We start from the raw sequence: 53476 nt of genomic DNA on the forward strand, positions 1-53476 counted from the left end.
CATGGTGCGAGCGTACGCGACGGCGGTGGGCCTGGATCGCGGCCGTGTAGACGTCGGCCGTGGCGGCGGCGGCACTGCCCCAGCCGAAGGACTGGGCGTGCCGGGCGGCGGCGTCGCCCATCCTCGGCGTCAGCTCCGGGTTGTCGGCGAAGTCGCCCAGCACGCGCGCGTACGCGGCGGGGTCGTGGCCCTGGACGAGACGGCCGGTGAGCCCGTCCCGCACGGCGACCGGGAGGCCGCCGACCGCCGCGGCGAGCACCGGCGTGCCGGCCGCCTGGGCCTCTATGGCGACCAGGCCGAAGGACTCGCTGTAGGACGGCATGACCAGCACGGACGCTGCCCGGAACCAGTCGGCGAGCTGCTCCTGCCCGACGGGCGGGCGGAACCGTACGACGTCGGCGATGCCGAGCCGCGCGGCGAGCTTCTGCAGGCCCTCCGGCTTGGCGAGGCCGCTGCCGCTGGGGCCGCCGACGACGGGGACGACGATGCGGGAGCGCAGCTCCGGGCGCTCGTCGAGGAGTACGGCGACGGCGCGCAGGAGTACGTCCGGTGCCTTGAGGGGCTGTATGCGGCCCGCGAAGAGGGGGATCAGCGCGTCCTGGGGCAGGCCGAGGCGGGCGCGGGCGGCGGCGCGGGCGTTGCCGCCGCGGTCCGGGCCGGGGGCGGTGCCCTTGGGGAAGGGGCGGAAGCGGTCGAGGTTCACGCCGGGGTGGACGACGGCGACCTTGGCGGGGTCGGCGGCGTAGTGGCGGACGAGTTCGTCGGCCTCCTCCGCGGTGTTGGCGATGAGGCGGTCGGAGGCGGAGACGATCTGGGTCTCGCCGATGACGCGGGCGGCGGGTTCGGGGGTGTCGCCGTCGGCCAGGTTGGCGTTCTTGACCTTGGCCATGGTGTGCATGGCGTGCACGAGGGGGGCGCCCCAGCGCTGGGCGGCGAGCCAGCCGACGTGGCCGGAGAGCCAGTAGTGGGAGTGGACCAGGTCGTAGTGGCCGGGGCGGTGTCCGGCCCACGCCTGCATGACGCCGTGGGTGAAGGCGCAGAGCTGGGCGGGCAGTTCCTCCTTGGCCAGTCCCTCGTAGGGGCCCGCGTCAACGTGCCGGACGAGGACGCCGGGGGCGAGCTGGACGGACGGCGGGAGTCCCCCGGCCGTCGCGCGCGTGAAGATCTCGACCTCGATGTTGATCGCGGCGAGGCGCTGCGCCAGCTCCACGATGTACACGTTCATGCCGCCGGCGTCGCCGGTGCCGGGCTGGTGGAGCGGTGAGGTGTGCACGGAGAGCATGGCGACGCGACGGGGCCTGCGCAGCAGCCGGAGCCGCGGGGAGGCCGCCGGTGAGCGACGCCCGAGCCTGCTGACGTACTGGCTCACGAGCCACTCCTCCTCGCTGCGGGCATGCCGGTCGGAGGACACGCGCCGCCCTCCAAGGGGTGGAACACCGGACGGCGGTGCTCCATTTCCGGTTTCCCGACCTTTGCCGAATCATTACCGGCTGTCGCTCAACCGTTCGAGCGCCCCGTGCGTGCCCCCTGGGGCCGCCCGCGTCCTACGGGCACAGCGCCCCGACCCCTCGCGCCCAGGCCGCCCCCAGGTCCGCGTCGGCGGGAAACCTGCCGTGGATCTCGAGTACCACCATCCCGTGGGCGAACGCCCAGAATGAGCGGGCCAGGTCCTGGTCCCCACCGCAGACCCGCATCAGCGGCGCCGCGGCCCGGTCCTCCAGGCCGGCCGGGAGGGACGCGCGGGGCAGCGGCCGTTCGGTCATCAGGCAGTACAGGTGGGGGTGGGCCAGCGCGTAGGCCCGGTACGCCTCCGCCAGCGCCGCCAGCGAGCCGGGTTCCTTCGCCTCCGCGGCCTCCATCGCCTCGCCCGCCTCGGCGAGCGCCTGGACGATCAGCTCGGTCTCGACCGCCTCCTTGTCGGGGAAATGCTTGTACAGGGAGGGGGCCTTGATGCCGAGGCGGTCGGCGACGGCCCGCAGGGTGAGCGCGGCGGGCCCGGACTCCTCCAGGAGCGTGCGGGCGGCCGCGGCGATCTCCCGGGCCCGGGGGGACAGGCGGTCAGCCACGCTGGTAGCCCTCCTTGGTGCGCAGTCCGTAACCGAAGGCGCGATCGTACGAGATGTGCGCGAGCCACCCGCACAGCGCCGCGAACGCGGGTGCCCAGGTCACCGGCGTCACGGTGTAGAGCACCACGAGGGCGAGCGGGATCAGGGCGCGGTGGGCGGCGTTGTAGTACGGCACCGCGCGGGGCGTCAGCCGCCCCTTCTCCATGCGGGGCGCGTCGGACAGGCCGACGAGGAACGTCAGGTCGGGCGCCAGGAAGAAGGCGAAGGCGAGCAGGCCCGCGACCCAGCCGTGGTTGACGGCCTCCAGGACGGCGAACGCCGACCAGAACAGGGCGCTCAGCAGCCAGGCGGTGCGGCTGACGACTGTGCGGGCGGTGACCGTGCGGGGGGTGACCGCTGGTGCGACCGTGCTCATGAATGCCTCCCGGGGAGCGAGCATGGAGCGAGTGGGCTAACGCCGTTAGCCACCTGTCACACAGTAGAGCTAACGTCGTTAGCCAGTCAAGCCCCCGCCCGCCCGGAACCGCACCCCCACCCGGCCGCATACCCTCGTACGCATGCCACCTCCCCGCGCCCCCCGCCCCCTGGGCACGGTCACGCGCGGGACCACGAACCCGAACCGTCTGCGCCGCATGGACCGTTGGATCACGGCCACGCACGGCGCCGAACTGCGCCGCGCCGCCGACCCCGTCGCCGTCGACCTCGGCTACGGCGCCGCCCCCTGGACGGCCGTCGAGCTGCTGCAGCGCCTGCGCACCGTCGCCCCGCACGCGCGCGTGGTGGGCGTCGAGATCGACCCGGCCCGGGTGGCGGCGGCCGAACCGTACGCACGCGCGGGGCTCGTCTTCCGGCACGGCGGCTTCGAGGTGCCCGTCTCCCCGGCCCCGTCGCTGATCCGCGCGGCGAACGTGCTGCGCCAGTACGACGAGGAGGAGGTCGCCGCCGTCTGGCGGCGGCTGTGCGCGCGGCTCGCGCCGGCGTCCGAGCACTCGCGCGGAGGACTTCTGGTCGAGGGCACCTGCGACGAGATCGGGCGCCGGCACGTGTGGGTGGCGCTGGGTCCTGAGGGTCCGCGCACGGTCACCCTCGCGACCCGCCTCGGCTCCCTGGACCGCCCCTCCGACCTGGCCGAGCGGCTGCCGAAGGCGCTCATCCACCGCAACGTCCCCGGCGAGCCCGTGTACGCGTTCCTGCGCGACTTCGACCGCGCCTGGGCCGCCGCCGCGCCCTACGCGTCCTACGGCGCCCGCCAGCGCTGGATGCGCGCGGTGCGGGACCTGACGGCCGACTGGCCGGTGACGGACGGACCGGCGCGCTGGCGCCAGGGCGAAGTGACGGTGCGGTGGGAGGCGTTGGCGCCGCGCGGCTGAATCCGCCGGGCGGGAACGATCTCCGTGCGGCGTTCGTCACACACCGAGGGGAATCGTCGTACGGCGCGGCAGAAGAGGGGAAGCAGGAGGGAAGCGCGGCCTCTGTCGCTTTCCGCGCCGGCATGGCACGATCCCCCGAGCGCTATGTTACTGACGGTTAACCAGTTTGGGGGCGAGGTATGCGTACGGGGAAGCATGGCTTGATGACCGCTGCCGTGACCGTGGTCTGCGCGGTCACCGTGCTCGCGGCACCGGGCACCGCGTTCGCGGACCCCGGCCCCACACCGTCACGGGGCACGCCCAGCGCCTCCCCCGCCCCGGACCCCGGGCGCGCCAAGGACCTGGAGGCCGTACGCAAGAAGCTCGACTCGCTCTACCGCGCGGCGGCCCTGGCCACGGACGAGTACAACGCCGCCGAGGAGAAGGCCGAGAAGCAGAACGCCGAGATCGTCGAGCTGGCCAAGAAGATCGTCAAGGGCCAGGAGAAGCTGGACCGGCTCAAGGACCGCGCCGGCGCCGCGGCCCGCGCCCAGTACCGCACCGGCGGCCTGCCCGACGAGGCCAAGCTGATGCTCAGCGACGACCCGAGCGACTTCCTGGACGGCACCGGCCGGGTGCTCCAGGGCCAGCGGGCGACCAAGGGCCTGCTCGGCGAGTTGTCCCGCGCGCAGGAGGACCTGAAGACCTACGCGGCGGACGCCTCCGCCCGCTTCAAGAAGCTGGAGGCGAACCGCAAGGCCAAGGCCACCGCTCAGAAGAAGATCGAGAAGCAGATCGCGGCGGCCGAGAAGCTGGAGTCCGAGCTGGCCAAGGAGGAGAAGGAGCGCCTCGCCAAGCTGGAGCGGGAGGCCCAGGCCAAGGCCCAGACCGCGTGGCTCGACTCCGGCATCCTCAAGGACCTCGACCGCGAGGCGACCGAGCGGGGCCGGAAGGCGGTCGAGTACGCCACCGCCCAGATCGGCAAGCCGTACCAGTGGGGCGCCGAGGGCCCCACGTCCTACGACTGCTCCGGCCTGACCTCCCAGGCCTGGATCGCGGCCGGGAAGACGATCCCGCGCACCTCGCAGGAGCAGTGGAAGCAGCTGACGCGCGTCGACGTCGAGGACATGCGCCCCGGCGACCTGATCATCTACTTCGACGACGCCAGCCACGTCGGCATGTACGTCGGCGACGGCTCCGTCGTGCACGCCCCGCGCCCGGGGCGGTCGATCACGATCGCCGGAGCGGGCACGATGCCGATCCTCGGGGTGGTCCGGCCGGACCCGGCAGCACCGGATCAGTGACGCGGGCCACGCGCCCCGCGCCGGGGACGTGAAGCGGGCCACGTGACCCACCGCACGCCCGGCGCACCCCCCGCGTGACGTTCGTCATCCCCGGCCCCGGGGCGACCTGTCCAACTGCGGCCGATAACGCGGCATATGACAGTGGCCGATGGCGGACCGGCGTGTGCTGGACCATTCCGCAGCGGCGCCGTCACCCGTTATGGTCCCCGTCGGTGGGTCGAGGTCCCTCGCCCCGCCATGCCCTCGGGGGGAGGGAAGGAAACCAAGACAATGCCCGTACCCGTACCGCGGCAGAGGGCGATCCCGGCCGTGGAGTGTGGTCAGGCGCCCGCCGCGTCCCCGGACAGCGGCCCTTCCAAGGAACAGGCCCCGCCCGGGACGAACCCGGCCGACAACCCCACCAGTCAGCGAGAGAACACGACGGAGAAGAGCGAGAGCCCCACAAGCCGCCGTGGGAGCACCATCCCCACGAACCTGACGCTGCTGCTGATCGAGGACGATCCGGCCGGCTCGCCGCTCGTGCCCGACCTGATCGACCAGACCGGCAAGCCGATCCGCGTCCGCACCGCCCGCAACCTCACCGAGGCCGAGCGGCTGCTGACCGACGACGTCCACTGCATCCTGCTGGACCTCGCCCTGTCGGCTCCCGCCCCGGCCCGCGCCCACGCGGACGCCGACGGCGACGGGAGCGGGGAGGGCCACGACGAGCTGGCGGTGCTCAGGCACGTACTGGAGCTGGCGCCCCGGCACGCCGTGCTCGCGCTCACCTCCTCCAGCGACGCCGAGCGCGGCGCGGAGGCCGTGGCGGTCGGCGCCCAGGACTACCTGTTCCGCGACGAGCTGGACGGCCGTCTGCTGAGCCGGGCGATCCGGTACGCCGTGGAGCGCAAGCGGTCCGACTCCGCGGAGCGGCGCCTGGCCGAGGGCCGGCTGCGGGCGCAGGAGAACCGCCGTCTGGAGCGCGGCCTGCTGCCGACCCCGCTGCTCGCGGGCTCCTCGCTGCGTTTCGCCGCCCGCTACCGCCCGGGCCGTTCCCGGGCGCTGCTCGGCGGCGACTTCTACGACGTCGTGCGCACCCCGGACGGCACCGTGCACGCCATGATCGGCGACGTCTGCGGGCACGGCCCGGACGAGGCGGCGCTCGGCGTGGAGCTGCGGATCGCGTGGCGTGCGCTGACGCTGGCGGGGCTCTGCGGCGACGAGCTGCTCGGCACCCTTCAGCAGGTGCTGGAGCACGAGCGCGCCGACGACGAGATCTTCGCGACGCTGTGCGCGGTGGACATCTCCCCGGACGGCCGCCGGGCCGGCCTGTGCCTGGCCGGGCACCCGTCCCCGCTGGTCGCCGCCCCGGGCAGGCCCGCGCGGCTGCTGCCGTACGACAACAACGGCCCGGCGCTGGGCCTGCTGCCGGGCGCCCGCTGGCCGCGCATGCAGGTGGAGCTGGGTGCCGAGTGGAGCCTGATGCTCTACACCGACGGCCTGATCGAGGGCCACATCGGCGAGGGCCGGGAGCGGCTGGGCCAGGACGGCATGGTGGAGCTGGTCCGCCGCCAGTTCGCCGAGGGCCTGCAGGGCGAGCAGTTGCTGCGGGCGACCGTCAACGAGGTCCGCGAGCTGAACGGCGGCGAGCTGGCGGACGACGTGGCGGTGGTCCTGCTGGACCGGACGGCCTGAGCCGCCCGGTCCCGGTGACCGCGCTCCGCGCGGGGGTTCCTGTCAGTGCCCCGTCAGCGGCCGCCGTTGTACGGGCCGTAGGGGCCGTCGCTGCTGGAGCCGCGGCGGCTGCTGCGGCCGCCGCCCGGCAGTCCGCGCAGCGCGGGCCGTACGTCGACCATGTACACGATGGTCGCGATGAGGCCGATGATCGGCAGGAACGACAGGATGTTGAAGATCAGGTTCACCACGAAGGCGAGCCCGAGGATGATCAGCCAGAAGGGCTTGGTCTTCTTGTCGGCCGCGCGGTAGGCGTCCTCGCGGCGCGTGGCGGCGTCGATCAAAGCGAAGCCGCTGAAAAGAATCAGGGCGATGCTCAGCAGCCACATGAAGCCTGCGAAACCCTGCATCAGCACAACGTCCACCACCAGACTCGGGTCGTCATTACGCGGTCACCGTACCCGTAGAACGGGCCGGACACCCCAAGGGTGCCCGGCCCGCTCCCAGTGACCGCTCCCCTGCCTACTTGGCGGGCGGGGTGGTCTTCTTGGCGGCGGGGCTCTTCTTGGCCGGGGCCTTGCGCGGAGCCGGGGTCTTCTTCGCGGCGGCGGCCTTGTCGTCCGTGAGCCGGACGGGCTCGGAAGGGGCGGGCTTGGGCTTCGCCGGCTCGACGGCGACGGCCAGCTCCTCCACGTCCTCGGCGATGTCCTCGATGCCCTCGGCGGCCTGGCCGCGCCAGGTGCGCACCGCGTGCTCGCCGCGCTCGGCGACCTTCTCGTAGGTCTCGCGGGCCTTGACGGCGTACTCGGCGGCCACGCCGACCGAGCGCAGCGCGAGGTCCTGGGCGCTCTCGCCGAGCTTCTTGAAGTCGGCGTCGAGGGAGCCGAACAGCTCGTTGGCCTTGGCCTGGAGGGTGCCCTGGGTCTCCTTGACGCGGGCCGTCGCCTTCTCCTGGACGGCCTTCGGGTCGGTGTTGCGCACGGCGTCGATACGCGCAGGCGCCTCGGTGCGCAGCTGCTCCACCAGCACGGGCACCTTCTTGGCCTGCTGGAAGGCCAGGTCGGCGGTGCCCGCGGCGAAGTAGAGCGGGGTGGGGTCGCTGAGGGTCTTGCGCAGGTCGTCGGTGATGGCCATGGTGCTGGTCCTCCGGAATGACGTATTACTGAGGGTTTTGTGGTGCTTTCGCGGCCGGGCCCGGTATGACGGAGCCCTCGCCGTCCGCATCGGTCCCGAACCCGTTCTCCCTGCGGAACGACTCGTAGACCTGGAGCAGGACCTGCTTCTGTCCCTCGTTCAACGAGGGGTCGGCGAGGATGACCGCGCGCGTCTCCACGTCGTCCCGGTCCCGCTCGGCGTCGAGGATCCCCGCGCGGACGTACAGCGTCTCGGCGGAGATCCGCAGCGCCTTGGCGACCTGCTGGAGCACCTCCGCGCTCGGCTTGCGCAGCCCGCGCTCGATCTGACTCAGGTACGGGTTGGACACGCCCGCGGCATCGGCGAGCTGCCGCAACGACAGCTGCGCGTTGCGCCGCTGCTCGCGCAGGTACTCACCGAGATTGCCGACGTTGAGCGAGGCCATGCCTCCACCATGCACGACCCTGCTAACTATTGCAAGCAAGCTGCTTGCAATAGTGCGCCATTCGGCCCACGCACCCACTTTTTAGTGCGTACTTGGCAGCGGCGCCCGCCGCGCCGAAGCTGATGGGGCGGGTGGATTCAGGAGGTCGCGCGGGCGGCGGCGTCCGGCCCGGCCTGCCTGGCCATGCGCCGGTAGCCCCAGTCGGAGAGAGGAGAGAGAGCCTCGGCGAGATCACGGCCGAACTCGGTGAGGGAGTACTCGGTCTTCAGCGGAAGCACGTCGTACACCCGCCGGTCCACGAGCCCGTCCGCCTCCATCTCGCGCAGCGCCTGGGTCAGCACCTTCTCACTGAGGCCGGGCACCAGCCGCCGCAGTTCGGCCGGGCGGCGCGGGCCGGACTCCAGCAGCCACAGCAGCGTGGTCTTCCACCTGCCCTCGATCACGGCGATCGCGGCGGCCACTCCGCAGGCGTTCGCGTCCTGGCGTCGGTGCGCCATGCCGTACCCCTTCCGTCAGCCTTCGGCCGTCAACCGCCGCGGCGGCAAGCGCGACACGACCCTCACGTACACCAATTTCTCATTACATTACGGGAGTTCAGCACATGGCCACGCACACCGACCAGTCTGCCGCCGCCGTCACCGTCCTCGGGCTCGGACCCATGGGCCGGGCGCTGGCCGCCGCGTTCCTGGACGCCGGGCTGCGCACCACCGTCTGGAACCGCACGCCGGGCCGGGACGGCGACCTCGCCGCCCGGGGCGCGGCCGTGGCGGCGTCGGCCGAGGAGGCGGTCGCCGCCTCGCCGCTGACCGTCGTCTGCGTGGTGAACTACGACGCCTCGGACGCCGTACTGCGCCAGGAGCCCGTCGCCGCCGCGCTCAAGGGCCGTACGGTGGTGAACCTGAGCGCCGACACCCCCGAGCGCGCCCGGGACACGGCCGAGTGGGCCAGGCGGCACGGCGTCCGCTACCTGGACGGCGCGATCATGACTCCGACCCCGACCATCGGCACGGACGACGCGGTGTTCCTGTACAGCGGTGCCGAGGAGCTGTACCGGGAGCACCAGCCCGTGCTGGCGGCGCTCGGCGGCAGCCACACTCACCTGGGCGAGGACGCCGGGCGGGCCGCGGCCTACGACGTCGCGCTGCTCGACATCTTCTGGACGGCGGTGGCGGGCTACGCGCACGCGCTCGCGGTGGCCCGGGCGGAGGGTGTCACCGGCGCCGAACTCGCCCCGTTCGCGCAGGGCATCGCCGCGATCCTGCCGCCGCTGTTCACCGAGTTCGCCGCCGACACCGACGCCGGTACGTACTCGGGCGAGCTGAACCCGATCACCTCGGCCGCGTCGACCATGGCGCACGTCGTCCACGCCTCCGAGGCGCACGGCATCGACGCGAGCGTGATGCGCGTGATCGAGGGGCAGGCCCGGCGGGTCATCGCGCTCGGGCACGGCACGGACGGGTACACCCGGGTCGCGGACGTGATCACCCGGCGCTGACTCCCGCGCCGGGGGTTCAGAACGGCAGGGGGCGCCCGTGCGCCAAGGACTCCACGGAGTCCTGCGAGTCCTGCGGAGTCACGGCCAGCACCATGTGGCAGTCCTGCCAGGCCGGTTGGCTCAGCAGCGGTTGGAATCGGGTGAACAGGGCGAGGAGTTCGGCTCCCCACTTCTCGCGGAAGGCGGAATCGATGCGGGCGAGGTCGAGATACGGCGAGTTGTCCCTGGACGCGCTGGAGATGGGCGACGAGGGTGCCGCCCGGATGGGGGATGTCCGCGGCGCCGAGTTCGCGCAGCAGCGCCATGGCCCGGTCGGCAGCGGTAGGAGAAGCGGGCACGGGGCGCCGTCCTTCCGTCGCTGGAGGTCGGCACCCGTCCGCGCCTTCGCCTGTGGTCCGGACCCTGCGAAAGCGCCGGACGGGTTGCCGCCTGGGCCCTGCACCGATCATCCTGGGCCCCGTAACCCCAGTCAATCCTATGTATTTCTAGCTTCACCCAAGCTATAGCTTGGGTCATGACTCTGGAGGACCTGCGCGTCTTCGTGGCCGTGTGCAGGGCGGGAAGCCTCAGCGCCGTCGCCCGGGAGCTGGACCGCACGCAGTCAGCGGTGAGCCAGCATGTGAAGCGGTTGGAGCGAGAGGCCGGTGTGAGCCTCCTGGAGCGCCGGCCACGAGGCGTCGTACCCACACACGCGGGACGCGTCCTGTGCGACGCCGCCTCGGACAGCATCGCCGGTCTGGATCTGGCCCTGCGGCGTCTCGGGGACCTGGTCAACGGCGACAGCGGCTCCGTGCGCGTCACCACGGGCGGAACGACCGTGCGGCACTTCATGTCCGATGCCGTCGTCGCGTTCCGGCAGCGCTACCCGAAGGTCAGTCTGGAGTTCCGGACAGAGACCTCCAGCCGCGACTGCTTCGACGCCCTCACCGCCGGCAACCTGGATCTCGCCTGGGTCACGATCGGCGGCCCAGTGCGCGGCATCGAGCAGCGCCCCGTCGTCGCCCTGCCATGGGTCCTGGCCGTCCGCGCCGACGATCCGCTCGCGGGCCGGTCCCGTGTCGGCACAGCCGAACTAACCGACATCAGCCTCATCCGACTCCCCCAGAACTCCACCTCGGGCGCCCGCCTCGACGCCGCGTTCGCCGAACTCGGTGTCCGAAGCAGCTCCGACACCAGCGTCGCCGACTGGGACACCGCCCTCCTGTTGGCGGAGCTCGGCCTCGGTCACGCCGTCGTGCCCGTCCTGCCCGGCTGGGAGGTACCCGGTGACGGCCCCCTCCGCCTCGTCCCCATCCCCGATCTGCCCCCGCTCCCGGTCGGCTGGGCCGTCCGCCGCTGGGACTCCCTCACCCCGCTCGCCCGGGTCTTCGCCGATACCGTCGCCCGCAGCTGTACGGAGGGGCGCGCCGACACTCGGCGCCCCGCAGCGTCCGGCCCTGGGGCCCCGAAACGGGCCAATCCCGATGACGTCGAACGCGATGCTGGCTAGCGTTCCGTCCATGACCTCCCTGGACGCCGCCACCGACGACAAGGCCGGCGTGACCATCCGCTGCCAGGACAACAGTCTCGTCGGCGTGGCCTTCTGCGACCGGTTCAGCTACGACGCGGACTCCGTGCACTATGCCGTCGAGCTGCGGGCCCCGGGACTGACCGCCCGTGTCGACGAGGTCGTCGCCTGGATCTGGGACAGCGATCTCACCGCGTTCCTGGAAGAACTGGCCGCGGACTACCGGGGATGGGACGGCGAACGGAACTGGCAGACCAACGACAGAGACCTGACGGTGTCGGCAGTCTTCCGGTCCGGCGGCCACGTCGGGCTGACCTGGACGCTGCGGCCCTGGCCGCGGGCCGCCGGCGGCTGGAGCGCCTCGGTGATCACGTGGCTGGAGGCCGGCGAGGGGATGACCGCCCTGGCCGCCGACGTCCGGTGTTTCCTCACCGAGGAGCACCAGTGACATCCGGCATACGCATCACCTGGATGCTGTGGGCACACGGATGGGCCGATTGCATCCTTGAGGATCACCACGCGAAGGCCGAGCTCACCGCGTCCTACATAACCCACGCGCCCGAGGAGTTCCTGACCGCGGTGGCCCGGCTCGTCGCGGGAGAGACGGAGACCCGAGTCCAGTTCGAGGCTGAACCAACCGCCTACCGCTGGATCTTCGATCGCGAGGGCGAAGACATCCGGATCCGCGTGCTGGAGCTCCCCGACGGCAGCGATCACGACACCCAAGGAACCGAGATCTGGTCGGGTCAGTCGGGCGTCGACCAACTCGCCCGCGCCGTGATCCGCTGCTTCGACGAGGTCGGCCAGACCCATGGCGAGAGCGGCTACCGAGGCAAGTGGGGCGAGCACTTCCCCCGAACCGAACTCGAAGCCCTCAGAAGACTCCGGAACGACCGTCGGCATCCACACGGTGCACAGCCGGACCCGCACCAGACCTGCGAAGGAGACCGATGAGGCAGATCAAGGTTCCACCTACTGACCGCTTTCCTCATCGGGAGGCAAGCCCTGACGCGGTGCTGGAGGGACTGCCGGAGGAAGCGGTGGAGCGGGCTTCGTGACAGGGGCTGCGAACGGACCTCCCGCGGTCAGGTCCTGGTGACCGGGACGAGGGTCAAGTACGTGATGCCCAGGATGCCGCGGTAGCCGTCGGTCCAGGACGATCGCTGGCGGTCGACCCGTTCGCGGGTCTCGGCGGCGAGTGGGTGGTCCGGGTTCATGGCGAGCCAGAGTTCTGTGTCGTGGCGGTAGCCGGACTCGAACTCCTCCCACTCCTCAGGACTCGCGGACTCGATCCAGGCCGGCCGGAAGCCCGCCTCGACGGCCAGGTCGACGAGCGGTCCGAGCCGCAGGTGGTCGCCCGCGTGCGCCCCGGGCCACATGGCCGCGAGTTCCTCGTCCGTCGGGGCGCGATCCCAGAAGCCCTCGCCGAGGACGACACGTCCGCCCGGGCGCACCAAGCGGCGCAGCTCGTGCAGTACGACGCTGGGATCGTACGGCTGCTCGGGGTCGCACAGCGCCTGACCAGACCCCAGGCAGAGCACCACGTCCACGGGCCCGCGTGCCGTGCGGAGGGCCGACTCCTGGGTGAATTCGACCCGCCCGGCCAGTCCCCGCTCCTTCGCGAGGTCCCGGCCCCTGGCCAGATCCTCGGCGTTGATGTCCAGACCCACGCCCATCGATCCCGGGACGGACTCCAGAACGCGGAGCAGCAGTTCGCCCCAGCCGCAGCCGATATCAAGGACGGTGGCGGGCGAGACGGCGGCGAGACGCGCGACGATGCGCCCGGCGCGGGCTTCGGAGAGCGGCCCGTGGAAGGTCAGGCTGCCGAGACGCGGGGGAAGATCGGAAGCGGTTGCCATAGGGCGACACGTTAGTTTGCCCTGGGTAGCGCTGCCGAGCGATTTAGCTCCGGCTCGGCCGTCGCACGAGTGCGGGCGCCGCGCCCCTGGGTCGGCACGGCGAGTGCATGCTTTCAAGGGGCGCGGGGAACTGCGCGACCAGCCACACACAACCGGCAGCCGAAGGCCGGCGCCGACTTCCCTGCCGGGCGTCAGAACGGCAGGGGCCGCCCGTGCACCACGTCCAGCCGGGACACCGCGCGGGTGAGTACCACGTAGAGGCGGTGCAGGCCCCGCCCCGAGGGGCCCTCCGCCGCCGCGATCGCCGCCGGTTCGACGGCGACGACGTGGTCGTACTCCAGGCCCTTGACGACGCTCGCGGGCAGCAGGGCCGCCCGGGCGCCGGGCACCTCCGGACCGGCCATCCCGATCCCGGCCGCGTCGAGGGCCGCCCGCAGGCGGGGCACGTCCGCGTCGGCGGCGACGACACCCACCGAGCCCTCCCGGGTGAGCGCGTGCCGTACGGCGTCCACCACCGCCCCCGGCACCGCGCCGGGCGCCACCTCGCGCAGGGTCAGCTCGCCGTCGCCGCGCAGCGAACGGGCCGGCGGCACGTCCACGTCCAGCCGGGCCAGCAGCCGGTTGGCGAGGCCCACGACCTCCCGGGGCACCCGGAACCCCGTGGTCAGCGGCACCACGGCGGCGTCCGGCCGGCCCAGGTGGGCGAGGGTCGCGGCCCAGGACCGCGCGGCCCACGGCGTGGTCCCCTGGGCGAGGTCGCCGAGGACGGTGAGCGAGCCGAAGGCGCAGCGGCGCGCGATCGCCCGGCACTCCATCGGGGAGAGGTCCTGCGCCTCGTCGACGACGATGTGGCCGTAGCCCTCGGGATGTTCGAGGAGCCCGGCCACCTCGTCGAGGAGGACCAGGTCGGCGGCGGACCAGCGCGCCGACCTCCACGACCGCGGCGCCCCCGTGGCCCACAGCAGCGCCCGCTGCTCGTCTTCGTCCAGCAGCCCTTCGGCGGCCCGCGCCAACGCCCCGGGGTCACCGAGCAGCCGCGCGACGACCTCCTCCGGACGCACCCGGGGCCACGCCGCGTCGAGGTGGGCGCCGACCGGCCGGGCCCGTTCGACGCGGCGCACCCAGGCGTGCGGGCGGGGTCCGGCACGCCGTTCGGCCTGGTCCTGGACGTACCGCACGATCCGGGCGCGGACCCGCTCGCGCCCCACGGTGTACGGCGGCTCCTCCTCGCGCACGTCCGCGACGATCCGGGCCAGCGCTTCGGCCGGGACGCGCCAGCGGTAGGACCCGTCCGGCACGACGAGGTCGCCGGCCGCCTCGGGCGCCACGCGCGCGTACAGGGCGCGGCGCAGCACCTCCGCCGTCCGGGCGTCGTGCTTGACGGCAGCGGTCCGCTCGCCGTCGGTGCCGGTGACCGGGTGCCGGGCGATCTCCGCCGGGAGGGTGGACTGCCGTACGCCGGTCTCGCCGAGGGCGGGGAGCACCTCGGCGATGTAGGAGAGGAAGGTGGGGTTGGGGCCGAGGATCAGCATGCCGCCGCGCCGGATGCGCTGCGGGTGGGTGTAGAGCAGGTACGCGGCCCGGTGCAGGCCGACGGCGGTCTTGCCGGTGCCCGGGGCGCCCTGGACGCAGACGGTGGTGGTGAGGCCGGCCCGGACGAGGTCGTCCTGCTCGGGCTGGATGGTGGCGGCGATGTCCCGCATGGGCCCGACGCGGGGCCGCTCGATCTCCCGGGCGACGAGAGCGCTGGCCCGGGACTCGCCCCGGCCGAGGTGCTCGTCCTCCAGCCCGGTGAGGTCGGCCGAGTCCCCGCGGCTGCCGGGCGCCCAGCCGAAACGGCGGCGGACGGCGACGCCCCGGGCGTCGTCGGCGGTGGCCTGGTAGAAGGCGCGGGAGACGGGGGCGCGCCAGTCGACGACGAGGGGCGGGGAGGCGGGATGCTCACTGATCCGCAGCCGCCCGAGATGCAACACCGGCGCCTCAGTATCCGACGCCTCCGCCTCGGCGAAGTCCAGTCGCCCGAAGAACAGCGGCCCCTCGGGCAGCTCGCGCAGTTCCTTGGCCCGGCTGCGCAACCGGTACCCCAGCACCTCGGCGTCGGCACCGGAGGCGGAGACGTCCTCGCCGGTGACGACGTGCTCCCGGGCCCCGTCGATCATGGCGGCGAGGACCTCCCGGCAGCGCTCGTGGTGGGCGCGTTCGAGGGCGAGGGCGTGCTGGAGGGCGGGTTCGGTCGACGTCATTCCAGCAACCGTACCGGATAACGTGACCGAGTTAAATTTCTTACCGAGTAACCGTCAGCCTCGGTAGCCCGGCCGCCAGCCCCCCGAACGCCCGCTCCGCCGCCGCCACCGCGTCCGGCCGCACGTCCGCCACCCGCTCCCCGGCCGCGATCCGCCGCCAGTTCTCCAGCGCGAGGATCCGCTGTACGGCGATGATCTGACCGGCGGCCAGCCGGGCCTCCAGATCACCGCCGAGCACCCGCGCGAGCGCGGCCTCGGACCGTTCGAGCTGCGTGTGCATCCGGGCGACGAGGGCGGGCGTGCCGTACAGCAGCCGGTGGAAGTCCAGTACGGCGGGATGGTCGTTGAGCCCGGTCACGGGATCGCCCTGCTCCAGACCCGCCAGGAAGTGCCGCCGCAGCGCGTCGAGCGGATCCGGCCCCTGCCCCGCGACCCGCGCCGCCTCGTCCTCGTGGTCGGCGATGCGGTGCAGGACGAGGTCCTCCTTCGCCGGGAAGTACCGGAAGAGCGTCGGCTTGGACACCTCGGCCGCGGCGGCCACCTCCGCGACGGACACCGCGTCGAACCCCTTCTCCAGGAAGAGCCCGACGGCGACGTCCGACAACACCTGCAACGTCCGCTGCCTCTTCCGCTCCCGCAGCCCGCTCTCCACCATGCGACGACCCTACGCCGGAGGCGCCGCCTCGAAGTGCCGGTGGCGGCTCAGACATCCGCCGGGAACCTGGCCGCGCTCGCGCTCGGTTGGCCGCCGTGCGGCAGTGCGCGGGCAAGGTAGGGATTGGCCATGGACTTGTCCGGCAGGCCCAGGGCCGCGGTGGCCTCGGCGAGGGTCATGGCGTAGGTCTGGACGGCACGTTTGACGTTCGGGGCGCCCAGACTCACGCCGGTCACCAGACGATCGAGGTCGACGTAGGCGGACCGGACGGTCTCGATCCACCGGTACACCCGCCAGTCGTCCCGCCAGTGGTGGGTGCAGTCGGGCGGGAGCAGACGCTCCCAGCGGCGGAACATCCGGTCGCGGATCTCCGGCCGGGTGGGTGTGAGGTGCATATGGCGGACGAGGTCGTAGAGGGGATCGCCCACCATCGCCATCTCCCAGTCGATGAGCGTCAGTCCGCCACCGTCCGGGCGGCGCACCAGGTTCCACGGGTTGAGATCGCCGTGCAGCAGCACGGATCGCCGTCGGCTCAGGGTGTGGCGGGCGAGGATCTCGGCGAGCCGGACGTTGTCCGGCAGGCCCAGTTCGCGGGCGAGTTCCATCGTGGCCTTGGGCAGCTCGCTCACCAGGCGGACCAGTTCGCCGCGCAGCCACGGGTAGAAGGCGGCTCCCTTCAGCGGGTCCAGCCGCCCGCATCCCACCCGGGTCAGCTCGCCCAGCTGGTCCACGAGATCGTCCGCCTCGTACGGCCGCAGCCCGTGCGCGGGATGTTCGGGCGGGGCGAAGCCGTTCGCCGGTCCCTCATAGGAGTGGATGGTGAACGGTTCACGCAGCCCGCTCCGTCCCAGGGCCAGCACGCGCGGAGCCTTGACGCGGGCTCCGGAACTCTCGATCTCCCTCAGGACGGCGTGTTCGCTGAGGAATCTGCGCTCCCGGGAGTCCGCGGCGCCCACCTTGCGGCGCACCACGACCGGGAAGTCGATGCCCTCGACGTCCACGGCCGTGTTCAGATGGGCCGTGCCCTTGAAGACCCGGTCGGCGGAGGCGGCGCCCTCCTCCAGCAGGGCCCGGTTGACGGCCCACAGGGGGAAGTCGCTGCGGACCGGGAGCCTCGAATCGCGCTGCCACACGATCTGGGACAGCTTCCGTTCCCGGCTGGACCGCACTCCTCGGGACTCGTGCCACCGGAAGAGGATGCGCTCGATGGCCGGCTCGTCCGGCACGCTCTTGAGACGCAACGGTTCTTCGGCCGCCAGCAGCGCCCTCCGCACCGCCCGCGTCGCCGCGTCCAGGTCCCGCTGGTCGAAGGAGTCCCCGAGCGACTTCGCCGCCCGCATGACGTCCGGATAGACCGACTGGGCCCGCTCGAAGGCGACGTAGTGCCTGAGGTCCCGGTCCAGGCCGTTGACCGCCTTGCCGCGCCGCTCCCCCATCACCTTGCGCCAGGCCTCGACGACCTCCGGCCACTGGTGGTCGGGGTAGCGCATCCGCACCAGGTGGGTGGCGAGGTCGTGCAGGGGGTCGCCGTAGCTGGCCAGCTCCCAGTCGACGCAGATCAGCGGTGGGTCCCCGGCGTAGGAGACGATCACGTTGTCGCGGTGCAGGTCCGTGTGGACCAGGTTGAACGGCCGGCTGACCAGCGTGGGCACCCGCTCGGCGAAACGGACCAGGGCATCTTCCGGAATGCCCAGCATCGCGAACAGGGCCCCGAAGTCGGACTGGTTGCGCCGCCTGATCTGCTCGTCCGCCGCGAACGCCAGCGCCCTCAGGAAGGCCCCGCCGTCCCGGCTCGACCGCGGCCAGTACGCGGGCAGCGGCGGCAGGTGCTGACGGCGCACCTGCGTCATGTCCGCCAGCAGCCCGGCCAGCGCGACGATCAGGTCGTAGTCGACCGGCGTGTCGTTGGGGCAGATGCTCGACAGGGGCACGCCCTCGACATAGCTGAGGACGACGACGTCGCGGTGCTTGGCCAGACAGCGCGGGACGTTGTGCAGCACCCCCCAGATCCGGTTGAGCAGGTCGGCCTCGTCCTGCCAGGTGCGGATCACCACCGGCAGCGCCGAGGGGATGCGCTTGCGCACGGTGACCCGCGCGCCGCGCTCGGCGGCGACCAGCCTGGAGTCCCCGTCGGTCAGCGGCCGCACCATGTAGTTCAGGTTGTGGTGCCCCCGGCCGAACTTCCCGAGCGCCGTCGCCGAGGCCAGGAACCGGTCGAACGCGTCGTCCGCCGCCCGCTCCAGCACCGGATTGCCAAGCGGGGAGGGACGACTCACAGAGTGCTCCAGGAGGGACGTGCCACGCGCCAGATCTTCGCTGCGACGAAGAAAGTGGCCACACAGTACAGCCACGTCCCACGGTCCGCTGTGAGTACTCCAGTATGCGGGACACCCAGGGGCAACTCGGTTGACCGGAACGGGCGAACCCCTGCTCCCGATGGACCGCGCGCCGGTCAGACCGGGTCGGCCAGCAGCTTCCAGCACGAGTCGAACCAGGCCTGCATGCTCTGCACGAACAGCGAACCCGCCGAACCGGCGTCCCCCTCGTCGTGCACGTGCCGGGTCAGCACCGAGCCCAGGCCCAGGACGTCCAGTGCCTCGACCTCGGTGCCGTCGTCCAGCAGGATCGTCCTCTCCACGACTTCGTACGGCCCGTGGAGGGCCTCCGCCTCCGGGCGCAGATAGAGCTTGAAGGCGGGCACCAACGGCACGTGCCGGACCTCCACGTCCACGGACGGCACCAGCCCTTCGGTCCTCAGGTCGTGCAGGGCCGCGAGCAGCGAAGCCGTGTGGCGCTCGGTGATGCCGCGAAGTCGGTGCTGCAAGCGCTCCCGCAGCCGCTGAGCGGAGTCCTCGCGTCCGGTGGCGTCCGGGGCCGTCCTGGGGCGCGGATACGGCAGCTCCAGCCCCTCCGAAGGCAGCAGCATGCGCAGGGTGATGCTGGTGGGCTCGATCTCACCCGCCCGGATCCGTTCCGCCTGGAGCCGGATGTGCGCGTCCAGGCTCTCCGAGGTCAGGGTGAACACGTCGAGCCGCACGTCCGGCCGGTCGAAGGCGCGTGCGACGAAGGGGCCGAGCGAGACCCGTACCGGTGCCGGCTCCGCCTTCGGCCGGACCGCCGCGTGGATGGGGAGCTTGATCACCCGGGTCCCGCTGCCCTGCCGGGACTCGACCCAGCCCTCCGACTTCAGCTCGCCGAGCACGCGCTGCACGGTGTCGCGCGAGACGCCGAACTCACCGGCCAGCTCCCGCTGGGCGGGGAGGGTCGCGTGCAGTCCGTAGGTGCCGTCGGCCAGTTGCTCGCGCAGCGCCTCCAGGACCCGCTCGAACTCCTTGCCGCCTCCCTCACCGCGTTCTGCGCTCATGCAGCGACCGTACCGCCGCGCACCGACACGCAAACCGCTTTCCGTCACATCGGTCCGCGAAGGAGACAACAGGCAGTCAATCTCCGTCCAGTTGGACTGATTGATTGCCGGTTTCCGTTAGTCGATCAGCCAACAAGGGGACAACCTGGAGAGAGAAACCTTCCAATTTGGCAGACAAGCAGCCCAGTTGACCCTGGAGGTGTTCACACGTGCACCCGTCCCGCCGCGTCCTTCCACAGCAGCCGCAGCACCGGCTGCAGGGAGTCGACGACCGTCTCCGCGCCCGCCTGCCTGAGCACCTTCGCCTTCTCCTCGTTGCGCGCGTAGCCCAGGAACGGCACCCCGGCCCGCCGGGCGGCGGTGAGGTCGGACGTGGTGTCGCCGACCATCAGCGCCTGCGCGGGGGCGACCCCCATCGCGCTGAGGGCGCGGTTGAGGCAGTAGGGGTCGGGCTTGAGCAGGTGCAGGTCCTGGGTGCGGCCGTAGATGTGCGGGGCGAAGCAGTCCAGCAGACCGCGCGTGGCGAGGTACTCGCCCACCACGCGGGGCGAGTTGTTGGTCGTCACCGCCAGCCCGACCCCGAGCGCCGACCAGGTGCGGATCAGCGGGTCCGCGTACGCGGTAGGCCACGCGGTGGGTACGGCGCGCAGCTCCTCCCGGGTCAGCCGCTCCTCGAAGTCGGCGACCAGGTCGCTGTCGTGGCGCCGGCGGTTGACCGCGCCCAGCAGGACGTGCGGGTCGGGGTGGACCTGCTCCTCCTGGGTCAGCATCCCCTTGAGGCCCAGCCGTTCCAGCCAGTCCACCAGTTCGCCCGCCACCCGGTCGGCGGAGTAGCCCGCGAACAGTCTGCAGATGGGGCCGTCGAAGTCCCACAGGACGACGCGGGCACCCCCGACCAGGTCCCCCAGGCCGCCGGTCCGCTCGGTCACCGGTTCCGTCTGATCCGTATCAGGAGTCACTAGGAGAGTGTCATGTCAGTGGTGATGGTTTCCCAGAGGGCGTCGAACCACTTCTGTGATTCCTCCACGAACACGGCGTCCCGATGACCCGCCCGCTTCAGGAAGGAGAAGAGCAGCGACTGGGAGCCGAGGGCGTCGTACATCTCCAGCGTCCGGCTCTCGTACTCCTCCTCGCGCCGGGTCAGCATGTAGTAGCCGAGGAGCGCCTCCTCGCCGTTGAGCAGGTAGAGCTTCATCGGCGGGGTGAACGGCAGGGCGCGGAAGGCGATGTGCACGTCGACGCGGTGGGTGGAGCGCACGGCGTGCAGGTTGTGCTGGAGCACCCGGGCCTGGGCGTTGCGCATCTGGAGCCAGCGCTGGTGGACCGGGTCGTCCTCCTCGTCCTCCACCAGGACGGGGAAGGCCAGCTCGATGTCGCGCGAGGGCATCAGGACGCGGAAGTCGATGGCCTCGGGCCGGATGCGGCCCTCGTGGATCAGGCGGAGCGGCTCGCTGAGGGCCAGCATCAGCGTCTCCGAGGTGTGGCACACGACGTCGACGCGCACGCGCGGTGCCGCGAACGCCGCCGCCAGCCGCGGCCCGAGCGAGACCATCGTCGGCTGCGGCTCGCCCCGGGAGGTGGCGGGCTCGGCGATGCGCGGCGGGCTGCCCTTGCTGACGTTGGTGAGGAGACCGTCCTCCTGGAGGGCACGCAGGGCCTGGCGCACCGTGCCGCGCTCCACACCGAACTCGTCGGCCAGCTCGGCCTGGGTCGGCAGGCGGTCGCCCGCCTTGAGGTCTCCCCCGCGGATCCGCTCCCGCAGGACGTCGGCGATCTCCTGGGCCGAGAGTCTTCTGCTGCCGTTCACGGACACGTTCTCCTGAGTCACGACCAAACGCTACAACTTCGACCTACCTACAGGGAGTTGTTTGAAACTTGTTTATAGGTAGTCGCCAAGTGGGGACAACATAGACAGAGTTGGTTGCCAACTTAGTCCAGTTGGCGGAAGTTTACCTTCCAGAACATGCCGGACTTCCCGAAGGGGGGAGAAACACCATGCCTGTCCTCGCCCTGGTCTCCACGGTCTTCGTCATCGCCTTCGAACAGATCGTCCAGTGGAAGTACGGCGCCACCGGGATCATCGGCCTGCTCCTTCTCACCATCGGCATCAAGGCCAAGAGCCCGTCCGTCAGCTCCGCCGGCGCGGTCCTGCTGGCGCTCCTGGTCGCGGGGCCCGCGCTGTGACCGGGGGGCGGTCAGCCCGTGAGCGTCAGCTCCGAGCTGATCGTCCCCCACAGCGCGTCGAACCACAGCCGGGACTGCTTCACGAACACGCCGTCGCGCAGGCCACCGCGCTGGTCGAAGGCGAACAGCGGCGCGCGGACGCCCTCCGCGTCGTACATCTCCAGCCGCTCGTGACCGATCTCCTGCTCGCGCCGGCTGAGCGTGTAGTACGCGAAGAGCGCCTCCTCGCCGTTGAGCAGGTAGAGCTTCACCGGCGGGGTGAAGGGCAGCGCGCGGAAGGAGACCCGCACGTCGATGCCGTGCGTGGCCCTGAGGCTCAGCAGGTTGTGCTGGAGCACCTGGCCCTGGGCGTTGCGCATGGCCAGCCACCGCTCGTGCACCGGGTCGCCGGCCCCGCCGCCGCCCACCGGCACCGGGAAGGCCAGGTCGATGTCGCGGCTCGGCAGCAGGACGCGGACGTCGACCTTGGCCGGTTTCAGTCGCCCCGCGTGGATCTGGCGCAGCGTTTCGCCGAGGGCGAGGGTCAGGGAGACGGAGGTCAGGCACAGGGCGTCGATCTCCACGTGCGGGGCGGCGAAGGCCGCCGCGATCCGGGGCGCGAGGGCGACGGTGGTGGGCATCGGCGGCGCCGGAGGGCCGGTCGGGGCGCCGTGGAGGTCGGGCGCGACGGTCGCGGGGCTCCCCTTGGTCACGTTGGTGAGCAGACGTTCCGACTGGAGGACGCGCAGGGCCTGGCGTACGACGCCGCGCTCCACGCCGAACTCGTCGGCCAACTGGGCCTGGGTGGGCATGCGCTGGCCCGGCCGCAGCCGACCGGACCTGATCCGGGCGCGCAGCTCGTCGGCCACCTCGCGATGTGTTGTCTGTGGCCGCTGCGGTCTCTTCCGCCCATTGACGGAGGCATGTTCCCGCTCCACGACCAAACACTACAACTTCTCGCCATCTTTAGGCAGTTCACGGAAAGGTGGTTATGAGACGCGTCCAAGCGGAGATAAGTACAGTGAAGTTGGCAGCCAACTTGAGCAACGTGGTCGGACCTTACGGGGGTTGGCCACCACGGTGAACAGGGGGTCCACCATGCCGCTCATCGCCATCGTCGTCGCCGCTCTGGCCATCGGCTTCGAGCAGCTCGTGCAATGGAAGTACGGGCCGATGGGCATCATCGCGTTCGTCGCGCTGTCCATCGGCATCAAGGCGAAGAACACCATGATCGGCGGTGTGGGCGCGGTGATCCTCGTGATGCTGCTCGCCCAGTCCGGCTGATACCGACGTACTGCTGTCCGGGCCCCCTTCCGGAGGGGAGCCGGGAGCCCGGACAGTCAGTCAGCACCACGCACAACAACCACAACCACAACTGAAGAGCACGTGGAAAAGCACGCGCTACGGATGCGCACGTCCACCGTCACCGGCAGAAGGGAGCCGCCTCAGAACACGTCCGGGCACCAAGGCCGCCTGGAGGTACGCAGCAGGGCGTCGACCACACGGGCGGCGCCCGCTCGTTCTTCCCGCACCCGGCCGAGCGCCGCCAGCCGCACCGCCGACTCGTCGCCCAGCCACAGCGCCCCCAGCTCGCCCACGTCGAGCACGAGATGGGCGCTCTCGGTGGTCGGCGCGCAGGACGCCCCGTCCGGCCCGGCCTCCAGCCGCCACCGCCCGCCGGCCAGCCCTCCGCGGTCCACGACCTCCAGCACCACCGACCCCTGCCCCTCGTACGTCCGCGCCTCCAGCGCCCGTACGACGTCCAGGATCCGCACCCACAGCCAGTCCGCCTGCGTGACGATCCTCGCCGCGCGCGGGTCCGGCAGGAGGTGCGGGAGCAGGTCGTCGGGGGCCCGCCAGCCGCTCTTCACCGTCGTGATCCAGTCGATCGAGCACAGGTACTGCCACAGCGCGCGCTCGGCGGCGGGCGTCGCGGCCAGCAGCCAGTCGACGGTCGCCGTCTCCATCGGCTGCTTGGCGTCGCCCCAGTGGTCGTCCGCCCGGTACGAGACCATGCCCTCGACCTCGCCGTCCGCCGCGCGGTACACGGCGTAGAAGGGCTCGGTCCACGGGGCGCCGTCCGTGCTGACGACGCCGGTCCGCGCCCGCCACCACAGCTCGGGCCGGCTGACCGCGCCCGGCTGGGACCGGCGCACCCGCTCGTGCAAGCCGGGACCGAGCTTGCGCACGTCCTCGCCGTCCACCAGGTCGATCCGCCCGCCGTCCGCCGGGCCCGCCCAGCGCGGGTCGAGACCGGCCCGCGGCACGTCGACCGTCCACTCGGTCATGGTGGTGGCGGGCCCGAAGCCGTACCGGCCGTAGATCGGGTACTCGGCCGCGATCAGCGTGGCGACGACGTCCCCGCGCTCCTTCGCCGCCGCCAGGTCCTGCGCCATCATGCGGGTCAGCAGGCCGCGGCGCCGGTGGGTCGCGGTGACGGTGACGTTGGAGACGGCGTCGGCCGGGACGAGGGCGCCCCCGACGGCGGTGACCTCCTGGCCGAAGGACCGGAAGGTCGCCACACAGCGCCCCTCGTCGAAGGCGCCGAGCGACCGGCCCGGCACGAACAGCTCGCGGCGGGCCGCCAGCTGCGCCTCCGCCACCGCGGGCGGCATGAGGAAACCGGTGTTCAGGGCGCGGTGCCAGTCGGGGAAGTCGGCCTCGGTGATGGGACGTACGTCTATGTCGGTGCGGCTGGTCATGGGCTCACCGTAGGTCGGCCGACGCACCGGCGTCGCGCGGATTTGCGGCCGGTGAGGGCGGCCGGAAAGGGCGGCCGGTGCGGGTCCTCAGAAGGCCGCCCGGATCTCCCCCACCTCGCGCCCGCCGCCCAGCAGCGGCGTACGGCCGATGCGGTCGACGACGGGCCCCTCCACGCCCAGCAGCGTCAGCGCGCGGGCCAGGACCGGGCCCAGGGCCCGCGTCGCGCCGTCCTCGACCTTGAAGGCGAGGGCGCGGCCGTCCGGCAGGGCCACCGCCTGGACGGCCTCGGCGCCCATCTTGGAGAGGCTGCCGGGCACCTCCCGCATCAGCCAGGTGTCGGCGCGGCGGGTGCCGGCGACGTACTCGGGGTGGGCGCGCATCGCGTCGGCGACCCGGCGCTCCGCCGTGCCGGGCTCGGCGCCCACGAAGGAGCGGAAGGCGCGGGCCAGACCCACCAGGCTGATCGCCATCAGCGGCGCCCCGCACCCGTCCGTGCCGACGGCGGCGACCGGCTCGCCCGCCGCGTCCTCCACAACCCTGTGGATGGTGCGCTGGAGCGGGTGCTCGGGATCGAGGTACGTCTCCAGCGGCCAGCCCCGCTGCGCGCAGACCGCGAGCATCGCGGTGTGCTTGCCGGAGCAGTTCATGGTGACCCGGTCGGGCACCGCGCCCGACGCGAGGTACGTGTCCCGCTCCTCGGCGTCCAGCGGCAGGTCGGGCGGGCACTGGAGCTGGGCCGGGTCGAGTCCGTACTCGGCCAGCATCTTGCGGACCAGGTCGCGGTGAAACGGTTCTCCGGAGTGGCTCGCGGAGGCCAGCGCCAGCCGCTCCTCCGCGAGGTCGAGACCGGCCCGCAGCAAGCCCGCCGCCTGCATCGGCTTGTTGGCGGAGCGCGGGAAGACCGGCGCCGTCACCTCGCCGAGGGCCAGCTCCACGGCCCCGTCGGCGCCCAGGACGACCAGACTGCCCCGGTGCCGCCCCTCGACGAAGCCGGACCGGACGACCTCGGCGAGGACGGGCGGCACGACGGGCGAGAGGGCGGAGGTGGGGGCGGGCTGGGACGGTTGCGACGGCTGGGGCGCGGGCATCGGCGGTGGCCTTCCGGACGGGTGACCCGCCGCGGCGACGGCCCGGGATCACCGGACCGGCGGGCGGCGCGGATGGCCGCCCCCCGCGTCACACGAGCAGGTCGTCGACTTGTGCTTCCCCCTCACGGTACCGGCGTGCGATCTCCGCGCTGCAGCCGTCCGCCGTGCGCTGCAGCCGCTGCCGGTCCCGGGACACCTGCTGCTCGTAGCGCACGAGCCGGCCCGTCCCGTTGGTCAGCTCGGTGTCGGTGCGGGCCGTCAGGTCCGACAGCTCCACCTCGCCGAGCATCTCCGCCGCCAGCCGCCTGCACTCCTCGCTCCGCGGGGTGCCCAGCGTCACGTGCCGGGCGGAGGAACGCTGCCGCGCCGGGGCGTCGGCCAGGATCTCCGACAGCCGCTCCACCACGGACCCGGTCGCCGCGGTGGTCACCACGGCCGCCGGTCCCCGCCCCGCCAGCTCGGCGCGGAGGATGTCGATACGCCCCTGCAGCAGCCGTCGTACATAGCTGAGGTCGGCCTCCTCGCGCTGCGCGTCCCGGCGCAGCGTGCGCAGCTCCGGCAGGCTCAGCGCGGTCAGGTCGTGCTCCGGGGGCTCGGCCGGCAGCTCCGGACTGTCCGTGCGCTGCACGGGCGGCCGGGGCGCCTCCAGGCCACCCGGACATGTGAACGCGACTGTCCCGAGGGACTGCTCCGTACTCGGTGTGCTCATGTGCCCTACCGTCCCCTCGCCCGGCGTCTGGGAAGCATCGTGCCACCCCGGGTGGCCGCTATGTGACCGAGTGCCCACGATCGGCCCCAGATGGGGGGTTAGGTGGCAAAAAAAACCCCGTACGGGCCCGCCCGTCCCGACCCCGGGGGCGCACGGCATCATGGCGGGATGCGTGCAGTGGTGCAGAGGGTGGACGGCGCGAGTGTCGTCGTGGACGGCGAGACCGTGGGGTCGATCGACGGCGCGGGGCTGTGCGTCCTGGTCGGCGTCACCCACGAGGACACCAAGGAGAAGGCGGCGCAGCTGGCCCGCAAGCTCTGGTCGGTGCGGATCCTGCCCGACGAGAAGTCGTGCAGCGACCTCGGCGCACCGCTCCTGGTGATCAGCCAGTTCACCCTTTACGGCGACGCCCGCAAGGGCCGCCGCCCCACCTGGAACGCGGCCGCGCCCGGCGACGTCGCCGAACCGCTCGTCGACGAGGTCGTCGCACAGCTGCGCGCGCTGGGCGCGACCGTGGCGACGGGCCGGTTCGGCGCGCAGATGCGGGTGTCGCTGACGAACGACGGCCCGTTCACGGTCCTGCTGGAGGTCTAGAACCGCGCTACGGCTCCACGACCGTCTCCTGGGCGGCGGCCGTGCCCTCGGCCGTCAGCCGGGCGTCCACCGGCACGTTCCGCTTCACCAGGGCGAGGGCGACCGGGCCCAGTTCGTGGTGGCGTACGGACGTGGTGACGAAGCCGATCTTGCGGCCCTCGGGCCCGTCGTCCGCGAGCCGGATCTCCGCCCCGGCCGGCGGCAGGTGCACCTCGCTGCCGTCCAGGTGCAGGAAGACCAGGCGGCGCGGCGGCTTGCCGAGGTTCTGCACCCGGGCGACGGTCTCCTGGCCCCGGTAGCAGCCCTTCTGGAGATGCACGGCCGTGCCGATCCAGCCCAGCTCGTGCGGGATGGTCCGGTGGTCGGTCTCGAAACCCAGCCGCGGCCGGTGCTGCTCGACCCGCAGCGCCTCGTGGGCGAGGATCCCGGCCGCGGGACCTGCCCCGTCGGCGAACGCCTCCAGCCGCTCCCTCGGCAGGAAGAGATCACGGCCGTACGGCGTCTCGCGGACGGCGACGCCCGCGGGGACCTCCGTGATGGAGCCGGCGGGCAGGTGCACGACCGCGGTGTCGGCGGTGCGGTCGGCGACCTCGACCCGGTAGAAGAACTTCATCGACTCCAGGTAGGCGATCAGCGCCTCCTGGCTGCCGGGCTCCACGTGGGCCCAGGTGGTGGTGCCGTCGTCGACGAGGTACAGGGCGTGCTCGATGTGGCCGTTCGCGGAGAGGATCAGCGCCTCGGTGGCCTCGCCGGCCGGCAGGTCGCTGACGTGCTGGGTGAGCAGCAGGTGTAGCCAGGCCAGCCGGTCGTCGCCCGTGACGGTGAGGACACCGCGGTGGGACAGGTCGACGAAGCCGGTGCCGTCGGCGAGGGCACGCTGCTCGCGGAACAGGTCGCCGTAATGGGCGGCGACGCCTTCGTCCACGCCCTCGGCGGGGACCGCGCCGGGCAGGGACAGCAAGGGGCTCTTCATACGCCTAGCCTACGACTCGGTAGTTGAACCCTTCAGGGAGCAGTCGCGGCACCGTCCGAAGATCGCGAAGTGCTTCATGTCGGTGTCGAAGCCGAACTCCTCGCGGAGCTTCGCGGTGAAGTCGGCGGCCACCGCGACGTCGGCCTCGATCACCTCGGTGCAGTCCCGGCAGACCAGGTGGAGGTGGTGGTGCCGGTCGGCCAGGTGGTAGGTGGGCGCGCCGTGCCCGAGGTGGGCATGGCTGACCAGCCCCAGCTCCTCCAGCAGCTCCAGCGTGCGGTAGACGGTGGAGATGTTGATACCCGACGCCGTCTTCCGCACCTGGCCGAGGATGTCGTCGGGTGTCGCGTGTTCGAGGGTGTCCACGGCTTCGAGCACCAGCTGCCGCTGCGGGGTCAGCCGGTAGCCGCGCTGCCTGAGGTCGCTCTTCCAGTCGGTGCTCACCACACCACGAGTCTAGGCCCGGCGGCCCGCCTCATGGTGTGGCGGTGAGGAGTCGGGCAGCGCGTGCGCCAGGAGGGTCTCCGCCGCCGTCCGCGCGTGCCGGCCGTAGTCGGCGTCGTCCAGCACCATGGCGCGACTGGCCGCCCCGTCCGCGAGGGTGACCAGTTGTTCGGCGAGTGCGGCCGGTTCGCGGCAGCCCAGCTCCGTCACCAGTGCGGTGACCAGCCGCACCATCAGCAGCTTCTGCTCACGGGCGTAGGAGTGGACCGGGTCCCCCGGGTCGGGGAACTCCGCCGCGGCGTCGATGAACGGGCACCCGCGTACGGGCGCCGCGTCCGGCGCGGCCTGGTGGAACAGCCCGAGGATCCGTTCCCGCGGGGGGATGTCCTCGCGGGTCAGCACGCTTTCCATGGTGGCGCCCGACGAGGCGAGGCCCTGGAGGTGTGCGATCACCAGGTCGCTCTTGGTCCGGAAGTGCGCGTAGAGGGTCCGCTTGGACACCGGTGCCGCTTCCGCGACCTGCTCCATTCCGGTCGCGTTGATCCCCTGGGTGGCGAACAGCGTCGCGGCGGCGGCCAGGATGCGCTCCCGCCCGCCGCGTCCCCGCCCGCGGGATGCCGTAGTCGTCGCACTCATCCCTCAAGTATACGACTGCGTTTACTTCGACGGGCCGGTGGTGCTAGCGTCGCATCCCACCCCATGTAAACGATCGCGTTTACATTGACTATTGACTGCTCTCGAGGAGTGCTCCATGAGCCTGCTGGTCCCCACCGAGCTGAGTGGCTGCGCGGAGAAGCTGATACGCGGCCGGCGCGCGACCCGTGCGTGCCGCCCGGAACCCGTGCCCGAGGAGACGATGCGGGCGGTCTTCTCGCTGGCCGGCGCCGGCGCCGCGCCGTCCAACTCCAACGCGCAGCCGTGGCGGGTGGAGGTGGCCAGCGGCGCCACGCGCGCACGCCTGGCGGACGCGTTGCAGGCGGCCCACGCCGCACACCGCACCTCGGCCGACTTCCCCTACTCCGAGGACATGTACGCACCGGTGCACCAGGCGCGCCGGGCGGCGTTCGGTGCCGGGCTGTACGGCGCGCTGGGCATCGGTCCCGACGACCACGAGGCGCGGGCGGCCTACGACGCGGAGAGCCTGCGTTTCTACGGCGCGCCGCACGCCGCGTTCCTGTTCGTCACCGGGGACGGCGGGCCTCGGCTCGCCGCCGACGTCGGCGCCTACATGCAGACGCTGCTCCTGGCGATGACCGCGTACGGAGTGGCGAGCTGCCCCCAGGGGCTGCTGAGCTTCTACGCCGACACGGTCCGCGCCGAACTCGGACTCACCGGGGAGCGACTGCTCGTGGGCATCTCCTTCGGCTACGCCGACGAGGCCGCGCCGGTGAACCACGTGACGACCGAGCGGGCCGCGCCCGAAGAGGTCACGACCTACCACGGCTAGGACTTGTCGCCGCCGAGCACCGGGTGACTACTTGAAGAAGGCGATCCCGTCGTCCGGCATGTCGTCCGGCAGGGCCTTGGCCCAGCGCTCGACGTCCTCCGGGGTGACGACCTTCTTCAGGTGCGCCGACATGTAGGGACGCAGCTCGACCTCGGGGGTCTGCTTCTCGCCGACCCACATCAGGTCGCTCTTGACGTAGCCGTACAGCCGCTTGCCGCCGGTGTAGGGCCGGGAGGCGGCGGTGCGGGCCACCGCGTCGGTGACCAGGTCGATCTGCGGCTTCTGGTCGGCCAGCTCGCCGTACCAGATCTCGATGACGCCGTCGTCGCGGGTCATCGTGGCCTCGACCCTGCGGTTCGCGTCGATGCGCCAGAAGCCGTACTCGGACTCCAGCGGGCGGACCTTGTTGCCGTCCTGGTCGAGCACCCAGGTGTGGGAGCGGTACTCCAGGAAGTCCCGGCCGTCGTGGGTGAAGGAGACCTCCTGCCCGAAGTTGCACTTCTCGTCGCCCGGGAAGTCGTGCACGCCCGCGCCGGCCCAGTCGCCGAGCAGGAAGACGAGCGGGACGAGGTCCTTGTGGAGGTCGGACGGGATCTCGATCATGAGCGGTACTTCCTGGCGTCGGTGATCAGCGCTGGCCCTGGTACAGCTTCTTCACGGTCAGACCGGCGAAGGCGAGAACGCCGACGCAGACCAGGACCAGCAGGGCTTCGAAGAAGATCTCCACGGGGTGCTCCTTGAGCGGGGGGGCATACGACAGGGCCGCCCTCAGCTTACGCGGCCCACCCTGGCTCTTCTCGCCGGACTCCACCCACGAAGGCGGCCCACGCGGGTGCGGTGAAGAGCAGCGCGCCGCGCGCAGGGTCCTTGCTGTCCCGGACGGGGACGAGGGGGAGGCCGGGGGCGACCTCGACGCAGTTGCCGCCGTCCTGGTTGCTGTAGCTGCTCTTGCGCCAGGTGATCGTGCTCAGGTCGATGGCTCGCATGGCGCTTCCTCCAGCATCCGCTCGATGAACTCCCGCGACGCGCCCGGTGACAGGGCCGCATCGCGCACTCGATCGTATCGGAGCTGAAGCTGGTCGACTGCCGTAGTTTCCTGGACCAGTTCGCCCGAGTAGCCGGTCTCGACCCAGGCGACGATCCGCCCCGCGCCGTGCAGAAACATGGCGTCGGTGTTCGTCAGCGCGTGCAGCCCCGCCACCCACGGAACCACCTGGACGCTGATGTTGGGGCGCTCGCCCATCACGATGAGATGGCGCAATTGCGCACGCCACTCAGCGGTGCTGCGCAGCGCACTGTGCAGCACCGTCTCCGACAGGATGGCCCGGAACTGCGGCCCGCCCTCGGCCAGCAGTGGCTCACGGCGGCCCATGCGCGCCGTCACCTGCTTGTCCAGCTCAATGCCCGTCAGTCCGCCCTGGCTGAGCAGTTCCGCCGCGTACTCCGGCGTCTGGAGCAAGCCCGGCACGATGCTCGGCGAGTACTGCCACATACTCACCGCCTCGGCCTCCAGCACCATGTACCGGCGGTACCGCTCCTTGAACTGCGTCGGATCCGCCACCGCCAGCTCCCACAGCGTGAGCAGCATCCCGCCCGTCCCGTAGTACTGATCCAGCGCCTCCACGATCTCCGGGCCGCCCAGCGTGTGGCCGTTCTCCAGCTTTCCGAACTGGGACGCGTCCCACCCCACCACCTCCGCCACGCCCCGCAGGGACACACCCCGCCCGTGCCGGAGCAGCCGCAGCTCCTCCGCGAACCGTGCCCTCGGTTCCTGACTGCGACCCGTGATCGCGATCCTCTGCGGCACCGCACCCCTCCCGGCTGTGGAATTTGTGGAATTTGAGTCGCCCGCTGTGGAACTTGGGGCCTTTCCGGGCTTGGCGACCCTCGACATGGGTCATGCTCGTAATGCCCAGCACTACGCAGAGTAGGGCAACTGTCGCATTCCGTATAGATGTTGACGTAAGGGAGCGGACCCGTGAGAACAGAACCGGCCACCTTCGAACCCGGCACCGTGCTCTACGACCCCGCCACCGCCAAGGTCGGCGCGTATCAGGGCCTCACCGGACCCCGCGCGATGCTCCGCCCCCTCGGCGGCGGCCGGGAGTGGGAGGCGGAGCCGGCCGGGCTGCGCCGGGCGACCGACCGCGAGCGCATCGAGGCGAGCCTCCGCGCCGCGAACGAGCGCACGCTCGCCACGCCCCCGGCCCCCGGCGACCCGGGCAGGCCACCCACGCCGGTCCCCGGCTGCGACGCCTGCGCCTGGCTGGCCGGTCGGCGGGAAGCCGCGGGCGCGGCGTTCGACCACAGCGCCGTGACGGACGCGAACGTCCTGCTGCGCCAGCACCAGCGCAAGGAGCACGAGGCATGACGTACGACGGCGGACTGCCCTACGAGGAGTGCAAGCGGGCGCAGCGGCTCGCGCCGCGGCGGGACCGGACTCCCCTCTCTCCCGGCTTCGCGATGCCCCCGTTCCATCCGGCCCACCCGCCGAGGCCCGTGCCGACGCGCGTGGCCCGGCCCCGGCGGTACGTCAGGCTGGACGGCGCCACCGTCAGCGGCCTGCTCACCGTCCTCAGCGTCGCGACGCTGCTGGTGACGATCACCGTCGCGGCCTGGCAGCACCCGTGAGGGCTAGGCTTCCGGCATGGCGAAGAAGCTCGTGATCAAGGTGACGGCGGGGGCGGATGCGCCCGAGCGGTGTTCTCAGGCGTTCACGGTGGCGGCGGTGGCCGTGGCCAGCGGGGTCGACGTCTCGCTGTGGCTGACCGGCGAATCCGCGTGGTTCGCGGTGCCGGGCCGGGCGGCGGAGTTCGAACTCCCGCACGCCGCGCCGCTGCCGGACCTGCTCGACTCGCTCCTGGCGGGCGGCCGGGTGACGCTGTGCACCCAGTGCGCGGCCCGCCGCGACCTCACCGAGAAGGACGTCATCGACGGCGTGCGGATCGCGGGCGCGCAGGTCTTCGTGCAGGAGGCCCTGGCCGACGACACGCAGGCGCTCGTCTACTGACCGGCCTGCGTCCACAGGCAGAAGGGGTGCCCCGACGGGTCGAGCAGCACCCGTACGTCGTCCTGGGGCTGGTACTCGGCGAGCCGGGCGCCCTCGGCCACGGCCCGCGCGGTCTCCGCCGCCAGGTCGTCGACCTCGATGTCGAGGTGCAGCATCATCTGCTGGTCGCCCGGGTTCCGGCCCGGCCAGACGGGCGGCACGTACGCGGGTTCCGTCTCGAAGGCCAGGGACGTGCCCTCGGTGCCGGGCGGCGGGCCGGTGAGCACCCATCCGGGTTCCTCGGCGCGCACCACGTAGCCCAGCAGCCGCAGGTAGAAGCCGGCGAGTTCGTGGGCGTCGTGCGCGTCCAGCACGACGGTGGACAGCTTCGTCGGAGACATGCCCGCCATCATTCCCGAGCCCGCCGTCATTCCCGGGCCCGTGGACCTAGCGCGGCCTCTTCTTCCCGTCCAGTTCGTCCCACCACTCGTCGGACTTCGGGTCCCCCGACGGGTCGTCCCACCAGCGGTCGTCCGGGCCCCGGCGGTTGGCGACCATCGCGGCCAGCGGCGGGATGACCATGGCGACCACGCACATGGCGACGGCCGCCGGAACGGACCAGAGGCGGACGACCCCCCAGGCCAGGACGAACAGGGCAAGGCAGATGCCCATCATCACGAAGTAGCGATGCCGCCGCCGCGCGTACATACGTCCAGCGTAGGTCCGGACATGCCGAAGGGCCGCACCCCAGGCGTCCAACCCGAAGAGGTGCGGCCCCAGGGACCCTCGTGCCGTCAGACGGCGATCGCGACCTCCGCAAGACCGCCCTGCTGGGCGACGACCGTGCGGTCGGCGGTGCCGCCGGGGACGAGCGCCCGTACGGTCCAGGTGCCCTCGGCCGCGTAGAAGCGGAACTGGCCCGTCGCGGACGTCGGGACCTCCGCCGTGAACTCGCCGGTGGCGTCCAGCAGACGGACGTAGCCCGTCACCGGCTCGCCGTCACGGGTCACGTGACCCTGGATGGTGGTCTCACCGGGCTTGATCGTCGAGGCGTCGGGGCCGCCGGCCTTCGCTCCGCACATGTCGTACTCCTGAGGGGTTGGGGGGCGGACTTACTTGTTGGCGCCGAGCTCGATCGGCACGCCGACGAGGGAGCCGTACTCGGTCCAGGAACCGTCGTAGTTCTTGACGTTCTCCACGCCGAGCAGCTCGTGCAGGACGAACCAGGTCAGGGCCGAGCGCTCACCGATGCGGCAGTAGGCGATGGTGTCCTTCGCCAGGTCGACCTGCTCGTCGGTGTAGAGCTGCTTCAGCTCGTCGTCCGACTTGAAGGTGCCGTCGTCGTTGGCGTTCTTCGACCACGGGATGTTGCGGGCGGACGGGACGTGACCTGGACGCTGCGACTGCTCCTGCGGGAGGTGGGCCGGGGCGAGCAGCTTGCCGGAGAACTCGTCGGGCGAGCGGACGTCGACCAGGTTCTGCGCGCCGATGGCGGCGACCACGTCGTCGCGGAAGGCGCGGATCGCGGTGTTCTGCGGCTTGGCCTTGTAGTCGGTGGCCGGGCGCTGCGGGACCTCGTCGCCGGCGACCAGCTCGCGGGCGTCCAGCTCCCACTTCTTGCGGCCGCCGTCGAGGAGCTTGACGTTCTCGTGGCCGTAGAGCTTGAAGTACCAGTAGGCGTACGACGCGAACCAGTTGTTGTTGCCGCCGTAGAGGACCACCAGCGTGTCGTTGGCGATGCCCTTCTTCGACAGGAGCTTCTCGAAGCCCTCCTGGTCGACGAAGTCGCGGCGGACCGGGTCCTGGAGGTCCTGGGTCCAGTCGATCCGGATCGCGTTCTTGATGTGGTTCTTCTCGTAGGCGGACGTGTCCTCGTCCACCTCGACGATCGCGATGCTGGGGTCGTCCAGGTGGTCCTGCACCCAGTCGGCGTCGACCAGGACGTCGCTGCGGCTCATGTTTTCTCCTCCGGGGCAGTTGCGGCGGGGCGAGCGGTGAGAGGGGTGCGCGCGCTCGGGCCGTGCGGCGGCGCGCGGATGCCCTGGGCAGGGCGGGTGAGGGGGACGGACGGCGACGGCGCCGTCCGGTCAGAAGGTGCGACAGAGCATGGCGGCAACGCGGCACAGGTCCACTGCCCGCCGCTTCGTCAGATCCGCCTGTCGCTTCATGGGTACCGATCGTAGGGACGGATACCGGGCCATGTCACCGGCGTGTCGCATCCTGAGACGGGATCGTCCGCAATATGGGATCGATGCAGGGTCCGGGGCGGCACGCGACACCGGGCGGGCGGGTGGCCCGCCATCGCATCTACGGTACGGACAGCGTCGTCTCGCCTGTCGGGACGTCTGGCCCCCAGGGCCCCTACCCGGCCAGTTTGACGTTCGAACCCTTCACCGTGATCTCGACGCCGTCCTTCGCCGCCTCGACCTTGTCCAGCTTGATGCCGCCCGGCAGTTCGTCGATGGTCTGCTGGAAGTCGGTGATGGCCCGGATCCGGGACTCGGCGAGCTGCCGGCCGCCGATCTCCGGCAGGCCGTCGGCGACGACCTCGACGTCGTTGTCCTTGACCTTCACCGAACTGAGCACCTCGACCGGCTCGGGCAGGTCCACGCCCAGGACCGTGGCCTGGAGCGACACCTTGATCTTGCCGTTGCCGCCGTCGGAGAGGCCGATGACCTTGGCGGTGATGCCGGGGGCGATGTCCGTGGGCTCGGACTTGGCGGCCTTCATCAGCTCGTCGTAGGCGACGGTCGCGGTGCCGGTGGCGGAGGCCGCGGTGGCGGAGCTGTAGTCGCCGGAGAACGCGACGCCCTTCATGTCCGCGCGCAGCTCGGCGATGCGGATCTTCTCGTCGCCCTTGCCGGTGGACGCCTCGTAACCGTCGATGCCCACCTGGACGTCGTCCAGCTCACCGCCGGCGACCTGGGTGAGGAACGGGAACCCGTTGATGGACACGTCCGGCGTCGACGGCAGGTTCTCGGTGCTGCGCACCTTGTCCGCGACCTCGTCCTCGGCGAAGTTGACGGCCACACGGTCGGCGATCACGAAGAGGCCGCCGAGGATCACGACGACGACCAACAGTATTCGCAGTGCGCGCATGCGGTGTTCCCCAACCCTGGGCGGTCAACGACAGCGGTCCCCCGACGACCGGCGGCCGTCCCAGCGCGAGCGTAACGCGGGCGGGCGGCGCCACCCCGGTTCTGTCGAACACCTGTGACACCCGTGCCGGGCGCTCGGCGGTCAGGCCAGCGCCCGGCCCAGCACGTACACGACCGGCGCGGCGGCGGCCAGCGGCAGGGCCACGCCCGCCGTGAAGTGGACGAAACGGGACGGGTAGTCGTACGCCGCCACCCGGAGGCCGACCAGCGCGCACACCGCCGCGCCCGCGCCGAGCAGCGCCCCCGACGCCCCGAAGTCCGTCGTCGAGCCGACCGCGATCCCCGCTCCGGCCGCCGCGAGCAGCGCGACGACCACGGAACCCGCCGTGGGCAGCGGCAGGGCGCGGGCCACGACCGCCACGGCCACCGCGACCGCGCCCACCGTCACCGCGTCCGCGTCGGCGGCGAGGTACCCGCCCGCGATCACGGCCAGGGCCGTCGCGGCGACGGTCGCCATCAGGCCGTACATCCGCTCGTCGGGGTCGGCGTGCGAGCGCAGTTGCAGGACGAGGGAGAGCAGCACCCACACCCCGAGCGTGCCGAGGATCGCCGCCGGGGAGCGGTCCGACACCAGCATCGCCGCGTCGGCGGCCAGCGCGCCCGCGAAGCCCAGCGCGATGCCCTGCCGGGCCGGCCACATGCCGTTCAGGCGGAACCAGCCCGCCGCGGTGACGGCCTGGAGGGCGACGAGCGGGACGAGCAGCGCGTACGTGCCGAGCGCCGCCGCGCCGGCCAGCAGCAGCCCGAGCAGCGCGGTGAGCCCGGCCGGCTGCATCCCCGGATCGATGATCGGCGAACGCCCCTCGGCACGGGCCCGCTGCGCGTCGGTCACCCGCGTGTTCCCGGCGAGGGTGGCCGGACCGTAGCCGGCGTCGCCGGGTGAGGCGGGGGACGCGGGGGATGTGGTGGGGGCCGGGGTCTCGGGAGCCGGGGCGTACGGCTGGGGTTGCGGCTGCGGCTGCGGCTGCGGCTGGTACTGAGGTGCGTACGCCTGTGCCGGAGGCTGCTGGTACTGCTGCTGCGGCTCGGACGCGTACGGCGGCAGGTACGCCGTCTCCTCCGCCTGAACCGACGGCTGGGTCTGGTGCACCTGCGTCTCCCAGGTCTGCCCCTGCCACTGCTGCGTGTACTGGCCGGCGTTCGGGTCCTCGTAACCCTGAGGAACCTGGTGGGCCTGGTGGGCTTGGTGAGCCTGGTGGGCCTGCTGATCGGGCCACTGGGCGTCGTACCCGCCCTGCCCGACCCACCTCCCGTGCTCGTCGTACCCCTCGTACTGCTGATGCGGCTGATGCGGCTGATACGGCTGGTCGGTCATCGCTCACCCTCCTGCGAACGGCGGGAGCACCTCGACCGTGCCGCCGTCGGCCAGCCGTACCGTCTCATGCCCGCGGGTGCCCACCGGGTTGCCGTCGACGAGGAACGAGCAGCGCAGCAGCACGCGCGTGAGCTCGCCGGGGTGCCGCTCGCGCACCGCGCCGAGCGCGTCGGCGAGCGTGGCCGCGTCGTACGGCTCCTCGGCCACTCCCGCGGCGGCCTTCGCGGCGGCCCAGTAGCGCACCGTGACCTTTGCCATCTGGTTCCTCAATCGGTTGACGGTGAACACCGTCAGGCTAGCCCGCCCGGGAGACCGCCCAGGCGCCGATCCGGTCCAGCAGGGCCTCGTCCGACGCGTGCTCCGCGTGGCCCATGCCGGGCTCCAGCCAGAGTTCGCCGTGGTCACCGGCGGCCCGGGCCAGCATCCGGGGGTGGTCGAGGGGGAAGTAGCCGTCCCGGTCGCCGTGCACGAGGAGGAGCGGCGTCGGGGCGATCCGGGGGACGGCGTCCACGGGCGACAGCGGCTCCGGGTCCCAGGCCAGGTGGTGGATGCGGGTGCGGAAGCCGTAGCGGCCGACGAGGCGGCCCTCGGGGCGCGTCACCATCCAGTGCAGCCGGCGCATCGGCGCCGTGCCCCGGTAGTACCAGCGGGCCGGCGCGCTCACCGACACCACGGCGTCCGTCCGCGCCGCGCTGTCCGGGCCGTACAGCGCCGCGTGCCGCAGCACCACCGAGCCGCCCATGGAGAAGCCGACGGTCACCACGCGCGCGTGCCCGAAGCCGCGTGCCCACGCGACGGCCGCCGCCAGGTCCAGGACCTCGCGGTCGCCGACCGTCGACCGTCCGCCGGAGGCACCGTGGCCCCGGAAGGAGAAGGTGACCACGGCGCCGTACCGGGCGAAGGTCCGCGCGATGCGCCGCACGTGCGCCTCGTCCGCGCCGGCGGTGAAGCCGTGCGCGACGACGAACACCAGGCCGGAGGGGTCGCCGTCGGTCGCCGCGGGCTTGTACACGGCGTCGATCCGGACCCCGTCGGCGCTGCGCAGGAAGGTGCGTGCGGGCATGCGGCGGGGCGCTCCCCCGGGCGTCTCGGAATGCGGACGATTCCCTGGACGAGGGGTGGGACGCGCCACATGACCTGACGGTCGGTAGCTCATGTCGGCTATTCTGCTGGGTAGAGGACTCGGGCAACGTAGCCCCCGGGTCCTTTTGTGCTTCCAGGAGCGTGGCCGATCGTTCACCTCCCGGACGCGCCGCGGGCCCCACGGGCACGGGATCCGCACCGTACGAAGCAGTGCCGTAAACGTCCTCGCAGGGACCGAGGAGGAACCAGACGTTATGGGCGAGCGAAGCGTGCACGACCGTAGGACGACCCAGGCAGGTGGGGCGCGATGAGTTCTCTGCTGCTCCTCACCAACGCCCTTCAGCCGTCGACGGAGGTGCTCCCCGCCCTCGGCCTGCTGCTGCACAACGTCCGCGTGGCTCCGGCGGAGGGCCCGGCCCTCGTCGACACCCCCGGCGCCGACGTCATACTCGTCGACGGGCGCCGTGACCTTCCCCAGATCCGCAGCCTGTGCCAGCTGCTGCGGTCCACGGGGCTCAGCTGTCCGCTGGTCCTCGTGGTCACCGAGGGCGGCCTCGCCGCCGTCACCGCCGACTGGGGCATCGACGACGTACTGCTGGACACCGCGGGACCGGCGGAGGTCGAGGCGCGGCTGCGGCTGGCCATGGGCCGCCAGCAGATCGTCGGCGACGACTCCCCGATGGAGATCCGCAACGGCGACCTCTCGGTGGACGAGGCGACGTACTCCGCCAAGCTCAAGGGCCGGGTCCTGGACCTGACGTTCAAGGAGTTCGAGCTGCTCAAGTACCTCGCCCAGCACCCGGGCCGGGTCTTCACCCGGGCCCAGCTGCTCCAGGAGGTGTGGGGCTACGACTACTTCGGCGGCACCCGCACGGTCGACGTGCACGTACGGCGGCTGCGCGCCAAGCTCGGCCCCGAGCACGAGTCGCTGATCGGCACCGTCCGCAACGTCGGCTACCGCTTCGTCACGCCGGAGAAGCCGGAGAAGGCGAAGTCCGAGAAGGCGGAGCGGGAGAAGACGGAGCGCGAGAAGACGGCGCGCGCCGGGGCGGAGGCCGGGGCGAAGGCCCCGGACACGGCGGCGACAAGGTCATCCAAGGTGTGATACGCCCTGCCCGGAGCGGGTCCATCCGCGTAGACTCCGCGCGTGGCCAAGGTGACTCGGGATGATGTGGCGCGGCTGGCGGGGACTTCCACCGCCGTCGTCAGTTATGTCATCAACAACGGACCCCGGCCGGTCGCCCCGGCCACGCGCGAGCGTGTCCTCGCCGCGATCAAGGAACTGGGGTACCGCCCGGACCGGGTCGCCCAGGCGATGGCGTCGCGGCGCACGGACCTCATAGGCCTGATCATCCCGGACGCCCGCCAGCCCTTCTTCGGGGAGATGGCGCACGCCGTCGAGCAGGCCGCCTCCGAGCGCGGGAAGATGGTCCTGGTCGGCAACACGGACTACGTCGGCGAGCGCGAGGTCCACTACCTGCGGGCCTTCCTCGGCATGCGCGTCTCCGGTCTGATCCTGGTCAGCCACGCCCTGAACGACCTGGCCGCCGCCGAGATCGACGCCTGGGACGCCCGGGTCGTCCTGCTGCACGAGCGGCCCGAGGCCATCGACGACGTCGCCGTGGTCACCGACGACCTGGGCGGCGCCCAGCTCGCCGTACGCCACCTGCTGGAGCACGGCTACGAGTACGTGGCCTGTATGGGCGGCACCGCCGAGACCCCGTCCGTCGGCGACCCCGTCTCCGACCACGTCGAGGGCTGGCAGCGCGCGATGAAGGAGGCCGGGCTGTCCACCGACGGCCGGCTCTTCGAGGCGCCGTACAACCGCTACGACGCGTACAAGGTGGGCCTGGAGATCCTGGCCGGGCCGCGCCGCCCGCCCGCGATCTTCTGCTCCACCGACGACCAGGCGATCGGCCTGCTGCGGGCCGCCCGCGAGCTGCGCATCGACGTGCCGGGCGAGCTGGCGGTGGCCGGCTTCGACGACATCAAGGAGGCGGATCTCGCCGACCCGCCGCTGACGACGGTCGCCTCGGACCGGCCGGCGATGGCGCGCGCCGCCGTCGACCTGGTCCTGGACGACGGCCTGCGGGTCGCGGGCTCCCGCCGCGAGCGGCTGAGGGTGTTCCCGTCGCAGCTGGTCGTACGACAGTCCTGCGGCTGCGTGTAGCCTCCGGCGGGCGGGGCCTGGGCTTTATATCGGGCATACGAGGTTCTGCCGGGCTTCTCAGGCAGCACTCAGGCCGCTCTCATCCTCGGGCGCGAGGCTCATGGACATGACCGAGAGCCTCCGCCGCAACGGCGAGTACGAGCACGCGCAAGAGAACCCGTACCAGGGCGCCCAGCAGCACGCCTCCTCTCCCGTCAACCCCGAATGGCCGCCCCCGCCGGCCCAGCCGCCCGAGCAGCCGCAGAAGAGGCGCCGGGCCCGTCGCGGTCCCGTCGCCCTCCTCGCGGCCGTGGCGATCGTCGCGGCGGCCATCGGCGGCGGCACCGCGTACGGCATCCAGGAGCTGACCGGCGGCGACACCGTCGCCTCTGCCACCAGCACGAACGTGGTGCCCTCCAGCCAGAAGGGCACGGTCTCCGGGGTCGCGAAGGCGGTCAGCCCGAGCATCGTCGAGATCAGCGCCACCTCGAACGCCGGCTCCTCCACCGGTTCCGGCGTGATCATCACCGACGACGGCGAGATCATCACCAACAACCACGTCGTCTCCGGCGCCTCGTCGGTCAAGGTGAAGACCAGCGACGGGAAGCAGTACACCGCCGAGGTCGTCGGCACCGACAGCAAGAAGGACCTCGCGCTGATCAAGCTGGAGAACGCCTCCGGTCTGAAGGCCGCGAGCCTCGGCGACTCGGACGCCGTCGGGGTCGGCGACCAGGTCGTCGCCATCGGCTCCCCGGAGGGCCTGACCGGCACCGTGACCAGCGGCATCGTCTCCGCCCTCGACCGCGACGTGACCGTCTCGACCGACGAGGGGCAGCAGCAGCAACAGCAGGGGCAGGGCGGCGGCCAGTGGCCGTTCGAGTTCGGCGGCCAGGAGTTCAACGGCGACACCGGCTCGTCCACGACGACGTACAAGGCGATCCAGACCGACGCCTCCCTCAACCCGGGCAACTCCGGCGGCGCGCTGATCGACATGAACGGCAACATCATCGGCATCAACTCCGCGATGTACTCGGCGACCGAGTCGTCCGCGAGCGCGGGCAGCGTCGGCCTCGGCTTCGCCATCCCGATCAACACCGTCAAGGCGGACCTGCCCGACCTGCGCGCGGGCGCGAGCAACTGAGTGATCACGAGTACCTGCCGAGTACCTGCGACGAACGTGCGACGCTGAACCCATGACCCCCGCAGACGGCGACGGCCGTGACCGTGACGTCCAGCGCATCCTGATCGTCGACGACGAGCCGGCGGTCCGCGAGGCCCTCCAGCGCAGCCTCGCCTTCGAGGGGTACGGCACCGAGGTCGCCGTCGACGGCGCCGACGCCCTGGAGAAGGCGGCGGCGTACCGGCCCGACCTCGTCGTCCTCGACATCCAGATGCCCCGCATGGACGGCCTGACCGCCGCCCGCCGCATCCGCGGCGCGGGCGACACGACCCCCATCCTGATGCTGACCGCGCGTGACACCGTCGGCGACCGGGTCACCGGCCTGGACGCCGGCGCCGACGACTACCTGGTCAAGCCCTTCGAGCTGGACGAGCTGTTCGCCCGTATCCGCGCGCTGCTGCGCCGCAGCTCCTACGCGGCGGCGGTGGAGGCCACCGCCGAGGACGACGACACCCTCACCTTCGCCGACCTGACCATGGACCTGGCGACGCGGGAGGTCACCCGGGCCGGGCGCCCGGTGGAGCTGACCCGCACGGAGTTCACCCTGCTGGAGATGTTCATGGCACACCCGCGCCAGGTCCTCACCCGGGAGCAGATCCTCAAGGCGGTCTGGGGCTTCGACTTCGAGCCGTCGTCCAACTCCCTCGACGTGTACGTCATGTACCTGCGCCGCAAGACCGAGGCGGGCGGCGAGCCGCGCCTGGTCCACACCGTCCGGGGCGTCGGCTATGTGCTGCGGCAGGGCGGCGCGGAGTGACAGGTCTGGTACGCCGTTATCGTGCGCTGCCGCTGCGTTCGCGCCTGGCGCTGCTGGTGGCGGGGGCGGTGGCGTTCGCCGTGACGGCGGGGGCGGTGGCGTGCTGGTTCGTGGTGAAGAGCGTGCTGGTGAGTTCACTGGACGAGGCTCTGAAGGCGAACCGGATGGACCGGGCTCAGGTGAGCCGGTACGTGGACCTGCGCACCGGTCTCTGCGCCCACGACCCGCTCACGCACGAGCAGAACCCCTACGGTTCGTCCGTGCAACTGGTGGCCCGGCAGAACACGAGCTGCCTCATCATCGGCACCGAGGAGGTCCCGCTCACGGACGCCGACCGCGCCGTGGCCGAGGGCTCGTCCGCCAACGCCCTGCACGACGCCACCGGCTCGGACGGGACCCAGTACCGCGTCTTCACCTACACCGTGCCGGGCCTGTCCGACGTGGCCGTCTCCGCCGCGCGCCCGCTGAGCGAGGTGAACAGCTCGCTCAACAACCTCGCGCTCGTCCTCGTCTTCGTGGCGGGCGCGGGCGTCGTCGGCGCCGGCGCGGCCGGCCTGTGGGTGGCCCGGACCGGACTGCGGCCCGTGGACGAACTGACCCGTACCGTCGAACACGTGGCCCGCACCGAGGACCTGACCGTCCGCATCCCCGTCGAGGACGACAGCGACGACGAGATCGCCCGCCTCTCCCGCTCCTTCAACAGCATGACGGCGTCCCTGGCCAGCTCCCGTGACCTCCAGCAGCAGCTCATCGCCGACGCGGGCCACGAACTGCGCACCCCCCTCACCTCACTCCGCACGAACATCGAACTCCTCACCCGCAGCGAGGAGACCGGCCGCCCGATCCCGGAGGCGGACCGCAAGGCGCTGCTCGCCTCGGTGAAGGCGCAGATGACGGAACTGGCGGCGCTGATCGGCGACCTCCAGGAGCTGTCCCGCCCGGACACCGGCCAGCACGAGGGCCGCACGCGGATCCTCCCGTGGCACGACGTCGTCGAGTCGGCGCTGCGCCGCGCCCGCCTGCGCGGCCCGGAGCTGACCATCACGGCCGACGTACAGCCCTGGTACGTACGGGCGGAACCGGCGGCCCTGGAGCGCGCGGTCGTCAACATCCTGGACAACGCGGTGAAGTTCAGCCCGTACTCCGGCACCGTCGACGTACGCCTGGCCGACGGCGTCCTCACCGTCCGCGACCACGGCCCCGGCATCCCCGCCGACGAACTCCCCCACGTCTTCGACCGCTTCTGGCGCTCCCCGTCGGCCCGCGCCCTACCGGGCTCCGGCCTGGGCCTGTCGATCGTGGCCCGCACGGTCCAGCAGGTGGGGGGCGAGGTGACCCTGACTCCGGGCGAGGACGGTGGCGGCGGGACAGTCGCGACCGTGCGGCTGCCGGGAGCGCCGGTGCCACCGCCGGAGACGGGCGCGGCCGACGCGGGTCAGTGGTAGCCGAGCATGCCGGGGGCGTCGATGTCGACGGTGAGGAAGCCCGGCGGATAGAGGTCCTCCCGCCCCGTCAGGATGATCGACATGCCCCCCGAGCCCAGATGCGGCGTCGCCACGTAGAGCGCGTGACAGGTGTCGGCACCACCCCAGCCGTCACGCACCATGCCGCCGACGGTGACGGCCGCGGCCTGACCGAGCGGATCGACCTGCAGCCCCGGAAGCGCCATCAGTGCGCCTCCGACGTTCGCCTCGCTCTCCTCGGCCTTCATGAGGCACAGCGCCGGGAGGTGCAGCCAGTCACCCGGCGTGTGCGCGACGTTGTCGGCGAGGCGATGGAGAGCCTCGTGACCGTGGGCGAGCGCCAGTGCCGCACCCGCGTCGAGAATGATCACGCGGCGTTCTTCCGGAGGGCCCGGGTCTTGTCCGCCGCCATCGCGTAGATGTTGGCCAGCACGTCCGGTCCGTTGTCGAACTCCTCGTCGCTGAGTGTGCAGCCCAGCCGTTCACGCAGCACGGCGCGCGTGGCCGCCACCCGCTCCGCGATCTGCTCCGCCGTCGGCTGCTCCGAGGCCAACCGCTCGACCAGCTGGCCGAGGGTCATGCCCCGCTCCTTGGCCACCTGGGCGAGGTGGTCGCGGGCCTCGCGGGACACCTGAATGGTCGTGTTCTCTGCCATGGTTTTACCATAGCCGCATCACGGTGAGGAGGCTGCCGTCCGCCGCTCCCCTCACCCGAAGGTGTCTACGATGCTCCACCCACTTGACTCCCCGGCCCCTCCCCCCGCAGCCCCAGCCGCCCGAGAAGGTCTCGGAAGCGTCCCCAGGCCGCGGCGTCCGTTCCGTCGCCCAGCCGGTGGTGCCGGGCGACCTCCGCGGTGTGACCGAGGCGTTCGGCCTCCGCGCGGCCGAGGGTGAACGCGACGGGCAGCGGCGGGGCTTCGAGGCGAGCTGAGACGGCGAGATCCCGGCGTGCGGCACGGAGCGACGCGAGCAGCGTGACGAGGCCGTGCCCGGCGTCCAGTTCCGCGGCCAGTCCTGGCAGCGCGTCCAGCGGCGGGTCCTCTCCCTCGCCGTAGCCGAATGCCACGCTGACGTCCTCCTCCACTCCTGCCGGCGTGCGCAGCACCCGGACCGTGGCGATCGCGGGACGGTCGGGCGACCCGACGACGACCAGCCAGGTGGGCCGCGGCGCACGCGCCCGTGCCAGATCGGTCAGCTCGCGGGTGGACCAGGGGAGGTTGACCGGCTCGGCTGTGCTCCATCCGGCGGGAGGGCCACCGGTCAGACACCGAAAGGCCGATTCCAGGGACCGGCCCAGCACGAGATCGGCGTCGGGTGCGTGGCGGGTACGCAGGGTGAGGAGCAGCTGACGTTCACCGTTGACGGTGGCGTCCGTGAAGGCTCCCGCAGCCGAGGCCTTCCCGTTCTCGTCGCGTACGGGAGTGAAGGTGCCGTCCTTCCAGTGGAGTACGGCACCGGACAGGCCGTCGTAGTAGCCGTGGTCGGGGTCCTGGACCACCCAGCGGTTGGGCAGGCCGTGCAGGGCGGTGCGGGTGGGCAGGGTGAGGCGTGCGGTGGGCGGGGTGACGATCTGCAGGGCGCGCTCACTCTCGGCCGCGGCGCGCAGGGCGTCGGAGAGCCAACTGGTGAGGGGGACGAGCGGGCGGTCCTGGATGACCACGGCGGTGGTCGTGGTGAGGACGTCCACGGCCGGTGTGCCGATGGCGGGTACCGGGACGGCGGAGACGTCAGTGGTCAGAGGCACGACGTCCGTGGTGGCCGCTCCGGGCGGCCAGACCGCGCCGTCGAGCACCGTGGCCAGCCGTCCCGCGAAGGACCCCGCGAGCCGCCCGGCCTCGGCACTCGACGTGGAGGCACGTGCCTCGGTCCACCACACCGGCGCCTCCCGCCCGGTACGGCCCAGCAGGCGAGTGGTCTCGCCGGGCACCTGCACCAGGACGGGCGCCTCCACCGAGACCAGCGGGCGGCCGTCGGGCGCGCAGAGCTGGACGACAGCTCCGTCGGCCAGGGTGTTCACGCCCAGTTCGGGGCCGCCCGCGTAGAGGCCCGCCAGGAGGGTGCGCAGGTCGGGCATGGCAGGAGTGAGGGCGATGACGTCCTTGGTCACGTCGTCTCCTCCCCTGTGAGGGCGGTCTGGATCAGCTGAGGGGGACGGCCGCGCCGGACGAGCGTGCCCCGCCCCGGCGGCTGCGGTGTGAGATACAGGCCGGGGAAGATCTGGCCCTCGGCACGGTCGCCGGTCATGAGCAGGGCGGTGCTGCCGGTCTCACGCAAGGTGGTCAGCAGCGGCTCGTACAGGGCACGGGAGGAACCGGCGGCGCGGCGGGCGATGACGAAGTGCAGGCCGATGTCCTGGGACGAGGAGACGTAGGGCAGGAAGGCGGCCAGGGGCTGCTGGCCGGCGGTGGTGAGGATGTCGTAGTCGTCGACGAGGATGACGATCCGTGGCCCCGTGAAGGCCGGTTCGGCCTCGGGGACGGCGTCGGGGTCCGCCGTCTCCGGCAGGCGTTTGTCCAGTTCGGCGGCGATGCCGGTGGACAGGGCAGCGGCGAGCTTGGCGTTGTGGGCGTAGCCGCCGCGGTAGGGCTCCGGGACCGCGCCGCGCAGGCCGCGCCGTGGGTCGTAGACGCCGAAGACGAGGTCCTTCTCCGAGTGGCGTTCGACGAGCCGTCCGGCGATCAGCTTCAGCAGGTTCGTCTTGCCGCACTCGTTGTCGCCGAGTATCAGCAGGTGCTGGTCCTGGCCGAAGAGGTCGAGCGAGGCGGGGGCGAGGGCGTCCTGGTCGACGCCGAGGGGCAAGCGGTCCGGTTCCGCGGCCGGGGAAGGCAGCCTGGCGGCGGGCAGTCGGGTGGGCAGCACCCGGACGGGCGGGGCGACGTCACCGTGCCAGGAGGCGCGGAGGGTGCGGGCGGTCCGTTCGAGGGCCGGGCCCAGGTCGTCGGCGACGGGCCGGTCGTCGATGCGGGGCAGCGCGGTGTGGGCGAACAGCCTGCCGTCGGTCAGCACACGCCCCGGCACGTCCGGGGTGAGGGTCTCGGACAGCTTGCGGTCGATGGAGGAGTCGGCGGGGTCGTTCAGCCGCAGCTCGACGCGGGTGCCGAACATCGACTGGGTGGCGATGCGGACGTCGTTCCAGCGCAGCATGCCGGCGACGACGTGGACTCCGTAGCCGCCACCACGCTTGAGCAGGTCGGTCACCGCGTCCTCGAGGCCGGCGAACTCGTCGCGCAGGGCACCGAATCCGTCGACGAGGAGTACGACGTCGGTCGCGCCCAGCTCGGCGAGCCGCCCTTGGCCGCGCAACTGCCGCAGCCGGTCCACGGAGTCGATTCCGTGCTCGCGGAACAGTTCCTCCCTCCGGGCCAGCATCGCGCGCACTTCGGCGACCGTGCGGGCCGCCCGCTCGTGGTCGGCGCGCCCCGCGATGCCGCCGACGTGCGGGAGCCCGGACAGGGCCGACAGACCGCCTCCGGCCAGGTCCAGGCCGTACACGGCGACGTCGTACGGGGTGTGGGTGAGCGCCAGGGAGAGGGCGAGGGTGCGCAGCAGGGTGGTCTTGCCGGACTGCGGGCCGCCGATGACCGCCGCGTGACCGCCGGCGACGGTGAGGTCCAGCAGCCAGGGCCGCTGCCGCTGACGGGCCGGGTCGTCGAGGGTGCCGAGGGGAACACGCAGCGGAGCGTCGTCCGCGCGGGCGAGGCGCAGGCCCTCCGCACCCGCGCGGAGGGGGCCGGCGGCCTGGTCGAGGGTGGTGGCGGCGGGCAGCGGAGGCAGCCAGATACGGCGTACGGGCGGTGCCGCCGCGGCCAGCTGACCGACCATGACGGACAGGACGGTCGGCCCGGTCTCCCGCCCGGTCACGACCGGTTCGTCGTCCGTCTCCGGCTCTTGCGGTGTGCTGTACGCCGGGTAGAGCCACGCGAGCGGCTCGTCGGCGCGTTCCTCACGCACGGTCGGACCGCGGTACGCCCCGGACACGTAACCGGCCTTGAAACGCTCGTAGGTGGAGGTGTCGACCTTGAGATACCCGAAGCCCGGAAGGGGCGGCAGGTGGAAGGCGTCCGTGGTGTCCAGAACGGTGCGGGACTCGTCGGCCGAGAACGTCCGCAGACCCAGCCGGTACGACAGATAGGTGTCCAGGCCCTTCAGCTTGCCGCCCTCGATGCGCTGACTGGACAGCAGCAGGTGCACGCCGATGGAGCGGCCGATGCGGCCGATGGACAGGAACAGGTCGATGAAGTCGGGCTTGGCGGTGATCAGTTCGCCGAACTCGTCGATGACGACGAAAAGATGAGGGAGCGGCTCCAGGTCCGGTCGGCTCGTGGCGCGGAGAGTGGCGTAGTGACCGATGTCGGCGACATCCCCGGCGTCCTTGAGCACCTGCTGACGGCGCTTGACCTCGCCGGCCAGGCTGGTGTGGACGCGTTCGACGAGGCCGGCCTGGTTCTCCAGGTTGGTGATCACCCCGGCAACGTGCGGGAGCCGCGAGAACGGGGCGAAGGTGGCGCCGCCCTTGTAGTCGACCAGGACCAGCGCCAGGTCGTCCGGTGAGTGGGTGGTGGCCAGGGCGAGGACCAGGGTGCGGAGCAGTTCGCTCTTGCCCGAGCCGGTGGCACCGACACACAGGCCGTGCGGGCCCATGCCGAGCTGCGAGGACTCCTTCAGGTCGAGCAGCACGGGCTCGTGCCGGTCGGTGAGCCCGACCGGCACGCGAAGGAAGTCACGCTCACCCCGTGGCGCCCAGAGGCGCGCCAGGTCCAGGGCGGCCGGGTCCTCGATGCCGAGCAGCGCGGGAAAGTCGACCGGTCCGGACACCGGGGTGCCCTCGGCCGCGGACTCCGCCGACAGCCGCAGGGGAGCCAGCATGCGGGCGATGCCCTCGGCGCCGGAGGGGGTGACAGGGTCGACGATGCCCAGGGCTGTGCTCTCCTGACCGTCGTCCTGTCCGCGGGCGGCGGCTCCGCGCAGGTCGTCGACCCTGATCCGGTCGCCGTCCACGGTGATGCGCACGCTCACCTCGTCGGGCTCGTGCACCTGTTGTGCGAGCAGGTGCAGCACGGTGACGCCCATGACCGCAGGGCCGACCGCCGAGTCCGGCAGGGGGAGCTCGGAGGCGTTGTCGCCGTAGGAGTCACTGACCACGAGCATCCGGCCGGTGAGCCGGAGCGCGTCCGGGCCGGACAGACCGCGCCGCACCTCGGCCGCGTAGGCGGCGCGCTGCCGCAGATCGGGTCCGCACGACCGGGCGAGCCGCACGAGATCCGGGGCGATCCGCCGGGCGGCGACCGGACCGTCGTACGTCTGCGGGTCGAGCAGGTGCGGCAGCCACTTCACCCACGCCCACGCGGACTCGTCGGCGGAGGCCAGCGCGAACGAGACATCGTCGGGTGCGTGTGTGACGGCGGTCTGAATCAGCAGCGCGCGGGCGACGCGCAGTACGTCGTCGCGCTCGCCGATGACACTGACGTTCCCGGCCCGGTCCAGTGGCACCGCGATCGGGAAGTCGGCGGCGGTGGCGAAGCGGCCTCGCAGGGCACGGGCCTCGTTGAGCATGAACGGGTCCGGTGGCGTGAGCACCCCGCCCGCGCTGTTCTGCCCGATGCCCAGCTCCTGGACGGGCACCTCACCGGTGCCGAGCCGAGGGTGCAGGAAGTCGGCGTCCCCACGGCGGCGTTCCCACAGCCGCGCCGGGTCCCGTACGAGGTCGTACAGGGCCTCGGGCGGCGGATTCAATCCGCGCGCGATGCGACGCGACTCCCGCTCGGCGGCGCCCAATTCCTCCCGCAGCTCCTCCAGGTACTCCAGGTACCGCTCCCGCTGCACGCGCCGGGTGCGCTGGGCCTTGCCTCGCTGCGAGAGGAACAACGCGACCGCGCCGAACAGCGCGGCGACCAGCACGACCGCGCCGAGCACCGCGAACCGGCTGTTGCGGATGACGGTCATCAGCACGACTGAGCTGATCACGCCGGCCAGTGGCAGCAGCGCGGTCGCCGCGTTGCCGACCTTTCCCTCTGGCAGGTTCGGCGGCGGCTCGATCGTGAGCGGTTCGCCGGGGGCGAGGGGACGGGTGGAGCGCGCCGGGCGGTGGACGAGCCGCTGGGTCATCGCACCCTCACCGCCCGCCCCAGCACCTCGGCGGCCAGGCGCACGGCCGCGTCCCGGGTGTCGCGGGCGAGCTTGGCGGTGTGGATGGGGCCTCCTTGGGCGAGGTGGCGGTCGTAGGGCAGGGGGACCACGGTCACGCCGGGCTCGCGCAGGTGGGCGGCGGCCGCCTTGGTGTCGAGGGTGGCGTCGGGGGTGGCCGCGCTGAGTGCGACGACGGTGGAGGCGAGCGCCGAGTGCGGCAACCGGGCCAGCCAGTCGAGCACCTGCCGTGTGCCGTGAACGCCCTCCGCGGTCATCGGCGCCACGACCACCCGGGCATGGGCGGTGTCCATCGCGGTACGGGCCACCTCACCGGGGAGGCTCTCGCAGTCCACGACGGTGACCGCGAAGTACCGGCGCAGGGCGAGGGTGACGGTGCGGTAGGTGGCCACGTCCAAGGGGGCGCCGACCCGTCCTTGCCCGGCGGGCAGCAGCCAGCCCCCGTCGGCCACGGGCACCAGGTACCCGGTGACGTCGGTGAGCTGCATGGCGGGGGAGAGGATGCGGGCGAGATCACCGGCGGACCAGCGCACCGACTCCGCGCCCATGCGCACCGGCAGCGTGCCCAGCGCGGCGTCGGCCTCCAGGGTCAGTACGGGGTCCTGCCGGTAGTGGTTGAACGTACGGCCGAGCAGTGCGGAGACCGTGGACTTGCCGACCCCACCGCGGATCGAGGTCACGGCGACGACCCGGCCGGTGGTGACGGACTGCTGCAACTCGCGTGCGTACCACGTCTGTTCCGCAACCTCCCGCCCAGCGGAGGCGGCGAGCCGTCGCACTCCGGCCCCGGCCCGCCGCGCGGCGGAGTCGCCGTGCTGGGGGCGGCCGAGGGCGATGGCGAGACGGGGGTCGACGGTGGGGTGGGACTCGGGGGCGGGTGCCGGCAGGGTGCGGGGGTCGCGAGGCTGCCGCGCCACGGGGAGCCGGGGCTGAGGCTGGGGCTCTGGCGTATGAGGCGCACCGTTCTCGGACAGCGGGCTGTCGGTCAGCTCCCGCACGAGATCACGCTGCCAGTCGCTTCGAGCGCTCCCTGTCATTCCGCCCTCACCCCGCATCCGTGTCTCAGGCGAAGGTGTCGAGGAGCCGCGCGTAGACGCCGAACGCGCCGAGAACCAGGGGCAGCAGGACGATCACAGCAACGGACTCGAGCACGTCACCGGCCCGCCGCAGCCGAACTCGCACGTGCTCGGCGGGCTCTACGGTGAGCACGATCAGCGGCAGCAGGGCGAGCGCGCCGAGCACGGCGAGCGGCCCTACAGCACCGGCGTACTCACTCCACAGCACGACGAGCCGAACGGCGAGGAGCGCGGCGGCGAGGAGCAGCACCGTCACCTCGGCGGTGAGTGGATACACCCGGGCACGCAACGCGAGCGCGACGGTCACGGCGACGGCGAGCAGCACCGTCCACACCGACACCGTACGAAGCACCAACAGGCCGCCCGCCGCCGCGGACACGGCGAGGGCGACAGTGGCGAGCACCAGCCCGCGGTGGGTGGCGGCGAGCGCGGTGGAGACGTCGTACCGGCTCACGGACGCGCCGCCGGTCCGCCGGTCATCCAGCGCCGTGAGCCCGGACGACATCAACGCGAGCCGTGGCAGCACCCCGAGGACGACGACGCAGACAACGGCCGCGACGGCGCCGGCCCGAGCTGCATCACCCTGCACCGAGAGCACAGCCTCCCACAGCACCAGGCACCCGCCGACGGCCCCGCCCCCGACGAGGCCACCACGCCCGAGCGGCGTAACCCACCCGGCGAGCAGGAGCACGACGACCACGGCGCCGACAAGGCCTGCCAGTCGAGCGGGCCCACCCCACCCGTAGGAGTCGGCACAGGCCCACACGCCGAAGCAGGCCAAGGCACCCGCGGTCACGAGCAACGTCACGGCCGGCGCCTGCCACCGCCCCCGCCCGCACAGCACCCCTGCCACCGCGCACAACACCGCGACGACGAGCGCCCCGGCACCGACACCGGAGTCGGCGAACTCCCCGCGCGCCAACACGGCGGCGGCAAGGGCGAAGAAGACAGTCGCACACCCCGCGACACCACGACGCGCCTCGGACCGCCAGCGCCACGCCCGTACATCGAGATCGTCGGCGACCTCGTCGGTCACGTCGTGGACGACGGGCGCCGAGGGAGCGTCCTCGGCCCGCACGAGCCGCAGCACGACCCCGTCGGCGACTCCCGCCGACTCCAGGGTGCTGTCATGCGCGAGGGCCGCCCCGTCCGGCAGCACCAGATGCCGCAACTCCGGCCGCTCCCCCACCTGGTCGCCCAGCAGCCGCATCACCTCGGGCAACAGCACCCCGACGGGCTCCCGCGACGGCAGCACGAGATCGACCCGACGCCGCTCACCGACCAGGGTGACCCTGCTGAGCGCGGCGCGACCGACGGTTGCGGTACGGCTCAGGGGCCCCGTGGACATCACGCGTTCGAACCTATCATCGTGTAGAAGTCGCAACTGAGGGTGACGACCCTTCCCCGATGACCCGGTGCGCCACGAACGACCACCCCACGCACCCGGCACACACCACAGCCGCGATCACCATCCCGGCCACCACCTTCCCCAACCGCTCATCAACGGACCGCCGCTGACGCCGGGCGCCGAAGAGAAGGGCATCGCGGAGCCGACGGCGACGGACTGAGACGGATTCGAGAAGCTGATTGTCGTAGTCGTGGGCGGTCATGGTTCATGCCTCCTCCGCTTCGGCGGAGCGCTCGGTTGCGGGCATCGACGAGTCCCGAGGGCAACGCTCAGAGCTTGTCCGTAACATCCGGGCCAGTGCCGTCGTCGAGCGCGTCGGAGGTCGCGATCCCAAGGTCCGTTGCGGACCCGAAGTATGTGGCCTCTCCGGGCTCGCCCCTCACCCCTAGCACGGAGTTCAGCTCTTCCAAAGCAGCAGCAAGACGGGGAGCATTGCGCTGGTAGATGTCGGGGTGAGGCCTACCAGCGAAGTCGAACCACGACCAGATGTCGTGATGGACCGACACCTCAGCCGACAGGCCGACCGGAGCAGGAGATACGGACAGCTCGATCAGCCGGGGCTCGCGATGCGCCTGCCCTCCTGCGTCAATCCAGCCTCCTGGGCCGATCACATGAATGTCATCGACTTCAGCCTTCGGGAATCCTGAAGGACGACTGCTGACAACTCGCTCTGGAAGGCGATCGTCACCCAGTGGCACAGTCAGTGCCAGGCTAGTTGTCACTCCGATACCGCCGACGTCGAGAACATACCAGCCGTACTCGATCCTATGGGGCGTCAAGAGCTCATGCCCTCGGAGGACCTCGGCCATTGCCGCTGCCGTTGTCAGCGCAGACTTGAGACCGGGAGCAGCTACTTCTTCGAGATCCCAAAACCATGAACCGCATTCACGCGGGGCACGCATAAGGGTCGGCATCTGGGTCCTTAGGGGAAAACAGGGCCGTCGGGCGGGACAGTGACAGACCCGTCCGTGAAGCGCAGATGGAACGTGGCACCCGCCCTTCTGGCCTGAAACTCGATTTCGGTCAGCATTTTAGCGCCGAGGTCCGCCATCGGCTGATGAACGTCCAGAATGGCGATCTTCGCGTCGGCAGTGCCTCCCATAAGCTGCTTAGCCGCCTTCCTGCTCGCGCTCTTGATGCCTCCGATGGTATTGACGTCTTTCAGTTGGTAACCGTAATGGGGCGTCCCGTCGGAGCGGAGGGTGGTGACATCGAGGTCAAGGCCGGTTACGTCATCCTTAAGCTCAAACGCAAGATGAGAGAACCCACGATTCTGCAGTTCTGTCGCGTGACTCAGGGCCATGTATGCCGCAGGAAGCATACTGTCATTCGCTTTACTCGACCCCTGCTTGCACATTCTGAGTATTTCGTCGTAATTCATCACTCCCCTGAGGTGGCCGCGGGATATAAGATCCGCAACTTCGGATCCGAATGGCTCCTTACTGAGGGTGCGAATCACACGAGCCTGATCCTGAGGGGGTATTTTAGCTTGTTTCAGTTCCTCGAGTACACCCGCCTCCTGATCGGGAAGCATCGGCCTGGAGGGTGAGCCCGAGGTTG

At 71.8% G+C, this 53476-nt stretch carries 62 protein-coding genes (3 of these 62 only partly in view); 19 read left to right on the forward strand and 43 right to left on the reverse strand.

Annotation, left to right across the window (positions count from 1 at the left end; all coding sequences use genetic code 11):
• Window positions 1-3, reverse strand: the beginning of a protein-coding gene (locus ACFC1X_RS30645) for a YbjN domain-containing protein (protein WP_376359708.1). It extends 501 nt beyond the left edge of the window; the window shows 3 of its 504 coding nt (coding positions 1-3); its start codon is at window positions 1-3; its stop codon lies beyond the left edge, outside the window.
• Window positions 1-1369 carry the 5' portion of a D-inositol-3-phosphate glycosyltransferase gene (gene mshA / locus ACFC1X_RS30650; RefSeq protein WP_376359711.1) on the reverse strand. 5 nt of this gene lie to the left of the window's left edge, so only the first 1369 of its 1374 coding nucleotides appear in the window; the start codon lies at window positions 1367-1369; the stop codon falls past the left edge of the window. The genes ACFC1X_RS30645 and mshA overlap by 8 nt, the downstream gene beginning before the upstream one ends.
• Before the next feature lie 175 nt (window positions 1370-1544).
• Window positions 1545-2066: a TetR/AcrR family transcriptional regulator gene (locus ACFC1X_RS30655; RefSeq protein ID WP_376359714.1), complete on the reverse strand. Its 522-nt coding sequence runs from the start codon at window positions 2064-2066 to the stop codon at window positions 1545-1547.
• Window positions 2059-2481 carry a DUF4260 family protein gene (locus ACFC1X_RS30660; protein WP_376359717.1) on the reverse strand — a complete coding sequence of 141 codons (423 nt, stop codon included), beginning with the start codon at window positions 2479-2481 and terminating at the stop codon, window positions 2059-2061. The genes ACFC1X_RS30655 and ACFC1X_RS30660 overlap by 8 nt, the downstream gene beginning before the upstream one ends.
• A 142-nt stretch (window positions 2482-2623) precedes the next feature.
• Between ACFC1X_RS30660 and ACFC1X_RS30665 the strand changes: the two genes are divergently transcribed.
• The 3 genes from ACFC1X_RS30665 (at window position 2624) to ACFC1X_RS30675 (ending at window position 6393) form a co-directional block, all read left to right on the forward strand.
• Window positions 2624-3436, forward strand: a complete 813-nt coding sequence (locus ACFC1X_RS30665) for a class I SAM-dependent methyltransferase (RefSeq protein ID WP_376359720.1) — start codon at window positions 2624-2626, stop codon at window positions 3434-3436.
• Between the two features lie 179 nt (window positions 3437-3615).
• Entirely contained in the window at window positions 3616-4719 is a 1104-nt protein-coding gene (locus ACFC1X_RS30670) for an NlpC/P60 family protein (protein WP_376359723.1), read from the forward strand.
• Between the two features lie 270 nt (window positions 4720-4989).
• Complete coding sequence (locus ACFC1X_RS30675) at window positions 4990-6393, forward strand: PP2C family protein-serine/threonine phosphatase (RefSeq protein WP_376359726.1); 1404 nt, start codon at window positions 4990-4992, stop codon at window positions 6391-6393.
• Window positions 6394-6446: 53 nt separating this feature from the next.
• On the opposite strand, the gene ACFC1X_RS30680 is transcribed toward ACFC1X_RS30675, so the two are convergent.
• The 4 genes from ACFC1X_RS30680 to ACFC1X_RS30695 form a co-directional block, all read right to left on the reverse strand.
• Window positions 6447-6782, reverse strand: a complete 336-nt coding sequence (locus tag ACFC1X_RS30680; RefSeq protein ID WP_161329821.1) for a DUF2516 family protein — start codon at window positions 6780-6782, stop codon at window positions 6447-6449.
• A gap of 112 nt (window positions 6783-6894) precedes the next feature.
• A complete protein-coding gene (locus ACFC1X_RS30685; protein ID WP_376359729.1) occupies window positions 6895-7506 on the reverse strand; it encodes a hypothetical protein in 612 nt (203 codons plus the stop codon).
• A gap of 25 nt (window positions 7507-7531) precedes the next feature.
• Entirely contained in the window at window positions 7532-7951 is a 420-nt protein-coding gene (locus ACFC1X_RS30690; protein ID WP_376359731.1) for a helix-turn-helix domain-containing protein, read from the reverse strand.
• A 137-nt stretch (window positions 7952-8088) separates the two neighbouring features.
• Window positions 8089-8448 (reverse strand): winged helix-turn-helix transcriptional regulator, encoded by a 360-nt coding sequence (locus tag ACFC1X_RS30695; protein WP_376359733.1) that lies wholly within the window; start codon window positions 8446-8448, stop codon window positions 8089-8091.
• Window positions 8449-8552: 104 nt separating this feature from the next.
• On the opposite strand from ACFC1X_RS30695, the gene ACFC1X_RS30700 reads away from it, so the two are divergent.
• Window positions 8553-9446 carry an NAD(P)-dependent oxidoreductase gene (locus ACFC1X_RS30700; RefSeq protein WP_376359736.1) on the forward strand — a complete coding sequence of 298 codons (894 nt, stop codon included), beginning with the start codon at window positions 8553-8555 and terminating at the stop codon, window positions 9444-9446.
• A 16-nt stretch (window positions 9447-9462) separates the two neighbouring features.
• Here ACFC1X_RS30700 and ACFC1X_RS30705 read toward each other — a convergent pair whose 3' ends face one another.
• The gene (locus ACFC1X_RS30705) at window positions 9463-9888 is read right to left on the reverse strand and encodes a hypothetical protein (RefSeq protein ID WP_376359739.1); all 426 of its coding nucleotides are present in this window, start codon (window positions 9886-9888) and stop codon (window positions 9463-9465) included.
• A gap of 72 nt (window positions 9889-9960) precedes the next feature.
• Between ACFC1X_RS30705 and ACFC1X_RS30710 the strand changes: the two genes are divergently transcribed.
• The 3 genes from ACFC1X_RS30710 to ACFC1X_RS30720 are packed head-to-tail and all read left to right on the forward strand — an operon-like array spanning window position 9961 to window position 11907.
• Entirely contained in the window at window positions 9961-10935 is a 975-nt protein-coding gene (locus ACFC1X_RS30710) for a LysR family transcriptional regulator (RefSeq protein ID WP_376359742.1), read from the forward strand.
• Window positions 10936-10945: 10 nt separating this feature from the next.
• Window positions 10946-11401: a DUF6228 family protein gene (locus ACFC1X_RS30715; protein WP_376359745.1), complete on the forward strand. Its 456-nt coding sequence runs from the start codon at window positions 10946-10948 to the stop codon at window positions 11399-11401.
• Window positions 11398-11907 carry a hypothetical protein gene (locus ACFC1X_RS30720; RefSeq protein WP_376359748.1) on the forward strand — a complete coding sequence of 170 codons (510 nt, stop codon included), beginning with the start codon at window positions 11398-11400 and terminating at the stop codon, window positions 11905-11907. Before ACFC1X_RS30715 ends, ACFC1X_RS30720 begins: the two co-directional genes overlap by 4 nt.
• Before the next feature lie 131 nt (window positions 11908-12038).
• Here ACFC1X_RS30720 and ACFC1X_RS30725 read toward each other — a convergent pair whose 3' ends face one another.
• From ACFC1X_RS30725 to ACFC1X_RS30755, 7 genes are all read right to left on the reverse strand, one after another.
• The gene (locus ACFC1X_RS30725; RefSeq protein ID WP_376359751.1) at window positions 12039-12812 is read right to left on the reverse strand and encodes a class I SAM-dependent methyltransferase; all 774 of its coding nucleotides are present in this window, start codon (window positions 12810-12812) and stop codon (window positions 12039-12041) included.
• Window positions 12813-13003: 191 nt separating this feature from the next.
• Entirely contained in the window at window positions 13004-15055 is a 2052-nt protein-coding gene (locus tag ACFC1X_RS30730; RefSeq protein ID WP_376359754.1) for a HelD family protein, read from the reverse strand.
• 40 nt (window positions 15056-15095) lie between these two features.
• Window positions 15096-15710 carry a TetR family transcriptional regulator gene (locus ACFC1X_RS30735; RefSeq protein ID WP_376359757.1) on the reverse strand — a complete coding sequence of 205 codons (615 nt, stop codon included), beginning with the start codon at window positions 15708-15710 and terminating at the stop codon, window positions 15096-15098.
• Window positions 15711-15757: 47 nt separating this feature from the next.
• Window positions 15758-17860: a phosphotransferase family protein gene (locus ACFC1X_RS30740; protein ID WP_376359885.1), complete on the reverse strand. Its 2103-nt coding sequence runs from the start codon at window positions 17858-17860 to the stop codon at window positions 15758-15760.
• A gap of 302 nt (window positions 17861-18162) precedes the next feature.
• Window positions 18163-19074 carry a GntR family transcriptional regulator gene (locus tag ACFC1X_RS30745; RefSeq protein WP_376359760.1) on the reverse strand — a complete coding sequence of 304 codons (912 nt, stop codon included), beginning with the start codon at window positions 19072-19074 and terminating at the stop codon, window positions 18163-18165.
• Between the two features lie 203 nt (window positions 19075-19277).
• Complete coding sequence (locus ACFC1X_RS30750) at window positions 19278-20033, reverse strand: HAD family hydrolase (protein ID WP_376359763.1); 756 nt, start codon at window positions 20031-20033, stop codon at window positions 19278-19280.
• Window positions 20033-20908: a winged helix-turn-helix domain-containing protein gene (locus ACFC1X_RS30755; protein ID WP_307013426.1), complete on the reverse strand. Its 876-nt coding sequence runs from the start codon at window positions 20906-20908 to the stop codon at window positions 20033-20035. The genes ACFC1X_RS30750 and ACFC1X_RS30755 overlap by 1 nt, the downstream gene beginning before the upstream one ends.
• A gap of 161 nt (window positions 20909-21069) precedes the next feature.
• On the opposite strand from ACFC1X_RS30755, the gene ACFC1X_RS30760 reads away from it, so the two are divergent.
• Window positions 21070-21258, forward strand: a complete 189-nt coding sequence (locus ACFC1X_RS30760; protein ID WP_376359767.1) for a hypothetical protein — start codon at window positions 21070-21072, stop codon at window positions 21256-21258.
• Window positions 21259-21269: 11 nt separating this feature from the next.
• Here the strand turns inward: ACFC1X_RS30760 and ACFC1X_RS30765 are convergent, their stop codons facing one another.
• A complete protein-coding gene (locus ACFC1X_RS30765) occupies window positions 21270-22181 on the reverse strand; it encodes a FadR/GntR family transcriptional regulator (RefSeq protein WP_376359770.1) in 912 nt (303 codons plus the stop codon).
• Between the two features lie 154 nt (window positions 22182-22335).
• On the opposite strand from ACFC1X_RS30765, the gene ACFC1X_RS30770 reads away from it, so the two are divergent.
• Window positions 22336-22521: a hypothetical protein gene (locus ACFC1X_RS30770; protein WP_003974784.1), complete on the forward strand. Its 186-nt coding sequence runs from the start codon at window positions 22336-22338 to the stop codon at window positions 22519-22521.
• Window positions 22522-22682: 161 nt separating this feature from the next.
• On the opposite strand, the gene ACFC1X_RS30775 is transcribed toward ACFC1X_RS30770, so the two are convergent.
• The 3 genes from ACFC1X_RS30775 to ACFC1X_RS30785 form a co-directional block, all read right to left on the reverse strand.
• On the reverse strand, window positions 22683-23939 hold the full coding sequence (locus ACFC1X_RS30775) for a GNAT family N-acetyltransferase (RefSeq protein ID WP_376359774.1): 1257 nt from the start codon (window positions 23937-23939) through the stop codon (window positions 22683-22685).
• A gap of 87 nt (window positions 23940-24026) precedes the next feature.
• Window positions 24027-25028, reverse strand: coding sequence for an asparaginase (locus ACFC1X_RS30780; RefSeq protein ID WP_376359777.1), 1002 nt, complete (start codon window positions 25026-25028; stop codon window positions 24027-24029).
• An 88-nt stretch (window positions 25029-25116) separates the two neighbouring features.
• A complete protein-coding gene (locus tag ACFC1X_RS30785; protein WP_376359780.1) occupies window positions 25117-25737 on the reverse strand; it encodes an aerial mycelium formation protein in 621 nt (206 codons plus the stop codon).
• Between the two features lie 168 nt (window positions 25738-25905).
• On the opposite strand from ACFC1X_RS30785, the gene dtd reads away from it, so the two are divergent.
• A complete protein-coding gene (gene dtd / locus ACFC1X_RS30790; RefSeq protein WP_376359783.1) occupies window positions 25906-26331 on the forward strand; it encodes a D-aminoacyl-tRNA deacylase in 426 nt (141 codons plus the stop codon).
• Between the two features lie 7 nt (window positions 26332-26338).
• On the opposite strand, the gene ACFC1X_RS30795 is transcribed toward dtd, so the two are convergent.
• The 3 genes from ACFC1X_RS30795 to ACFC1X_RS30805 are packed head-to-tail and all read right to left on the reverse strand — an operon-like array spanning window position 26339 to window position 28384.
• Entirely contained in the window at window positions 26339-27304 is a 966-nt protein-coding gene (locus ACFC1X_RS30795; protein ID WP_376359785.1) for a YgfZ/GcvT domain-containing protein, read from the reverse strand.
• A 9-nt stretch (window positions 27305-27313) separates the two neighbouring features.
• Window positions 27314-27751 (reverse strand): Fur family transcriptional regulator, encoded by a 438-nt coding sequence (locus ACFC1X_RS30800; protein ID WP_376359788.1) that lies wholly within the window; start codon window positions 27749-27751, stop codon window positions 27314-27316.
• Window positions 27752-27760: 9 nt separating this feature from the next.
• Window positions 27761-28384, reverse strand: a complete 624-nt coding sequence (locus ACFC1X_RS30805; protein WP_376359791.1) for a TetR/AcrR family transcriptional regulator — start codon at window positions 28382-28384, stop codon at window positions 27761-27763.
• Window positions 28385-28499: 115 nt separating this feature from the next.
• On the opposite strand from ACFC1X_RS30805, the gene ACFC1X_RS30810 reads away from it, so the two are divergent.
• Complete coding sequence (locus ACFC1X_RS30810; RefSeq protein ID WP_376359794.1) at window positions 28500-29195, forward strand: nitroreductase; 696 nt, start codon at window positions 28500-28502, stop codon at window positions 29193-29195.
• A 27-nt stretch (window positions 29196-29222) separates the two neighbouring features.
• Here the strand turns inward: ACFC1X_RS30810 and ACFC1X_RS30815 are convergent, their stop codons facing one another.
• The 3 genes from ACFC1X_RS30815 to ACFC1X_RS30825 form a co-directional block, all read right to left on the reverse strand.
• Window positions 29223-29798 carry an FABP family protein gene (locus ACFC1X_RS30815; protein ID WP_122621124.1) on the reverse strand — a complete coding sequence of 192 codons (576 nt, stop codon included), beginning with the start codon at window positions 29796-29798 and terminating at the stop codon, window positions 29223-29225.
• A gap of 170 nt (window positions 29799-29968) precedes the next feature.
• Complete coding sequence (locus ACFC1X_RS30820; protein ID WP_376359797.1) at window positions 29969-30181, reverse strand: DUF397 domain-containing protein; 213 nt, start codon at window positions 30179-30181, stop codon at window positions 29969-29971.
• The gene (locus ACFC1X_RS30825) at window positions 30163-31002 is read right to left on the reverse strand and encodes a helix-turn-helix domain-containing protein (RefSeq protein ID WP_376359800.1); all 840 of its coding nucleotides are present in this window, start codon (window positions 31000-31002) and stop codon (window positions 30163-30165) included. Before ACFC1X_RS30825 ends, ACFC1X_RS30820 begins: the two co-directional genes overlap by 19 nt.
• Before the next feature lie 171 nt (window positions 31003-31173).
• On the opposite strand from ACFC1X_RS30825, the gene ACFC1X_RS30830 reads away from it, so the two are divergent.
• The 3 genes from ACFC1X_RS30830 to ACFC1X_RS30840 are packed head-to-tail and all read left to right on the forward strand — an operon-like array spanning window position 31174 to window position 32205.
• A complete protein-coding gene (locus ACFC1X_RS30830; protein ID WP_376359802.1) occupies window positions 31174-31566 on the forward strand; it encodes a hypothetical protein in 393 nt (130 codons plus the stop codon).
• Entirely contained in the window at window positions 31563-31826 is a 264-nt protein-coding gene (locus ACFC1X_RS30835) for a hypothetical protein (RefSeq protein WP_376359805.1), read from the forward strand. The genes ACFC1X_RS30830 and ACFC1X_RS30835 overlap by 4 nt, the downstream gene beginning before the upstream one ends.
• Window positions 31827-31842: 16 nt before the next feature.
• Window positions 31843-32205, forward strand: a complete 363-nt coding sequence (locus ACFC1X_RS30840; protein ID WP_234961504.1) for a DsrE family protein — start codon at window positions 31843-31845, stop codon at window positions 32203-32205.
• Here ACFC1X_RS30840 and ACFC1X_RS30845 read toward each other — a convergent pair.
• The 8 genes from ACFC1X_RS30845 to ACFC1X_RS30880 all read right to left on the reverse strand — a co-directional run bounded on the left by ACFC1X_RS30845 (window position 32199) and on the right by ACFC1X_RS30880 (window position 37813).
• Entirely contained in the window at window positions 32199-32585 is a 387-nt protein-coding gene (locus ACFC1X_RS30845; RefSeq protein WP_376359807.1) for a VOC family protein, read from the reverse strand. The two genes, ACFC1X_RS30840 and ACFC1X_RS30845, sit on opposite strands and share 7 nt — an antisense overlap.
• Window positions 32586-32631: 46 nt before the next feature.
• The gene (locus ACFC1X_RS30850; RefSeq protein WP_376359810.1) at window positions 32632-32892 is read right to left on the reverse strand and encodes a DUF3099 domain-containing protein; all 261 of its coding nucleotides are present in this window, start codon (window positions 32890-32892) and stop codon (window positions 32632-32634) included.
• Between the two features lie 86 nt (window positions 32893-32978).
• On the reverse strand, window positions 32979-33266 hold the full coding sequence (locus ACFC1X_RS30855; protein WP_031047895.1) for a DUF1416 domain-containing protein: 288 nt from the start codon (window positions 33264-33266) through the stop codon (window positions 32979-32981).
• Between the two features lie 30 nt (window positions 33267-33296).
• Window positions 33297-34142, reverse strand: a complete 846-nt coding sequence (locus tag ACFC1X_RS30860) for a sulfurtransferase (protein ID WP_352157326.1) — start codon at window positions 34140-34142, stop codon at window positions 33297-33299.
• A gap of 403 nt (window positions 34143-34545) precedes the next feature.
• The gene (locus ACFC1X_RS30865) at window positions 34546-35283 is read right to left on the reverse strand and encodes a DUF2993 domain-containing protein (RefSeq protein ID WP_376359814.1); all 738 of its coding nucleotides are present in this window, start codon (window positions 35281-35283) and stop codon (window positions 34546-34548) included.
• 141 nt (window positions 35284-35424) lie between these two features.
• Window positions 35425-36657 carry a hypothetical protein gene (locus tag ACFC1X_RS30870; RefSeq protein ID WP_376359816.1) on the reverse strand — a complete coding sequence of 411 codons (1233 nt, stop codon included), beginning with the start codon at window positions 36655-36657 and terminating at the stop codon, window positions 35425-35427.
• Between the two features lie 3 nt (window positions 36658-36660).
• Window positions 36661-36915 carry a MoaD/ThiS family protein gene (locus ACFC1X_RS30875; protein ID WP_376359819.1) on the reverse strand — a complete coding sequence of 85 codons (255 nt, stop codon included), beginning with the start codon at window positions 36913-36915 and terminating at the stop codon, window positions 36661-36663.
• Between the two features lie 37 nt (window positions 36916-36952).
• Complete coding sequence (locus tag ACFC1X_RS30880) at window positions 36953-37813, reverse strand: alpha/beta hydrolase (RefSeq protein ID WP_376359822.1); 861 nt, start codon at window positions 37811-37813, stop codon at window positions 36953-36955.
• A 234-nt stretch (window positions 37814-38047) separates the two neighbouring features.
• Between ACFC1X_RS30880 and ACFC1X_RS30885 the strand changes: the two genes are divergently transcribed.
• From ACFC1X_RS30885 to ACFC1X_RS30905, 5 genes are all read left to right on the forward strand, one after another.
• On the forward strand, window positions 38048-38845 hold the full coding sequence (locus ACFC1X_RS30885) for a response regulator transcription factor (protein ID WP_376359825.1): 798 nt from the start codon (window positions 38048-38050) through the stop codon (window positions 38843-38845).
• 42 nt (window positions 38846-38887) lie between these two features.
• Window positions 38888-39910: a LacI family DNA-binding transcriptional regulator gene (locus ACFC1X_RS30890; RefSeq protein WP_376359828.1), complete on the forward strand. Its 1023-nt coding sequence runs from the start codon at window positions 38888-38890 to the stop codon at window positions 39908-39910.
• 106 nt (window positions 39911-40016) lie between these two features.
• Window positions 40017-41030: a S1C family serine protease gene (locus tag ACFC1X_RS30895; protein ID WP_376359831.1), complete on the forward strand. Its 1014-nt coding sequence runs from the start codon at window positions 40017-40019 to the stop codon at window positions 41028-41030.
• A 52-nt stretch (window positions 41031-41082) separates the two neighbouring features.
• Complete coding sequence (locus ACFC1X_RS30900; RefSeq protein ID WP_376359834.1) at window positions 41083-41826, forward strand: response regulator transcription factor; 744 nt, start codon at window positions 41083-41085, stop codon at window positions 41824-41826.
• Window positions 41823-43271: a sensor histidine kinase gene (locus ACFC1X_RS30905; RefSeq protein WP_376359836.1), complete on the forward strand. Its 1449-nt coding sequence runs from the start codon at window positions 41823-41825 to the stop codon at window positions 43269-43271. The genes ACFC1X_RS30900 and ACFC1X_RS30905 overlap by 4 nt, the downstream gene beginning before the upstream one ends.
• Here the strand turns inward: ACFC1X_RS30905 and ACFC1X_RS30910 are convergent.
• From ACFC1X_RS30910 to ACFC1X_RS30950, 9 genes are all read right to left on the reverse strand, one after another.
• The gene (locus ACFC1X_RS30910; RefSeq protein WP_376359838.1) at window positions 43262-43660 is read right to left on the reverse strand and encodes a hypothetical protein; all 399 of its coding nucleotides are present in this window, start codon (window positions 43658-43660) and stop codon (window positions 43262-43264) included. The genes ACFC1X_RS30905 and ACFC1X_RS30910 overlap by 10 nt on opposite strands.
• Window positions 43657-43944, reverse strand: a complete 288-nt coding sequence (locus ACFC1X_RS30915) for a hypothetical protein (protein ID WP_376359841.1) — start codon at window positions 43942-43944, stop codon at window positions 43657-43659. The genes ACFC1X_RS30910 and ACFC1X_RS30915 overlap by 4 nt, the downstream gene beginning before the upstream one ends.
• Window positions 43945-44009: 65 nt before the next feature.
• Window positions 44010-45395: a DUF6177 family protein gene (locus ACFC1X_RS30920; protein ID WP_376359844.1), complete on the reverse strand. Its 1386-nt coding sequence runs from the start codon at window positions 45393-45395 to the stop codon at window positions 44010-44012.
• Window positions 45392-49393: a type VII secretion protein EccCb gene (gene eccCb / locus ACFC1X_RS30925; protein ID WP_376359847.1), complete on the reverse strand. Its 4002-nt coding sequence runs from the start codon at window positions 49391-49393 to the stop codon at window positions 45392-45394. The genes ACFC1X_RS30920 and eccCb overlap by 4 nt, the downstream gene beginning before the upstream one ends.
• Complete coding sequence (locus tag ACFC1X_RS30930) at window positions 49390-50469, reverse strand: hypothetical protein (RefSeq protein WP_376359850.1); 1080 nt, start codon at window positions 50467-50469, stop codon at window positions 49390-49392. The genes eccCb and ACFC1X_RS30930 overlap by 4 nt, the downstream gene beginning before the upstream one ends.
• A gap of 25 nt (window positions 50470-50494) precedes the next feature.
• Window positions 50495-51856: a type VII secretion integral membrane protein EccD gene (gene eccD / locus ACFC1X_RS30935; RefSeq protein ID WP_376359853.1), complete on the reverse strand. Its 1362-nt coding sequence runs from the start codon at window positions 51854-51856 to the stop codon at window positions 50495-50497.
• A gap of 16 nt (window positions 51857-51872) precedes the next feature.
• The gene (locus tag ACFC1X_RS30940) at window positions 51873-52118 is read right to left on the reverse strand and encodes a hypothetical protein (protein ID WP_376359856.1); all 246 of its coding nucleotides are present in this window, start codon (window positions 52116-52118) and stop codon (window positions 51873-51875) included.
• Between the two features lie 67 nt (window positions 52119-52185).
• Window positions 52186-52725 (reverse strand): hypothetical protein, encoded by a 540-nt coding sequence (locus ACFC1X_RS30945; RefSeq protein ID WP_376359859.1) that lies wholly within the window; start codon window positions 52723-52725, stop codon window positions 52186-52188.
• Window positions 52726-52838: 113 nt separating this feature from the next.
• Window positions 52839-53476, reverse strand: partial view of a hypothetical protein gene (locus tag ACFC1X_RS30950; RefSeq protein ID WP_376359862.1) — the end only. The gene runs 1651 nt beyond the window's last position; only the last 638 of its 2289 coding nucleotides appear in the window; its start codon lies beyond the right edge, outside the window; it ends in the stop codon at window positions 52839-52841.

Origin of the sequence: Streptomyces sp. NPDC056128 (assembly GCF_042263835.1) — a bacterium.
Classification (GTDB): Bacteria; Actinomycetota; Actinomycetes; order Streptomycetales; family Streptomycetaceae; genus Streptomyces.

What these genes read in the sequence shown, in the direction of transcription:
- ACFC1X_RS30675 (WP_376359726.1), top strand. Translation starts at nt 4,990, where the DNA reads ATGCCCGTACCCGTACCGCGGCAGAGGGCGATCCCGGCCGTGGAGTGT.
- ACFC1X_RS30840 (WP_234961504.1), top strand. Translation starts at nt 31,843, where the DNA reads ATGGCGAAGAAGCTCGTGATCAAGGTGACGGCGGGGGCGGATGCGCCC.
- ACFC1X_RS30870 (WP_376359816.1), bottom strand. Translation starts at nt 36,657, where the DNA reads ATGACCGACCAGCCGTATCAGCCGCATCAGCCGCATCAGCAGTACGAG.
- ACFC1X_RS30710 (WP_376359742.1), top strand. Translation starts at nt 9,961, where the DNA reads ATGACTCTGGAGGACCTGCGCGTCTTCGTGGCCGTGTGCAGGGCGGGA.
- dtd (WP_376359783.1), top strand. Translation starts at nt 25,906, where the DNA reads ATGCGTGCAGTGGTGCAGAGGGTGGACGGCGCGAGTGTCGTCGTGGAC.
- ACFC1X_RS30715 (WP_376359745.1), top strand. Translation starts at nt 10,946, where the DNA reads ATGACCTCCCTGGACGCCGCCACCGACGACAAGGCCGGCGTGACCATC.
- ACFC1X_RS30865 (WP_376359814.1), bottom strand. Translation starts at nt 35,283, where the DNA reads ATGCGCGCACTGCGAATACTGTTGGTCGTCGTCGTGATCCTCGGCGGC.
- ACFC1X_RS30845 (WP_376359807.1), bottom strand. Translation starts at nt 32,585, where the DNA reads ATGTCTCCGACGAAGCTGTCCACCGTCGTGCTGGACGCGCACGACGCC.
- ACFC1X_RS30670 (WP_376359723.1), top strand. Translation starts at nt 3,616, where the DNA reads ATGCGTACGGGGAAGCATGGCTTGATGACCGCTGCCGTGACCGTGGTC.
- ACFC1X_RS30770 (WP_003974784.1), top strand. Translation starts at nt 22,336, where the DNA reads ATGCCGCTCATCGCCATCGTCGTCGCCGCTCTGGCCATCGGCTTCGAG.
- ACFC1X_RS30850 (WP_376359810.1), bottom strand. Translation starts at nt 32,892, where the DNA reads ATGTACGCGCGGCGGCGGCATCGCTACTTCGTGATGATGGGCATCTGC.
- ACFC1X_RS30930 (WP_376359850.1), bottom strand. Translation starts at nt 50,469, where the DNA reads ATGACAGGGAGCGCTCGAAGCGACTGGCAGCGTGATCTCGTGCGGGAG.
- eccD (WP_376359853.1), bottom strand. Translation starts at nt 51,856, where the DNA reads ATGTCCACGGGGCCCCTGAGCCGTACCGCAACCGTCGGTCGCGCCGCG.
- eccCb (WP_376359847.1), bottom strand. Translation starts at nt 49,393, where the DNA reads ATGACCCAGCGGCTCGTCCACCGCCCGGCGCGCTCCACCCGTCCCCTC.
- ACFC1X_RS30915 (WP_376359841.1), bottom strand. Translation starts at nt 43,944, where the DNA reads ATGGCAGAGAACACGACCATTCAGGTGTCCCGCGAGGCCCGCGACCAC.
- ACFC1X_RS30725 (WP_376359751.1), bottom strand. Translation starts at nt 12,812, where the DNA reads ATGGCAACCGCTTCCGATCTTCCCCCGCGTCTCGGCAGCCTGACCTTC.
- ACFC1X_RS30940 (WP_376359856.1), bottom strand. Translation starts at nt 52,118, where the DNA reads ATGACCGCCCACGACTACGACAATCAGCTTCTCGAATCCGTCTCAGTC.
- ACFC1X_RS30660 (WP_376359717.1), bottom strand. Translation starts at nt 2,481, where the DNA reads ATGAGCACGGTCGCACCAGCGGTCACCCCCCGCACGGTCACCGCCCGC.
- ACFC1X_RS30745 (WP_376359760.1), bottom strand. Translation starts at nt 19,074, where the DNA reads ATGAGCGCAGAACGCGGTGAGGGAGGCGGCAAGGAGTTCGAGCGGGTC.
- ACFC1X_RS30885 (WP_376359825.1), top strand. Translation starts at nt 38,048, where the DNA reads ATGAGTTCTCTGCTGCTCCTCACCAACGCCCTTCAGCCGTCGACGGAG.
- ACFC1X_RS30695 (WP_376359733.1), bottom strand. Translation starts at nt 8,448, where the DNA reads ATGGCGCACCGACGCCAGGACGCGAACGCCTGCGGAGTGGCCGCCGCG.
- ACFC1X_RS30945 (WP_376359859.1), bottom strand. Translation starts at nt 52,725, where the DNA reads ATGGCCGAGGTCCTCCGAGGGCATGAGCTCTTGACGCCCCATAGGATC.
- ACFC1X_RS30775 (WP_376359774.1), bottom strand. Translation starts at nt 23,939, where the DNA reads ATGACCAGCCGCACCGACATAGACGTACGTCCCATCACCGAGGCCGAC.
- ACFC1X_RS30760 (WP_376359767.1), top strand. Translation starts at nt 21,070, where the DNA reads ATGCCTGTCCTCGCCCTGGTCTCCACGGTCTTCGTCATCGCCTTCGAA.
- ACFC1X_RS30855 (WP_031047895.1), bottom strand. Translation starts at nt 33,266, where the DNA reads ATGTGCGGAGCGAAGGCCGGCGGCCCCGACGCCTCGACGATCAAGCCC.
- ACFC1X_RS30665 (WP_376359720.1), top strand. Translation starts at nt 2,624, where the DNA reads ATGCCACCTCCCCGCGCCCCCCGCCCCCTGGGCACGGTCACGCGCGGG.
- ACFC1X_RS30730 (WP_376359754.1), bottom strand. Translation starts at nt 15,055, where the DNA reads ATGACGTCGACCGAACCCGCCCTCCAGCACGCCCTCGCCCTCGAACGC.
- ACFC1X_RS30820 (WP_376359797.1), bottom strand. Translation starts at nt 30,181, where the DNA reads ATGCGAGCCATCGACCTGAGCACGATCACCTGGCGCAAGAGCAGCTAC.
- ACFC1X_RS30835 (WP_376359805.1), top strand. Translation starts at nt 31,563, where the DNA reads ATGACGTACGACGGCGGACTGCCCTACGAGGAGTGCAAGCGGGCGCAG.
- ACFC1X_RS30895 (WP_376359831.1), top strand. Translation starts at nt 40,017, where the DNA reads ATGACCGAGAGCCTCCGCCGCAACGGCGAGTACGAGCACGCGCAAGAG.
- ACFC1X_RS30880 (WP_376359822.1), bottom strand. Translation starts at nt 37,813, where the DNA reads ATGAGCTACCGACCGTCAGGTCATGTGGCGCGTCCCACCCCTCGTCCA.
- ACFC1X_RS30685 (WP_376359729.1), bottom strand. Translation starts at nt 7,506, where the DNA reads ATGGCCATCACCGACGACCTGCGCAAGACCCTCAGCGACCCCACCCCG.
- ACFC1X_RS30780 (WP_376359777.1), bottom strand. Translation starts at nt 25,028, where the DNA reads ATGCCCGCGCCCCAGCCGTCGCAACCGTCCCAGCCCGCCCCCACCTCC.
- ACFC1X_RS30735 (WP_376359757.1), bottom strand. Translation starts at nt 15,710, where the DNA reads ATGGTGGAGAGCGGGCTGCGGGAGCGGAAGAGGCAGCGGACGTTGCAG.
- ACFC1X_RS30860 (WP_352157326.1), bottom strand. Translation starts at nt 34,142, where the DNA reads ATGAGCCGCAGCGACGTCCTGGTCGACGCCGACTGGGTGCAGGACCAC.
- ACFC1X_RS30690 (WP_376359731.1), bottom strand. Translation starts at nt 7,951, where the DNA reads ATGGCCTCGCTCAACGTCGGCAATCTCGGTGAGTACCTGCGCGAGCAG.
- ACFC1X_RS30900 (WP_376359834.1), top strand. Translation starts at nt 41,083, where the DNA reads ATGACCCCCGCAGACGGCGACGGCCGTGACCGTGACGTCCAGCGCATC.
- ACFC1X_RS30805 (WP_376359791.1), bottom strand. Translation starts at nt 28,384, where the DNA reads ATGAGTGCGACGACTACGGCATCCCGCGGGCGGGGACGCGGCGGGCGG.
- ACFC1X_RS30700 (WP_376359736.1), top strand. Translation starts at nt 8,553, where the DNA reads ATGGCCACGCACACCGACCAGTCTGCCGCCGCCGTCACCGTCCTCGGG.
- ACFC1X_RS30795 (WP_376359785.1), bottom strand. Translation starts at nt 27,304, where the DNA reads ATGAAGAGCCCCTTGCTGTCCCTGCCCGGCGCGGTCCCCGCCGAGGGC.
- ACFC1X_RS30815 (WP_122621124.1), bottom strand. Translation starts at nt 29,798, where the DNA reads ATGATCGAGATCCCGTCCGACCTCCACAAGGACCTCGTCCCGCTCGTC.
- ACFC1X_RS30740 (WP_376359885.1), bottom strand. Translation starts at nt 17,860, where the DNA reads ATGGTGCGGCCGCTGACCGACGGGGACTCCAGGCTGGTCGCCGCCGAG.
- ACFC1X_RS30680 (WP_161329821.1), bottom strand. Translation starts at nt 6,782, where the DNA reads ATGCAGGGTTTCGCAGGCTTCATGTGGCTGCTGAGCATCGCCCTGATT.
- ACFC1X_RS30785 (WP_376359780.1), bottom strand. Translation starts at nt 25,737, where the DNA reads ATGAGCACACCGAGTACGGAGCAGTCCCTCGGGACAGTCGCGTTCACA.
- ACFC1X_RS30810 (WP_376359794.1), top strand. Translation starts at nt 28,500, where the DNA reads ATGAGCCTGCTGGTCCCCACCGAGCTGAGTGGCTGCGCGGAGAAGCTG.
- ACFC1X_RS30875 (WP_376359819.1), bottom strand. Translation starts at nt 36,915, where the DNA reads ATGGCAAAGGTCACGGTGCGCTACTGGGCCGCCGCGAAGGCCGCCGCG.